The organism is Streptomyces sp. NPDC003691, assembly GCF_053981115.1.
Window position 1 is genome coordinate 1 of the sequence record NZ_JBSFNQ010000038.1, and the last position, 56,808, is coordinate 56,808.

Annotated in this window: 47 protein-coding genes and 1 pseudogene (1 of these 48 only partly in view); 24 read left to right on the top strand and 24 right to left on the bottom strand. The window is 74.7% G+C overall.

Going from position 1 to position 56,808, the window contains the following annotated elements:
* Both ACWDR0_RS19060 and ACWDR0_RS19065 read left to right on the top strand, forming a co-directional pair.
* Positions 1–126 (top strand): annotated as a pseudogene (locus ACWDR0_RS19060) (electron transfer flavoprotein subunit alpha/FixB family protein); the annotation flags it as partial.
* 182 nt (positions 127–308) lie between these two features.
* Positions 309–1,607 carry a DUF6986 family protein gene (locus tag ACWDR0_RS19065; RefSeq protein WP_456352860.1) on the top strand — a complete coding sequence of 433 codons (1,299 nt, stop codon included), beginning with the start codon at positions 309–311 and terminating at the stop codon, positions 1,605–1,607.
* Between the two features lie 79 nt (positions 1,608–1,686).
* Here ACWDR0_RS19065 and ACWDR0_RS19070 read toward each other — a convergent pair whose 3' ends face one another.
* Both ACWDR0_RS19070 and ACWDR0_RS19075 read right to left on the bottom strand, forming a co-directional pair.
* Positions 1,687–1,962 carry a hypothetical protein gene (locus ACWDR0_RS19070; protein ID WP_456352861.1) on the bottom strand — a complete coding sequence of 92 codons (276 nt, stop codon included), beginning with the start codon at positions 1,960–1,962 and terminating at the stop codon, positions 1,687–1,689.
* A gap of 386 nt (positions 1,963–2,348) precedes the next feature.
* Positions 2,349–3,326, bottom strand: a complete 978-nt coding sequence (locus ACWDR0_RS19075) for a LacI family DNA-binding transcriptional regulator (RefSeq protein WP_456352915.1) — start codon at positions 3,324–3,326, stop codon at positions 2,349–2,351.
* Between the two features lie 230 nt (positions 3,327–3,556).
* On the opposite strand from ACWDR0_RS19075, the gene ACWDR0_RS19080 reads away from it, so the two are divergent.
* Together ACWDR0_RS19080 and ACWDR0_RS19085 are read left to right on the top strand one after the other, a co-directional pair.
* Positions 3,557–4,540 (top strand): ROK family protein, encoded by a 984-nt coding sequence (locus ACWDR0_RS19080; protein WP_456352862.1) that lies wholly within the window; start codon positions 3,557–3,559, stop codon positions 4,538–4,540.
* Between the two features lie 296 nt (positions 4,541–4,836).
* A complete protein-coding gene (locus tag ACWDR0_RS19085) occupies positions 4,837–5,940 on the top strand; it encodes an NUDIX domain-containing protein (protein ID WP_456352863.1) in 1,104 nt (367 codons plus the stop codon).
* 47 nt (positions 5,941–5,987) lie between these two features.
* Here ACWDR0_RS19085 and ACWDR0_RS19090 read toward each other — a convergent pair whose 3' ends face one another.
* Together ACWDR0_RS19090 and ACWDR0_RS19095 are read right to left on the bottom strand one after the other, a co-directional pair.
* On the bottom strand, positions 5,988–6,377 hold the full coding sequence (locus ACWDR0_RS19090) for a nuclear transport factor 2 family protein (RefSeq protein WP_456352916.1): 390 nt from the start codon (positions 6,375–6,377) through the stop codon (positions 5,988–5,990).
* Between the two features lie 194 nt (positions 6,378–6,571).
* Positions 6,572–7,273 carry an MBL fold metallo-hydrolase gene (locus ACWDR0_RS19095; protein ID WP_456352864.1) on the bottom strand — a complete coding sequence of 234 codons (702 nt, stop codon included), beginning with the start codon at positions 7,271–7,273 and terminating at the stop codon, positions 6,572–6,574.
* A 206-nt stretch (positions 7,274–7,479) separates the two neighbouring features.
* Here ACWDR0_RS19095 and ACWDR0_RS19100 point away from each other — a divergent pair, with 206 nt between their 5' ends.
* On the top strand, positions 7,480–8,049 hold the full coding sequence (locus ACWDR0_RS19100; protein WP_456352865.1) for a Uma2 family endonuclease: 570 nt from the start codon (positions 7,480–7,482) through the stop codon (positions 8,047–8,049).
* Positions 8,050–8,170: 121 nt separating this feature from the next.
* On the opposite strand, the gene ACWDR0_RS19105 is transcribed toward ACWDR0_RS19100, so the two are convergent.
* The gene (locus ACWDR0_RS19105) at positions 8,171–9,529 is read right to left on the bottom strand and encodes a M20/M25/M40 family metallo-hydrolase (RefSeq protein ID WP_456352866.1); all 1,359 of its coding nucleotides are present in this window, start codon (positions 9,527–9,529) and stop codon (positions 8,171–8,173) included.
* 147 nt (positions 9,530–9,676) lie between these two features.
* Here ACWDR0_RS19105 and ACWDR0_RS19110 point away from each other — a divergent pair, with 147 nt between their 5' ends.
* Positions 9,677–10,999, top strand: coding sequence for a geranylgeranyl reductase family protein (locus tag ACWDR0_RS19110; RefSeq protein ID WP_456352867.1), 1,323 nt, complete (start codon positions 9,677–9,679; stop codon positions 10,997–10,999).
* Positions 11,000–11,262: 263 nt separating this feature from the next.
* Here the strand turns inward: ACWDR0_RS19110 and ACWDR0_RS19115 are convergent, their stop codons facing one another.
* A complete protein-coding gene (locus ACWDR0_RS19115; protein WP_456352868.1) occupies positions 11,263–11,820 on the bottom strand; it encodes a nitroreductase/quinone reductase family protein in 558 nt (185 codons plus the stop codon).
* 199 nt (positions 11,821–12,019) lie between these two features.
* Here ACWDR0_RS19115 and ACWDR0_RS19120 point away from each other — a divergent pair, with 199 nt between their 5' ends.
* The 3 genes from ACWDR0_RS19120 to ACWDR0_RS19130 all read left to right on the top strand — a co-directional run bounded on the left by ACWDR0_RS19120 (position 12,020) and on the right by ACWDR0_RS19130 (position 14,866).
* Complete coding sequence (locus ACWDR0_RS19120; RefSeq protein WP_456352869.1) at positions 12,020–12,718, top strand: TetR/AcrR family transcriptional regulator; 699 nt, start codon at positions 12,020–12,022, stop codon at positions 12,716–12,718.
* Between the two features lie 178 nt (positions 12,719–12,896).
* Positions 12,897–14,135, top strand: a complete 1,239-nt coding sequence (locus ACWDR0_RS19125; protein WP_456352870.1) for a sensor histidine kinase — start codon at positions 12,897–12,899, stop codon at positions 14,133–14,135.
* Positions 14,136–14,200: 65 nt separating this feature from the next.
* A complete protein-coding gene (locus ACWDR0_RS19130) occupies positions 14,201–14,866 on the top strand; it encodes a response regulator (protein WP_456352871.1) in 666 nt (221 codons plus the stop codon).
* Here ACWDR0_RS19130 and ACWDR0_RS19135 read toward each other — a convergent pair.
* Both ACWDR0_RS19135 and ACWDR0_RS19140 read right to left on the bottom strand, forming a co-directional pair.
* Positions 14,827–15,198, bottom strand: coding sequence for a DUF6332 family protein (locus tag ACWDR0_RS19135; RefSeq protein WP_456352872.1), 372 nt, complete (start codon positions 15,196–15,198; stop codon positions 14,827–14,829). The genes ACWDR0_RS19130 and ACWDR0_RS19135 overlap by 40 nt on opposite strands.
* 80 nt (positions 15,199–15,278) lie before the next feature.
* The gene (locus ACWDR0_RS19140) at positions 15,279–16,031 is read right to left on the bottom strand and encodes a maleylpyruvate isomerase family mycothiol-dependent enzyme (RefSeq protein WP_456352873.1); all 753 of its coding nucleotides are present in this window, start codon (positions 16,029–16,031) and stop codon (positions 15,279–15,281) included.
* 421 nt (positions 16,032–16,452) lie between these two features.
* Here ACWDR0_RS19140 and ACWDR0_RS19145 point away from each other — a divergent pair, with 421 nt between their 5' ends.
* Positions 16,453–17,667: an ROK family protein gene (locus ACWDR0_RS19145; RefSeq protein WP_456352874.1), complete on the top strand. Its 1,215-nt coding sequence runs from the start codon at positions 16,453–16,455 to the stop codon at positions 17,665–17,667.
* A 101-nt stretch (positions 17,668–17,768) separates the two neighbouring features.
* Positions 17,769–18,659, top strand: a complete 891-nt coding sequence (locus ACWDR0_RS19150; RefSeq protein WP_456352875.1) for a YhjD/YihY/BrkB family envelope integrity protein — start codon at positions 17,769–17,771, stop codon at positions 18,657–18,659.
* Positions 18,660–18,861: 202 nt separating this feature from the next.
* Here the strand turns inward: ACWDR0_RS19150 and ACWDR0_RS19155 are convergent, their stop codons facing one another.
* Both ACWDR0_RS19155 and ACWDR0_RS19160 read right to left on the bottom strand, forming a co-directional pair.
* Positions 18,862–19,293, bottom strand: coding sequence for an ATP-binding protein (locus ACWDR0_RS19155; RefSeq protein ID WP_456352876.1), 432 nt, complete (start codon positions 19,291–19,293; stop codon positions 18,862–18,864).
* A 281-nt stretch (positions 19,294–19,574) separates the two neighbouring features.
* On the bottom strand, positions 19,575–19,898 hold the full coding sequence (locus ACWDR0_RS19160) for a hypothetical protein (protein WP_456352877.1): 324 nt from the start codon (positions 19,896–19,898) through the stop codon (positions 19,575–19,577).
* 277 nt (positions 19,899–20,175) lie between these two features.
* Here ACWDR0_RS19160 and cds1 point away from each other — a divergent pair, with 277 nt between their 5' ends.
* Positions 20,176–21,339 (top strand): L-cysteine desulfhydrase Cds1, encoded by a 1,164-nt coding sequence (gene cds1, locus ACWDR0_RS19165; RefSeq protein ID WP_456352878.1) that lies wholly within the window; start codon positions 20,176–20,178, stop codon positions 21,337–21,339.
* Positions 21,340–21,612: 273 nt separating this feature from the next.
* Here cds1 and ACWDR0_RS19170 read toward each other — a convergent pair whose 3' ends face one another.
* Together ACWDR0_RS19170 and ACWDR0_RS19175 are read right to left on the bottom strand one after the other, a co-directional pair.
* Positions 21,613–23,700 (bottom strand): hypothetical protein, encoded by a 2,088-nt coding sequence (locus ACWDR0_RS19170; protein WP_456352879.1) that lies wholly within the window; start codon positions 23,698–23,700, stop codon positions 21,613–21,615.
* 193 nt (positions 23,701–23,893) lie between these two features.
* Entirely contained in the window at positions 23,894–24,325 is a 432-nt protein-coding gene (locus ACWDR0_RS19175) for an SRPBCC family protein (RefSeq protein ID WP_456352880.1), read from the bottom strand.
* A 421-nt stretch (positions 24,326–24,746) separates the two neighbouring features.
* On the opposite strand from ACWDR0_RS19175, the gene ACWDR0_RS19180 reads away from it, so the two are divergent.
* The gene (locus ACWDR0_RS19180; RefSeq protein WP_456352917.1) at positions 24,747–27,401 is read left to right on the top strand and encodes a hypothetical protein; all 2,655 of its coding nucleotides are present in this window, start codon (positions 24,747–24,749) and stop codon (positions 27,399–27,401) included.
* Here the strand turns inward: ACWDR0_RS19180 and ACWDR0_RS19185 are convergent.
* Positions 27,361–29,787, bottom strand: a complete 2,427-nt coding sequence (locus ACWDR0_RS19185) for a right-handed parallel beta-helix repeat-containing protein (protein WP_456352881.1) — start codon at positions 29,785–29,787, stop codon at positions 27,361–27,363. The genes ACWDR0_RS19180 and ACWDR0_RS19185 overlap by 41 nt on opposite strands.
* Positions 29,788–30,123: 336 nt before the next feature.
* On the bottom strand, positions 30,124–30,600 hold the full coding sequence (locus ACWDR0_RS19190) for a DUF6643 family protein (RefSeq protein WP_456352882.1): 477 nt from the start codon (positions 30,598–30,600) through the stop codon (positions 30,124–30,126).
* A 251-nt stretch (positions 30,601–30,851) separates the two neighbouring features.
* On the opposite strand from ACWDR0_RS19190, the gene ACWDR0_RS19195 reads away from it, so the two are divergent.
* Positions 30,852–32,177 (top strand): TerD family protein, encoded by a 1,326-nt coding sequence (locus ACWDR0_RS19195; RefSeq protein ID WP_456352883.1) that lies wholly within the window; start codon positions 30,852–30,854, stop codon positions 32,175–32,177.
* A 38-nt stretch (positions 32,178–32,215) separates the two neighbouring features.
* Here ACWDR0_RS19195 and ACWDR0_RS19200 read toward each other — a convergent pair whose 3' ends face one another.
* Positions 32,216–33,397: a glycosyltransferase gene (locus ACWDR0_RS19200; RefSeq protein WP_456352884.1), complete on the bottom strand. Its 1,182-nt coding sequence runs from the start codon at positions 33,395–33,397 to the stop codon at positions 32,216–32,218.
* 69 nt (positions 33,398–33,466) lie between these two features.
* Here ACWDR0_RS19200 and ACWDR0_RS19205 point away from each other — a divergent pair, with 69 nt between their 5' ends.
* From ACWDR0_RS19205 to ACWDR0_RS19215, 3 genes are all read left to right on the top strand, one after another.
* Positions 33,467–34,243, top strand: coding sequence for a glutamate racemase (locus ACWDR0_RS19205; RefSeq protein ID WP_456352885.1), 777 nt, complete (start codon positions 33,467–33,469; stop codon positions 34,241–34,243).
* Positions 34,244–34,384: 141 nt separating this feature from the next.
* Positions 34,385–34,957: a hypothetical protein gene (locus ACWDR0_RS19210; RefSeq protein ID WP_456352886.1), complete on the top strand. Its 573-nt coding sequence runs from the start codon at positions 34,385–34,387 to the stop codon at positions 34,955–34,957.
* A 125-nt stretch (positions 34,958–35,082) separates the two neighbouring features.
* Complete coding sequence (locus ACWDR0_RS19215) at positions 35,083–35,499, top strand: hypothetical protein (protein ID WP_456352887.1); 417 nt, start codon at positions 35,083–35,085, stop codon at positions 35,497–35,499.
* 11 nt (positions 35,500–35,510) lie between these two features.
* Here ACWDR0_RS19215 and ACWDR0_RS19220 read toward each other — a convergent pair whose 3' ends face one another.
* Positions 35,511–36,563 carry an O-antigen ligase family protein gene (locus ACWDR0_RS19220; protein WP_456352888.1) on the bottom strand — a complete coding sequence of 351 codons (1,053 nt, stop codon included), beginning with the start codon at positions 36,561–36,563 and terminating at the stop codon, positions 35,511–35,513.
* 138 nt (positions 36,564–36,701) lie between these two features.
* Here ACWDR0_RS19220 and lnt point away from each other — a divergent pair, with 138 nt between their 5' ends.
* Positions 36,702–38,330 (top strand): apolipoprotein N-acyltransferase, encoded by a 1,629-nt coding sequence (gene lnt, locus ACWDR0_RS19225; protein ID WP_456352889.1) that lies wholly within the window; start codon positions 36,702–36,704, stop codon positions 38,328–38,330.
* A gap of 142 nt (positions 38,331–38,472) precedes the next feature.
* Here the strand turns inward: lnt and ACWDR0_RS19230 are convergent, their stop codons facing one another.
* From ACWDR0_RS19230 to ACWDR0_RS19240, 3 genes are all read right to left on the bottom strand, one after another.
* The gene (locus tag ACWDR0_RS19230) at positions 38,473–39,903 is read right to left on the bottom strand and encodes an MFS transporter (protein ID WP_456352890.1); all 1,431 of its coding nucleotides are present in this window, start codon (positions 39,901–39,903) and stop codon (positions 38,473–38,475) included.
* A 302-nt stretch (positions 39,904–40,205) separates the two neighbouring features.
* Positions 40,206–40,745, bottom strand: coding sequence for a hypothetical protein (locus ACWDR0_RS19235; protein WP_456352891.1), 540 nt, complete (start codon positions 40,743–40,745; stop codon positions 40,206–40,208).
* A gap of 299 nt (positions 40,746–41,044) precedes the next feature.
* Positions 41,045–41,968 (bottom strand): MurR/RpiR family transcriptional regulator, encoded by a 924-nt coding sequence (locus tag ACWDR0_RS19240; protein ID WP_456352892.1) that lies wholly within the window; start codon positions 41,966–41,968, stop codon positions 41,045–41,047.
* A gap of 401 nt (positions 41,969–42,369) precedes the next feature.
* Between ACWDR0_RS19240 and ACWDR0_RS19245 the strand changes: the two genes are divergently transcribed.
* Positions 42,370–44,925, top strand: coding sequence for a SpoIIE family protein phosphatase (locus tag ACWDR0_RS19245; RefSeq protein WP_456352918.1), 2,556 nt, complete (start codon positions 42,370–42,372; stop codon positions 44,923–44,925).
* A gap of 208 nt (positions 44,926–45,133) precedes the next feature.
* Here ACWDR0_RS19245 and ACWDR0_RS19250 read toward each other — a convergent pair whose 3' ends face one another.
* Positions 45,134–45,559, bottom strand: a complete 426-nt coding sequence (locus ACWDR0_RS19250; RefSeq protein ID WP_456352893.1) for a DUF6299 family protein — start codon at positions 45,557–45,559, stop codon at positions 45,134–45,136.
* Positions 45,560–46,096: 537 nt separating this feature from the next.
* Between ACWDR0_RS19250 and ACWDR0_RS19255 the strand changes: the two genes are divergently transcribed.
* The 3 genes from ACWDR0_RS19255 (at position 46,097) to ACWDR0_RS19265 (ending at position 49,590) form a co-directional block, all read left to right on the top strand.
* Positions 46,097–47,050, top strand: a complete 954-nt coding sequence (locus tag ACWDR0_RS19255) for a hypothetical protein (protein WP_456352894.1) — start codon at positions 46,097–46,099, stop codon at positions 47,048–47,050.
* A 128-nt stretch (positions 47,051–47,178) separates the two neighbouring features.
* Positions 47,179–48,633 (top strand): amino acid permease, encoded by a 1,455-nt coding sequence (locus ACWDR0_RS19260; protein WP_456352919.1) that lies wholly within the window; start codon positions 47,179–47,181, stop codon positions 48,631–48,633.
* A gap of 78 nt (positions 48,634–48,711) precedes the next feature.
* Positions 48,712–49,590 (top strand): GNAT family N-acetyltransferase, encoded by an 879-nt coding sequence (locus tag ACWDR0_RS19265; protein WP_456352895.1) that lies wholly within the window; start codon positions 48,712–48,714, stop codon positions 49,588–49,590.
* 33 nt (positions 49,591–49,623) lie between these two features.
* Here the strand turns inward: ACWDR0_RS19265 and ACWDR0_RS19270 are convergent, their stop codons facing one another.
* A complete protein-coding gene (locus ACWDR0_RS19270; protein ID WP_456352896.1) occupies positions 49,624–50,940 on the bottom strand; it encodes a DUF6777 domain-containing protein in 1,317 nt (438 codons plus the stop codon).
* A gap of 257 nt (positions 50,941–51,197) precedes the next feature.
* Between ACWDR0_RS19270 and ACWDR0_RS19275 the strand changes: the two genes are divergently transcribed.
* Together ACWDR0_RS19275 and ACWDR0_RS19280 are read left to right on the top strand one after the other, a co-directional pair.
* Positions 51,198–52,478 carry a streptophobe family protein gene (locus ACWDR0_RS19275; protein WP_456352897.1) on the top strand — a complete coding sequence of 427 codons (1,281 nt, stop codon included), beginning with the start codon at positions 51,198–51,200 and terminating at the stop codon, positions 52,476–52,478.
* 87 nt (positions 52,479–52,565) lie between these two features.
* The gene (locus ACWDR0_RS19280) at positions 52,566–53,339 is read left to right on the top strand and encodes a DUF4241 domain-containing protein (RefSeq protein WP_456352898.1); all 774 of its coding nucleotides are present in this window, start codon (positions 52,566–52,568) and stop codon (positions 53,337–53,339) included.
* A gap of 50 nt (positions 53,340–53,389) precedes the next feature.
* On the opposite strand, the gene ACWDR0_RS19285 is transcribed toward ACWDR0_RS19280, so the two are convergent.
* The 3 genes in view from ACWDR0_RS19285 to ACWDR0_RS19295 are tightly spaced (at most 10 nt apart) and all read right to left on the bottom strand, a layout consistent with a single transcriptional unit that may run on beyond the window.
* Positions 53,390–54,478 carry a serine/threonine-protein kinase gene (locus ACWDR0_RS19285; protein WP_456352899.1) on the bottom strand — a complete coding sequence of 363 codons (1,089 nt, stop codon included), beginning with the start codon at positions 54,476–54,478 and terminating at the stop codon, positions 53,390–53,392.
* Positions 54,475–55,401 carry a hypothetical protein gene (locus ACWDR0_RS19290; protein ID WP_456352900.1) on the bottom strand — a complete coding sequence of 309 codons (927 nt, stop codon included), beginning with the start codon at positions 55,399–55,401 and terminating at the stop codon, positions 54,475–54,477. Before ACWDR0_RS19290 ends, ACWDR0_RS19285 begins: the two co-directional genes overlap by 4 nt.
* 10 nt (positions 55,402–55,411) lie before the next feature.
* Positions 55,412–56,808, bottom strand: the 3' portion of a protein-coding gene (locus tag ACWDR0_RS19295) for an FHA domain-containing protein (protein ID WP_456352901.1). 1,063 nt of this gene lie beyond the right edge of the window; 1,397 of the gene's 2,460 nt are visible here — the last part of the coding sequence; the start codon falls outside the window, past its right edge; it ends in the stop codon at positions 55,412–55,414.

Below are 56,808 nucleotides of genomic sequence, written 5' to 3' on the forward strand. Positions count from 1 at the left end.
ACGATCGTGGCGATCAACAAGGACCCCGAGGCCCCGATCTTCGACCTCGCGGACTACGGCATCGTCGGCGACCTCCACACCGTCGTCCCCCAGCTCACCGAGGAAGTCGCGGCCCGCAAGGGCTGAGACCGACTCCCGCCCCCGGGCGGAACGGCGTGCGTACGCGGTCCGGAGCCGCGCGGTGGAGCCCACCGCGCGGCTCCGCCGTTTCCCGGCCCCCTCACCACCGTTGACGGCGATCACGACCGCCGCATAGCTTCGCCGTCCGGAGCCTGTCTCCGGCCGGCGGAAAACGGGAGGAGCGCGGTATGGGGCGGCGGAAGCGGTTGCCAACCACCTTCGACGCGGCGGTCGGTGCGGCGGTCGACGCATTCCTCGCCCCGGTGGACACCGAACTCGCCCGCCGCTACCCGGGCGACCCGGGCACCCGCCAGCCCGTGCACACCGTCTACGTACCCGCCGAGTCCTTCACCGGGGACACCGTCCGCGCCTGGGGCGACGCGGCCCTCGGCGCCCTCGACGAACACGCCCCGGACGCGCCCTCCTTCGCCGCCGTCCTCGGGCTCCCGGCGGAGCTGGCCGGCCCGGTGTACGAGCGGGTACGGGCCAAGCTGGAGCGGGAGCCGGTGGAGGACCTGCGCATCGACTTCGAGGACGGCTACGGCGGTCGTACGGACGCCGAGGAGGACGCCCACGCCGTGCTGGCCGCGCGCCTGGTCGCCGAGGCGTACGAGAAGGGCACCGCCCCGCCGTACACCGGAATCCGGACGAAGTGCCTGGAGGCCGCCGTACGCGACCGGGCCATCCGCACCCTCGACCTCTTCCTCACCGGACTCGTCGAGCACGGCGGGCTGCCCCGCGGCCTGGTGCTCACACTCCCCAAGGTGACCTATGCCGAACAGGTCGCCGCGATGGACCGGCTGCTCGCCGCCTTCGAGACCGCCCACGGCCTCGGCCCCGGGACGATCGGCTTCGAGATACAGATCGAGACCAGCCAGGCCGTCCTCGCCGCCGACGGCACCGCGACCGTCGCCCGGATGATCGGGGCCGCCGGGGGCCGCGCCACCGGACTGCACTACGGCACCTTCGACTACAGCGCCTGCCTCGGCGTCGGCGCGGCCCACCAGTCGAGCGACCATCCGGCCGCCGACCACGCCAAGGCCGTGATGCAGGTGGCCGCCGCGGGTACCGGCGTACGGGTGTCCGACGGCTCCACCAATGTCCTGCCCGTCGGCCCGGCCGACCGGGTCCACGAGGCCTGGCGGCTCCACTACGGCCTCACCCGCCGCGCACTGGCCCGCGCCTACTACCAGGGCTGGGACATGCACCCCGGACATCTGCCCACCCGCTACGCCGCCGTGTTCGCCTACTACCGGGAGGGCCTGGACCGGACCGCCGCCCGACTGGCCGCGTACGCGAACAGGTCCACGGGCGACGTGATGGACGAACCCGCCACGGCCAGGGCGCTCGGCGGCCATCTGCTCCGAGGGCTGGACTGCGGCGCCCTCGACCCGGCGGAAGTCACCGGGCTCACCGGTCTGACCCGCGCGGATCTGGAGTCCTTCGCCTTCCCCCGGCGCGTCGGCCGGGCAGGGGCGGGCGGGTAGGCGCGTACGGCGAACACGCGCGGCGCCCGCGGCCGGAGACCGGCCGCGGGCGCTTCGTGCTGGTGGTGCTGTCGGAGTGTCAGGGACGCCAGATGAGCAGGTCGTAGCGTCCCGTGACCGGGTTGGGCGAGCAGTCGAAGTAGGAGGCGCCGCCCCACATGAGCCACCACGTGGCGGCCTGGGCGCACTCGCCCCAGGTGGCGTAGTCGCCACGGGGCTGCCAGCTCTTCGTGCCGACCGAGGACTGCGCCGACGTGCCCTGGGGGGAAGCCTGGGCAGTCGGAGCGGTCATGAGTCCGGCACCGGCCACGGCCGCCGCGACGGCCATACCGGCGAACACCTTACGAACAGACATGAGGTTGAGCCCTCCCTCGTCGTCTTCGCCGCCGGGGTCCCCGCCCCGGTGGCGAAAAGAAGAGTGTCCCGGTGCATCGGGCAAATCAACGGGAAGCTCATATTCCATAACGATTTGGCTGATATGCGGATGAACCGGCTGAGAATATATGCATCACGTGATGACGGGGTGGACTTACTCGTGTCCCGGATGTGCCCGTCGGTGCCACAGCCGTCATGACGGTGGGCCGGGGGCGCACGGTTCCGGATAGGTCCGGACCAATATGGACGGTTCCCTCCGGGCCCGGACGCACCGCGGCCCCGCCGGGACGGTCTGCCCGTCCCGGCGGGGCCGGGGGTGCGTTCGTACGGGGAGTTCGCGGCGGGCCGCCGCCGGCCGCCGCCGTGCTACTGAGGGGGGATCTCGCCGGAGCCGCGGGCGATCAGCCGGGTCGCCAGGGTCACCCGGGCCGGGTCGTCGTCGAAGCCGTCCAGCCGCCGGAACAGCCGCTCCGCCGCCGTACGTCCCAGCAGGGCGGCGTCCTGCGCGATGACGGTCACGCCGAGCAGGTCGGCCAGTTCGATGTCGTCGAAGCCGACCAGGGCGGTCCGCCGCGCCCGGCCCGCAAGGGCCCGCACCACCGTCACCGTCACCCGGTTGTTGCCCGCGAACAGCGCCGTCACCGGTTCCGGGCCGTCGAGCATCTCCTCGACCGCGAGACGTACTCGCTCCGGGGCCGTCGACCCCAGGGAGACCCAGGACGGATGGACCGTCAGCTCCGCGTCCTCCATGGCCGCGCGGTAGCCCCGCAGCCGCTCCACCGCGGTGTGGATCCGCGGCTGGTCGCCGATGAAACCGATCCGGCGGTGACCATGGGCGATCAGCTGGGCGACTCCCGCCCGGGCGCCGCCGCAGCTGTCGGACAGGACGGTGTCCGCGTCGATCCGCCCCGGCGGCCGGTCGACGAAGACGGTGGCGATCCCGGCTTTGATCTCCGGTTCCAGATAGCGGTGGTCGTGCCCCGCCGGAATGACGATCAGGCCGTCCACGCGCCGGGCGCAGAGCGCGAGCGCCAACTCCTGCTCGCGCTCCGGGTCCTCGGCGCTCGAACCGTTGATCAGCAGGGCGCCGTGCGCCCGGGCGACCTCCTCGACCGCCCGGCTCAGCGGTCCGTAGAACGGGTCGGCGAGATCCTCCAGCACCAGGCCGATGGAGGCGGTCCGTCCCTTGCGCAGCACCCGCGCGCTGTCGTTGCGGCGGAAACCGAGGGAATCGATGGCCTCCTGGACCCGGCGCTCGGTGTCGGCCGTGACCCCGGGCTCCCCGTTGACCACCCGGGACACCGTCTTCAGCCCGACCCCGGCGCGCGCCGCCACGTCCTTCATGGTCGGCCGGTTGCCGTAGCGGGACTCGGTGCTGCGGGAGCGGCCGGACAGCAGGGGGGAACGGTCGATGTCGGCCACGTGTGTCGTCCCGTCGTCGTGCGGTGCGGTGGGGAATGCAGCGAATGCTGCGATGAGCATAGAACCTGGACAACGTTGTCAGAGCAGGGAAGACTAGGACCGTAGCCGCCCGCAGCGGCGGGCCGCCCGGGGGGAACGGGGATCCAGGAACGATGCAGACGCAGCTCGTCGCCGCTCTCGACATCGGCGGTACCAAGATCGCCGGAGCGCTCGTGGACGGCCGTGGCCGGATCCGGTCCCGGGCCCAGCGTGCCACACCCGCCCGGGAGGACGGCGAGACCGTGATGCTCGCGGTGGCCGCGGTGCTGGCCGAACTCGCCGCCGCCCCGCTGTGGCCCCGGGTTTCGGCGGTGGGCATCGGCAGCGCCGGGCCGGTCGACGCTTCGGCGGGTACGGTCAGCCCGGTCAACGTCCCCGCCTGGCGGGACTTTCCCCTGGTCGCACGGGTGCGGCGGGCCACCGGCGGGCTGCCGGTCGGGCTGGTCGGGGACGGTGTGGCGATGACCGCGGCCGAGCACTGGCAGGGCGCGGCGCGGGGCCACGACAACGCCCTGTGCCTGGTGGTCTCCACCGGGGTCGGCGGCGGGCTGGTGCTCGGCGGCCGGCTCCATCCAGGGCCCACGGGCAACGCGGGCCATATCGGCCATATCAGTGTGGACTTCGACGGCGAACCGTGCCCCTGCGGCGGCCGCGGCTGTGTGGAAGGCATCGCCAGCGGTCCCAACATCGCCCGCCGGGCGCTCGACGGCGGGTGGCGGCCCGGGCCGGACGGGGACGCCTCCGCGGCGGCGGTCGCGGCGGCCGCCCGGGCCGGACATCCCGTCGCCCGGGCCTCGTTCGAGCGGGCTGCCCAGGCGCTCGCCGCGGGTATCGCGGCGACGGCGAGCCTGGTCGAGATCGATATCGCGGTCGTCGGCGGGGGAGTGGCGGGCGCCGGGGACGTCCTCTTCACCCCGCTGCGCCGGAGCCTGTGCGACTACGCCACGCTCTCCTTCGTCCGCCGGCTCGCCGTGGTCCCGGCACTGACCGGGACGGACGCCGGGCTGGTCGGCGCGGCGGCGGCGGTCGTTGCCCCCGCGCGGGAAGGGGATCAGGCACGGGAAGGGGATCCGGCGGACGTCGCCGACGCGGTGTGAGGGCCGTGCCGCAAGCCGGTGTACCGTCCCGGCTCCGGCGAGCCGCGGAGCACCGCGGAATCCCGGGGTACCGCAGGCCGGTCCGGCGTGTCGCGCCGGACCGGGGCCGGATCCGGCCCCGGGACCCCCTTACGTAGGGTGAGACGCCCACGGCGCCCGCGCGGACGCCCCGGCAGGGACCCGTACGCCCGGACACCCGGACACACTTCGGCCGGTGACGGCCACGGACGCCCTCCACGGGTTACGCGGCGGGGCGTTGCGGGCAATCCACTGTGGGCTATGGAAGAGGGGGAACCGTGATCGTCTGGATCAACGGTGCGTTCGGAGCAGGCAAAACGACCACCGCAGGCGAACTGGTCGATCTGATCCCGAACAGCACGCTGTACGACCCCGAACTCATCGGCGCGGAACTGCGTCTGCTGCTGCCGCCGAAGACGCTCGACGAGGTGGGGGACTTCCAGGACCTGCCGATCTGGCGACGGCTCGTGGTGGACACGGCGGCCGCCCTGCTGGCACAGCTGGGCGGGGTGCTGGTGGTGCCGATGACACTGCTGCGTCAGGAGTACCGGGACGAGATCTTCGGGGGGCTCGCGGCCCGCCGGATCCCGGTGCACCAGGTGCTGCTGAGGCCTGATGAAACGATCCTGCGCGCCCGGATCGCCGCCCGGGACGAGCCGGAGGCGGTGCTCCCGGGTGCCAACGGCGCGGGTGTGCCGGGTGTGCCGGGTGGTGGTGACGGTCCGGCGGCCCGGTCGGGGGACGCGGAAGGCCGCCGCCGGTGGGCGTACGACCGCATCGACACCTACCGCGCGGCGCTGGGATGGCTCGGGACCGACGCCTTCGTCGTCGACAACGGGCTGCTCGACCCGCGCCAGACCGCGCACCGGATCGCCGAGGCCGTACGCAGCGGGGAGGCCCCCGTCTGCGAGATCGTGCAGACGCCCGAGCCCACCGCCGAGACCGTGGCCGCCGGGGTGCTCCTCTTCGACGACCAGGACCGGGTGCTGCTGGTCGACCCGACGTACAAGCCCGGCTGGGAGTTCCCCGGCGGTGTGGTGGAGACGGGCGAGGCCCCCGCACGCGCCGGGATGCGCGAGGTCACCGAGGAACTGGGCATCGAACTCGACCGGGTGCCCCGCCTGCTGGTCGTCGACTGGGAGCCCCCGAAGCCGCCCGGCTACGGCGGGCTGCGGCTGCTCTTCGACGGCGGCAGGCTGGACGCCGCCGAGGCCGAACGGGTCAGGCTGCCCGGACGGGAGCTGCGGAGCTGGCGCTTCGTCGCCGAGCGCGAGGCCGCGCAACTGCTGCCGCCGAACCGGTACGAACGGCTGCGCTGGGCACTGCGGGCCAGGGAACGCGGGGTGGTGCTGAACCTGGAGGCGGGCGTCCCGGTCGGCTGACACCCGGCCCCGGGCGGCGGCGCGCCCCTCCTGCCGCCCGGGGCCGGTCAGGTCCCTTCTGCCGTGCCGGGCGGGACGACCGTGCCCTGGTGGTAGTACAAACGCCACCCGGCGCCGCCGTCCCCCCGCCGCCAGATCGAACTGTGCCGCGACCGGCGCGGGCCGATGACCACCTCGTACGTCACATGGACAACACCGGGCGCCAGTACGGTCCCGGTCATCCCAACGGGCTCGTACCGCGGACCGTCCTCGGACGCGCCCGGGGCCACGGGCAGCTCCGCGAGCATCGACTCCCGGTCCCACCGGCGGCCCGAAGCCCCCACCTCCACAAAACCGGGGTCCAGCAGCCGCCCGGCCCGCTCCCGGTCCGACCGTACCCGCGGAGTCAGCAGCTCCAGCTCACCCGCGATCGCCTCGGCCACCCCGTCCGGGGCCATCGCGTCCGAAGTCACCCCGTCCGGGGCCGTCGCGTCCGGGGCCGCCGCGCCCGGTGTCCCACCCGCCGGACCGCCCGCTGCCCGACCGCCTGCTGTTGGACCGCCCGCCGCCCCGCTCGCCGGACCGCCCTCCGCCGTAACGCCCTTCGCCGGGCCGCTCGTCCCGGCCCCGCCGCCGTCCCGGTCCGCCCGGCTCACTCCGCCACCGCCGCTTCCGCGGCGGCCGCGCGCAGGATCGCCGCGGTGTCCTCCGTCACCGGATCCCCGTGGCCGAAACAGACCGTCTCGGGCGCCAGCCCGGCGAGGCGGCTCATCGACTCCTTGGCCCGCGCCCGGTCGGTGTTGAACACGCCCAGAATCACGCGTCCTTCGACGGCGGCGACGGCGTCACCAGTGAACAGCACCCCGTGCCGCGGCAGATGGACCCCGATCGAACCGTCGGTGTGGCCCGGCACGTGGACCACCACCGCGCCGTCCCCGAACCCGAGTGCGTCGCCGTCGCCGACCTCGCGGTCCACCCGGGTCGGCGGGGCGGGCGGCACCGTCAGCCCGTGCTCGTAGTACGGGATCTCCCAGTCCAGCAGGACCGGTTCGGGAGTCGGGGCCTCGCCCCGGACGACCGGGGCGTCCAGCCAGTGCGCCAGGATCTCGGCACCGTACCGGTCGGCCAGCTCCTGTGCCGCGCCCACATGGTCGCGGTGGCAGTGCGTCAGCACGATCCGCCGGAGCCGGGCGGGATCCTGGCCCGTGGCCCGTATCCCCTCCTCAATGGCCGGACCGGCCGTGACATCACCGGAGTCGATCAGGGTCAGCCCGTCGTCGTCGCGCCAGAGATACGCCTGGCCGACCGGGAAGCGGAACATATGGAGCCGGGGCCGTACGTCAACGATGTCCATGGCCCGAATCTAGGCACGCCGACCGGGCCGCGTCGCGCGAGTACGCCGAGCGCGATCTTCGCCCGGCGCTGAATCGTTCCGGGCCCAGGGGCTCCCGCGCCGGACACGGAGGGCACCTCACCCGCGCGGGTGGGGTTTCCCCGGACCGGCGGCGTGGCACTCCGGACCGGGTCACACTGGCCTGGTCGGCCGTGGAGGTGCGAGGAGTGAGCGTTGCCGGTTTGACGGATCATCACGGCCCCTGGACCGTCGAGGATGTCCTGGCCCTGCCCGAGGACCGCTCGGTGCGCTACGAGCTGCTGGGGGAATCCCTCGTGATGTCTCCCGCTCCCGGGCTGCGTCATCAACGCGCGAGCTACCGGCTCCATGTCGCACTCGACGCCGCGGCGCAGGCCGCCGGCGCGCCGGCGGAGGTCCTGGAGGCCGTCAGTGTCGTCCTCCCCGTCGGTCTGGTCGTCCCGGACATCGTCGTCGCCGACGCAAGCGCCACCGTGGACGATGCCGTGAGTATCGGTGCCGACGCCGTTCAGCTGGTCGTCGAGCTGGTGTCCCCCGGCAACCGGACGCTGGACCGCAAACTCAAACCCCTGCTCTACGCCGAGGCCGCGATCCCGCACTACTGGCGGTTCGAGTTCGACCCGGCGCCCCGCCTGATCGTCGGCGAACTCGACCGCGGCCGCTACACCGAGCGGACGGCAACCCTGCCCGGCGCGGTCGCCACGGTCGACCGGCCCTTCCCCATGGAGATCGACCCGGCGGGAATCGCCCGCCGGTAGTCCGGATTCCGTGCGGCCCGCGGTCCATGGCGTGCCCGTTAGCCCGGCGCGCCCGGACCAGGGCTGCCGGGTCCGGGCACGCGGTACCGGGACGGCCCGGTACCGCGGACTCCTTTCCGGCCTACTTCGACGCCGCGTAGTTCCGCAGGAACAGTGCCTCGGTCACCGACAGGCGCTCCAGCTCCTCCGGGGACACCGACTCGTTCGGCGCGTGGATCTGGGCCGCCGGGTCGCTCAGGCCGATGAGAAGGATCTCCGCCTCGGGGTAGAGGTCCGCCAGGGTGCCGCAGAGCGGAATGGAGCCGCCCATGCCCGCGGTCTGCATCTCCTGCCCCGGGTAGGCCACGCGCATGGCGTCCGCCATCGCCGTGTACGCCGGGCTGCCGGTGTCCGCCCGGAACGGCTGCCCCTGGCCGACCTGCTCCACCGAGACCCGCGCGCCCCAGGGCGTGTGCTTCTCCAGATGTGCCGTCAGCAGCCCGGTGGCCGCCGCCGCGTCCTGGCCCGGGGGAACCCGCAGGCTGACCGTCGCCCGGGCGCTCGCCTGCACCGACGGGGTCGCCCCGACGACCGGCGGGCAGTCGATGCCGATTACGGACACCGCGGGGCGGGCCCACAGCCGGTCCGCGACCGTGCCGGTGCCGATCAGCTCCACCCCGTCGAGGACCTTCGCGTCCGAGCGGAAGGCGTCCTCGGGGTAGTCCAGGCCGTCCCAGGACTGGCCGGCCTCCAGGCCGTCGACCGTCGTCGAGCCGTCCTCGGCGCGCAGCGAGTCGAGCACCCGGATCAGCGCGGCCAGCGCGTCCGGGGCCGCCCCGCCGAACTGGCCCGAGTGGAGGTTTCCGGCCAGAGTGTCGACCCGTACCCGCAGCATGGTCATACCGCGCAGGGTCGCCGTCACCGTCGGCAGGCCGGTCCGGAAGTTCCCGGTGTCACCGATCACCACGGCGTCCGCCGCCAGCAGTTCCGGGTGCTGCTCGGCGTACCGCTCCAGACCACCGGTGCCCTGCTCCTCCGAGCCCTCGGCGATCACCTTCACGTTCACCGGCACCCCGCCGCCCGCCTTGAGGGCGCGCAGCGCGAGCAGATGCATCAGGAAGCCGCCCTTGCAGTCGGCGGCGCCCCGCCCGTACCAGCGGCCGTCGCGCTCGGTCAGCTCGAACGGCGGGGAGTCCCAGGCGGCGGGGTCCAGCGGCGGCTGGACGTCGTAGTGCGCGTACAGCAGGACCGTCGGCGCGCCCTCGGGGCCCGGCAGAAAGCCGTACACCGACTCGGTGCCGTCCGGGGTGCCGAAGACCGACACGTCGGTGAAGCCCTCGGCGCGCAGCGCGTCCGCGCACCAGCGGGCCGCGCCCTCGCACTCGCTCCGCGGGAACTGCTCCGGATCCGCCACCGAGGCGAACGCCACCAGTTCGGCCAGCTCGGCACGGGCCCGGGGCATCAGCCCCGCGACGGTCTCGGCGATCCGGTGGTCGGACATGGGCACGCTCCTGGGGGCTGCGACGTTGAGGGTAGGTGTACGGCGAACGCGCGGTCGATCCTGCCACAGCGAGCGGGTGCGGCCGCGCCGTAGGATGCCGTGCGAGAGCAGCGGGCACGCGTCGGATATCGGGAGCATAACCACATCGTGAGCAGCGAGAACGGTGTCACCGGGGCAGAGTCGGAAGCACAGGGGCACAGCGGCCCGGTGTGGGACGTGGTCGTGGTCGGCGCGGGGCCGGCCGGAGCGTCCGCGGCATACGCGGCGGCGGTGGCGGGCCGCCGGGTCCTCCTGGTGGAGAAGGCCGAACTGCCCCGCTACAAGACCTGCGGCGGCGGCATCATCGGCCCGTCCCGCGACAGCCTGCCGCCCGGCTTCGAACTGCCGTTGCGCGACCGGGTGCATGCGGTCACCTTCAGCCTCAACGGCAGACTGTCGCGGACCCGCAAGTCCAAGCGGATGCTCTTCGGGCTGATCAACCGCCCCGAGTTCGACGCCCTGCTCGTCGAGCACGCCGAGAAGGCGGGAGCCGTCCTGCGGACGGGAGTCGCCGTCGCCCGGGTGGAGCAGCACGGCGCGGCCGTGCCGGACCGGCGGACGGTGGCCGTGGTCACCACCACCGGGGAGACGATCCTCGCGCACGCGGTCGTCGGCGCGGACGGCAGCGCCAGCCGGATAGGGAAGCACGTCGGCGTCAAGCTCGACCAGGTGGACCTCGGCCTCGAGGCCGAGATCCCGGTGCCCGAGCCGGTTGCCGAGGACTGGGCCGGGCGGGTCCTGATCGACTGGGGTCCGATGCCCGGCAGTTACGGCTGGGTGTTCCCCAAGGGGCGGACGCTCACGGTCGGGGTCATCGCGGCCCGCGGCGAGGGCTCCGCGACCAAACGGTATCTGGAGGACTTCATCGCCCGCCTCGGGCTGGCCGGCTTCGAGCCGTCGGTCTCCTCGGGGCATCTCACCCGCTGCCGTAGCGACGATTCGCCGCTCTCCCGCGGCCGGGTGCTGGTCTGCGGAGACGCGGCCGGGCTGCTGGAGCCGTGGACCCGTGAGGGCATCTCCTTCGCCCTGCGGTCGGGACGGCTCGCGGGGGAGTGGGCGGTCCGGATCGCCGAGGCCCACGACGCGGTCGACGCCCGGCGGCAGGCGCTGAACTACGCCTTCGCCATCAAGGCGGGGCTCGGTGTCGAGATGGCCGTCGGACGGCGCATGCTCGGTGTCTTCGAACGCCGCCCCGGGCTGGTCCACGCGGCGCTCACCGGTCTGCGTCCGGCCTGGCGCGCCTTCACCGACATCACCCGTGGTTCGGCCACGCTGGCCGGGCTGGTCCGGGGCAGCGGTGTGGCCCGTCGCGCGCTGGAGGCGCTGGACCGCCGGATGGGCGATCCCGGCCGTCCCGCGGACCGCGGCGCGGCCGACGCTCCGGAGTCGCCGGACCACGACTCCGACGAGAAGGAGCCGTCGACCACGTAGGAGCTTTCCTGCCTGCGGAGCGGCCCGGCCCGGATCCCCGGTCCGGTGTCCGCGGCGCAGGCCGGCCGGCTGCACGGCGGTCCGCACACCGCGGTCACGTACACGGCGGTCCCGTACACGGCGGGGGATTCTTTCCGGGAACACCCGGGGGAGTCCCCCGCTGCCGTTCCCCGTTCCCCGTGGGCGCCGGTCACCTCCGGGGACCGGGGCGCCGGGATCCCTGCCACCGGCTGTTTCCCGCGTCTGTTTCCCGCGGGCGCCGGTCACCTCTCGCCGGTGATCCGGAACACCGGGTGCCGGTGGGCCGCCGCCAGCAGCTCGTCGTCCGTCGCGGCAGCGGTCACGCCGTCGAAGAACCGGCCGACCTCCCAGCCCCAGCGCTCCAGATAGGCCCGGAGCACGGCCGGCTTCTCGGCGTCGGCCAGCTCCACCGCGGTGAAGTGCCGCACCTTCCGGCCCAGCGTGAGACGTCCGCCGCCGGCCGCCCGCATATTGCGCACCCACTGGGAGTGGCCGCGCGCCGAGACCAGATAGTCGGCGCCCTCGAACGCCAGGGGATTGACCGGGATACTGCGCCACTCGCCGCTGCTGCGCCCGCGGACCGACAGCTCCGCCGACCCCATCAGGCTCACCCCGCGCCGGGCGAGCCGGGCGACGATCGCACCGAACGCACGGTCCAGACGGCCCGGGCGGAGATAGCGGGCGGCTTTGTCACCGGCCCGGGAACCCTGGGGCGAGGGATTCCGAGAGGCCCGATCGGCCTGGTGGGTCTGCTGCGACGCCGAGGTCTCCAAGGGCCGGGTGGTCTGCTGCGGTGACATGGGAACTCCTGGGGTCCGAGTGGCGAGTGCGGTGAATGTGGCAAGCGATTCGCAATGGGTCACCGTTTCCAGTGTGGATCGGCGACCCGTTGCGAGAGCGGTGCTCTCTCTTGAGATCAGTGTCCACGGATTGCCGCTCCAATGCAAGAGCAGTGCTCTCGAAATTGGTCAGTGCTCCGAAACATGGAACACTCCCCCCATGACCACGATCCGCGGGGCCAGAGACCGGGCCCGAGCCGAAGTCACCGCCGCCATCAAGGACGCCGCACGGCGGCAGGTCGCGTCGGAGGGGGCGACCAAACTCTCCCTGCGCGCCGTCGCCCGTGAGCTGGGCATGGTCTCCTCCGCGCTCTACCGCTACTTCCCGAGCCGCGACGAGCTGCTGACCGCCCTGATCATCGACGCCTACGACGCCCTCGGCGAAGCCGCCGAATCGGCGCTCGCCACCACCCCCGCCACGGCCGCCCCCACCGACCGCTGGGCCGCCGTCTGCGGTGCCGTCCGTGCCTGGGCCCTCGCCCACCCCCACGAGTACGCCCTCCTCTACGGCTCACCCGTCCCCGGATACACCGCGCCCCAGGACACCGTCGGCCCCGCCGCCCGGGTCGGCGCCGTGATGTTCACCGTCGTCCGGGACGCCCACGCCGCCGGACGGCTCGCCCTTCCGCCCCTCGACCGGGCCCTGACCGCCGAGGCCCGCAGGCTCGCCGCCGACTTCGCCCCCGATCTGCCGCCCGCCGTAGTCCTGGCCCTGGTCGCCGTCTGGGCACAGCTCTTCGGGCTGATCTCCTTCGAACTGTTCGGGCAGTTCAACAAGCTCGTCGAGGAGCGGGACGCCTTCTACTCCCGGGCCGTGGACCGGCTCGCGTACGAGGCCGGGCTGATCCGCAGGCCGTGACCGCCGCGCCCGGCCACCGGCGTTCCGCCACCTCGGCGGCCGTACGCCACGGACCGCGGCCAACGGCCGCCCGCACCGCGGTCGCAGCCGCTGCCCGCCGCCGTACTGCCGGTGGAGTACGAGCGATCACCCCGCCGGGCTGACGCACCGCCGTGGCGGCCCGTCTACGGTGGCCGCCATGGACGACAAGGCGGTGCCCACCTGCAGTCTTTCCGTCACGGGCGACCGGGAGGAACCGCCGTGGGCCCGGATCTGGGAGCGCCGCCGCGCCGCCGCCGGGCTGCCGTGGCCCTCGACCCTGCTGGTCGCGGTGTTCACCGTCGTCGGCGCGGGCGTCGCCGAGGCCAAGGGGCATCCCGGCGTCCGGGAACCCCTCGACGGCCTCGGCCGGGTTCTGCTGGTGATGCCCGCGGCCTTCCTGCTGCTCAGGCTCCGCCGGCCCGTCGCCGTACTGGCCGCCACGACCGCCGCCACCCTGCTCTACCTCTGCGCGGGCTATCCGTACGGCCCCTCGGTACTCCCGCTCGTCGTCGCCGTGTTCTCCGCCGTCGTGGCCGGACACCGGCGCGCCGCCTGGTGGGCGGCGGGAGTGTTCTGGGCTGGTCATGTGCTGCTCTCCCACTGGCTGTACGCCTATCTGCCGCCCGACGGGGACCGGGCCGTCCCCTGGGGCAAGGAGCTGGTGGTCGCCGCCTGGACGACCGCCATCCTGGCGGGCTCCGAACTGGTCCGGGTCCGCCGGGCGGAATGGGCCCGCGCCGCCGCCGAACGCGCGGTCGCGGCGCGCCGCCGAGCCGACGAGGAGCGGCTGCTGATCGCCCGTGAGCTGCACGACGTCCTCGCGCACTCCCTCTCCGTCATCCATGTCCAGGCGGGCGTCGGACTCGCCCTGCTGGACCGCGACACCGAACAGGCGCGGACCGCGCTCACCGCCATCAAGGCCGCCAGCAAGGAGGCGCTCGGCGACGTCCGCCAAGTCCTGGACAGCCTCCGCACCCCCGGCGATGCCCCGCGCGCCCCCGCCCCCGGCCTGGACCGGCTGCCCGAGCTGGTCGACCAGGCCGCAGGCGTCGGCCTCACCGTCACCGTCGAACGCACGGGCACTCCAGCCGCGCTCCCGCCGGGCACGGACCTCGCCGCGTTCCGGATCGTCCAGGAGGCACTGACCAACGTCGTACGCCACTCCGGGTCCCGTACCGCCGGGGTCCGGATCTCCTACGGGCCGGGGCGGCTGACGCTGCGCATCGACGACGAGGGGCCCGCAACCGGCTCCCACGCGGGCGGCAGCGGCAACGGCCTGGCCGGGATGCGGGAACGGGCCGCCGGGCTCGGTGGCACCATCGAGGCGGGGCACCGGCCGGGCGGGGGATACACCGTCCGCGCCGATCTGCCCCTCCGGTCCGAGAAGACGCCGTGACCTCGGCCGCGCCCGGGACACCCCGCGGCGGCGCCGGACCGGCCGTACCGTACGAAGGAGAGACGATGGTTCGGGTGCTGCTCGCCGACGACCAACTACTGGTCCGGGCAGGCTTCCGGGCGCTGCTCGACGCCCAGGAGGACATCGAGGTCGCGGGCGAGGCCGCCGACGGCGCCGAAGCCGTACGCCTGGCCGCCGAGGCACGGCCGGACGTGGTGCTGATGGATATCCGGATGCCGGTGCTCGACGGCCTCGCGGCGACCCGCCGGATCACCGCGGACCCCGGACTCGCCGGAGTGAAGGTGATCATGCTCACCACCTTCGAACTCGACGAATACGTCTTCGAGGCGATCCGTTCGGGCGCCTCCGGCTTCCTGGTGAAGGACACCGAACCCGACGAACTGCTGCGTGCGGTCCGCGCGGTGGTCGCCGGGGACGCCCTGCTCTCCCCGGGGGTGACGCGCAGACTCATCGCCGAGTTCGCCGCGCGCTCCAAGGCACCCGCGGACGACGGGCTGCTCGCCGGGCTCACCGAGCGGGAGCGGGAGGTGATGGCCCTGGTCGGCATCGGCCTGTCGAACGAGGAGATAGCCCGCAGGCTCGTCGTCAGCCCCCTCACGGCCAAAACGCATGTCAGCCGCACGATGGTGAAACTCGGCGCCCGCGACCGGGCGCAGCTGGTCGTCCTCGCCTACGAGTCCGGTCTGGTCCGCCCGGGCTGGCTGGGCTGACCGCCCGGACCGGGCCCGGTCCCGTCCGGGCGGCCGCCCTCCCGCCGCCCGGCCCGGTCCCGTACGGGGGCGAAGCGCCACAGCACCGTCGCCACCCGCACCACGAACACCAGCACGGCCGCGGCCCTGCCGATGGCTCTCAGAGCGTCCTCGAACCCTTCGGACAGGGGGAAGAGCAGGGCGGGCCCGGCTACGGCGCCGAATACGACGGCCGCCGCGAAGACGGCGCTGGCCAGCGCATAGCCGATCTCCACGGTGACCGCGTCGCGTTCGGCCCGGGTCCGGCCCGGACGTTCGGCCCGGGCTCCGTCCCGGAAACGGTCGGACTGCACGGCGGCTCCTCTCTCCGGCCCCGCGGGGCCTTCCGCTGCCCGGGCCCTCCGGCGCCGGACGGGTCCCGTCCCGCGCGGGCTCAGACGGCCGAGAACTGCCGCCAGAGCGCCGCCGCCGAGGCGTCCCCCTCCAGGGATACACCGCTCAGCGGCAATCGGTTCCAGAGGGTCAGATACAACTGCTCCGCGGTGCCCCGCAGCTCGCAGTCGACCGGCCCGGTCCCGGAGGTGTCGGTGACGGGCGGATCCGCCGAGATCCGTACCGTCCACGTCTGCCCCGTGTCCACGGTCCGCACCCGCAGCGTCCGGGGCTCGTCCGAGCGCACCCGGCTCCGGTCCCCGGCGTGGAAGCCGGCCAGCAGCTCCGTGATGCCGTCGGCGGCGAACTCCGGCGCCAGGGGCGAGAACACCCCGGGCGTCCCCGGCGCCCCGCCCAGCGCGCCCTCGGCGTCGACCCGGTGCACGGAGGTCTCGTGCGCCTGCCGCCGGACCCAGAAGCCGAGCGCGGAGGCGGCGGGCAGGAAGGTCCAGCACTCCAGATCGGCCGGGGTGGCGCGGAGCGTCTGCACCAGCTTCCGGTGCCCCTCGCGGAACCAGCTCAGCAGCGCGTCGCCGTCGAGTTCGGGCAGCGGGTCGGGCGCCATGGGCTCGCGGTGCCGCCCCGCCACATGGGACGCCGCCCACCGGTGCACGACGCCGGTATGCCGCACCAGGTCCCGTACCTGCCAGTCCGGACAGCTCGGCACCGCCGCGTCCGGGCCCGCCGCGGCGGCGGCGTCCGCCAGCAGCCCGCCCTCCCGTTCGACGACCTCGATGAAATCGTTGGTCTCCATGCCGGGATTCTGCCATCGGGCCCGCCGCCGGACCGGTCCCGGGACGGCGGCCCGCCAACACCGGGCTCCGCGCCCGCGGTGCGCCCGCCGTGGCGCCCCGCCGGACCGCCGGATTCCGCCCGGCCCGCCGCCGCCCGGCCGACGCGCCCCGCAAGGGCGCTGCCGGTCCGCTGCCGGACCACGGTCCCGGGGCGGCACCGCGGACCACCGGCCCAGGATCGCCCGCCGGTCCACTCCTCGCCCCGAGCGCACCACCGGGCGGCGGAGGGCACCCCCGGACCATCGGCCCCGGGCGCCGGACCGCCGCTCCCCGCGGGCGCCGCCGGACGGCCGCCCTTCCCGCGGGCGCCGCCGGAGCGCTGCTCCACCGCCCGCCCCCGAGCGCGCCGCCGGACCCGCGGACCATGGGAGACTCGCCTCCATGAACGGCAAGGGGACGAGCACCAGATCGCGACTGGAGAGGGGCCGCAGCGCACTCGGCCCCGCATTGGAACTCGTCCACACCGGACGCGCGCCCACCCGCGCCGTCCTCACCGCCGAACTGGGTGTCACCCGGGCCACCGCGGGCGCCGTCGCCGCCGAACTGGAGGCGCTCGGCCTGATCCGCGTCGACTCCCGGCCCGCCGCCGCGACCGGCTCCCAGGGCAGGCCCTCCCACCGGCTGTCCGTCGACGACTCGGGTCCGGTGGTCCTCGCCGCCCAGGTCCACGCCGACGGCTTCCGCGCCGCGCTCGTCGGCCTCGGCGGGCGTATCGTCGCCACCGCCCCGGGCTGTCTGACCCCGGCCGCCGACCCCGGCCAGGTCATCGGCGCCGTCGTCGACGCCGGAGCGGAGCTGCTGCGGGCGAGCGGACGGCGCTGCGCGGGCGCCGGACTGGCCGTGCCGTCCGCGGTCGCCGAGCCCGACGGCACCGCCCTCAACCCGCTGCACATCGCCTGGCCCGCCGGTTCCCCCGTCCGGGACATCTTCGCCGAACACATCCGGGCCGCCGGGATCGAAGGCCCGGCCTTCACCGGCAACGACGTCAATCTCGCCGCCCTCGCCGAGTACCGGCACGGCGGCGGGCAGGGCGCGCGCCATCTGCTCTGCGTCGCCACCGGGCACCGGGGCGTCGGCGGCGCGCTGGTCCTGGACGGCCGACTGCACACCGGCAGTTCCGGGCTGGCCCTCGAAGTCGGCCATCTCACCGTCAATCCCGAGGGCCGCCCCTGTCACTGCGGCAGCCGCGGCTGCCTCGACGTCGAGACCGATCCGCTCGCCTTCCTCACGGCCGCGGGGCGCACCCCGGGACCCGAGGTCTCCCTGCTCGCCCAGTCGGAACGACTGCTCCGTACGGAGTACGACGATCCCGCGGTACGGGCCGCCTGCGAGGAGCTGATCGACCGTCTGGGCCTCGGCCTGGCCGGGCTGGTGAACATCCTCAACCCCGACCGCATCGTCCTCGGCGGACTGCACCGCGCCCTGCTCGCCGCCGACCCGGGGCGGCTGCGGTCCGTGGTGGCCGACCGCAGTCTGTGGGGCCGCAGCGGCGGGGTACCGATCCTCGCCTCCACCCTCGACCACAACACCCTCGTCGGCGCCGCGGAACTGGCCTGGCAGCCGGTGCTCGACGACCCCCTCCGCGCTCTGGGCTGACCGCCGCGGAGCAGCCCGCGGCGCCCCCGTGCGACGGCCGCCGCCACCCGTCCGGGGGCACCGGAAGCGGCCCGGCGCGGGGATCCGGGTAGGCGACGGACATGACCCTCGAGCCCTCCGGCCCACGGCCGGCCGCCGTCGTGGACCGGTTCCGCGACCGTTTCCGCCGACTGCACGGCGCCGTCGCCGCGTCGCCCGTGGGACTCGGCTGGAACCGGGCCCGTGAGATGGAGCTGCTGCACCGGGCCATGGGTTTCGCGGCCCTCGGCTTCCTCACCCTGGTCCCCCTCCTGGTGGTGGTCGCCGCCGCGGACCCGGCGGGCTCTGAGGGGTTCGCCCGCTGGCTCGGCCAGGCGCTCGGGGTCTCCGCCGCCTCCCAGGACCAGGTCGAGAAGCTGTTCGCGCCGCCGGGCACCGCGCTCCAGCGGACCACGGCGTTCGGTCTCGCCGCCCTCGCGGTCTTCGGGCTCACCTTCGGATCGGCGGTGCAGACCGGGTACGAGAAGGTCTGGGACCTGCCCACCGCCCGCTGGCACACCATGTGGCGGCACGTCGTCTTCCTCGCCCTGCTGGTCCTCGCGCTGCTGCTGTTCGTGAACACGCCCGCGTTCGGCCGCAGCGCCCCCGGGACCGTCGGCACCGCCGTCGCGGACGTCGTCGGCACGTTCGTGTTCTTCTGGGTCGCCCAGCGGCTGCTGCTGGGCGGCCGGGTCCGCTGGGGCGCGCTGTTCCCCGGGGCGGTCGCCACCGCCCTCTTCATGCTGGGGCTGCGGATCTTCTCGCAGGCGGTGTTCTCCCCGCTGATCGCCTCGAACGCCGTCACCTACGGCCCCTTCGGGACCGTGCTGGTGCTCCAGTCGTGGCTGGTCGGCGTGGGCGTGGTGGTGTACGGCGGGGCGCTCGTCGGCCGGCTGGTCCACGAGGAGCGGGTCCGGCGGCGGCTGGAGCGGGCGGTGCTGCCGGACTTCGACGGCACCGGATCCGGGGACTGAGCCGGAGTTCCGGACGAACGGATTCCGGTCCGGACGAACGGATTCCAGTCCGGACGAACGGATTACGGTCCAGACGAACGGGGTCAGGTCCGGACGAACGGGGTTCCGGACGGGCCGGAGATCCGGGCCGGGCCGCAACGGGTGTCAGGACGCTACGGCCATCAGCAGGAGAGGGCCGTGGACGCCCGCCCCGGCGGCTCCCTTACCGCGCCGCCGTCCGCCCGAGCGGGGCCGCGCCGGGCGCCGTCAGGGTGAACCAGACGTCCTTGCCGCCGCTGTCCCGCGGCCGTACGCCCCAGGTGTCGCTGACGGCCGCTATCAGTCCGAGCCCCCGGCCCGAGGTGGCCAGCGGATCGGCTTCCGACGCCGCCGGCAGCCGGGGGTCGTGATCGTGGACCGAGACGGTGAGCCGGTCGGTGAGCAGTTCCACGTCGACGGTGCACCGCTTGTCGGGCTCGGCGTGCCGATGGACGTTGGTCAGCAGCTCGGTCACCCCGAGCGCCGCCTGGTCGATCAGCGGATCCAGATGCCAGTGGCGCAGTTGCGCCGAGATGATTCTGCGGACCTGTCCGATCCGCTCCGGCACGGCTTGGAGCTCTACCGTGCAGTGCCTGTTGCTGGGCTCGGTGATCACGGCGCGACTCCCCGAATGAGGTCCGGAAGAAGACGAGACGATCGGATCCGAACGGACCGGCGGCTGTCGGCCCGAAGACGGTCACTGGATCACAGCGTTACCGCCGATTCACCCTGAGTGAGGTGTGACCAGCGTGGCCGACCCGCCCGGCGCCCGCAACTCGGCGCCCGGCTCCTCACCACCCGTATCGCCCCCGCACCCCGCCGTACCGCCACCCCCGCGCCCCGCCGTCCGTACCCCGGGCGGGGGAGGGGGAAAGGTCCTGTGCGAGCCCGCCGGGATCAGCTTCCGGTGCCCCCGGCTCTGCGGACCGCCTTCAGGAAACGCCCCGTCAGCTTGCCGGCGTCGGCGCGCTCGTCCCGCTGACCCATCGTCAGCCGGTAGCGCTTGCCGTTGACCGTGAGCGCGGTGCTGGACTCGTCGGAGAACCAGGCCTTGCCCGCCCGCACCGCCCGCACCGGGGCACTGTCGATCACCCGGCCGTAACTGGTCAGCAACTGCAGTCTGCCGTCCTTGATGAGCACCTGGCCGGCCTTGGTGAGCGAGCGGGGCCACCGCTCGATCCGTACACCAGTAGCCCGGAATTCGGGCTCCGCCATGGCCATCGGGCCCCTCCTCCCCATCGTTCGCGTCGTCTGCTGGCAGTCTGCAACACCACGGGCCGCTCGCACCAGTAGAGCAGGTCGCCGGGGCGTCCCAGGAGGGCTTCCGAGGGGGCGTTCGGCCCACAAGGAACACCTATGGATGCCCCAAGCGAAGGTTTACGCAGGTGGCGGGCTTACTGTGACGGGAGGGACGCGAGCGGCCGAAGGTACGCCACAGGGCACCGAGGGGCGGGCGCGGACCGGGCGGGCACCGACACGAGAACGGGCGGACGGCGGGATGAACAGCGACGAGCGGCGGACCGGCGGAACGGCGGAGGACACCGGGGGCCCGGTGGGAGCCCCCGTTGCCACGGTGGACGTGGACCGCAGCGATCCGGCGTACCGCGGCTGGCTCAAGGAGGCCGTCCGCAAGGTCCAGGCCGACGCCAACCGGTCGGCGGACACCCATCTGCTGAAGTTCCCCCTCCCGGAGGAGTGGAACATCGACCTCTACCTCAAGGACGAGTCGACCCACCCCACCGGGAGCCTCAAGCACCGGCTGGCCCGCTCCCTCTTCCTCTACGGCCTCTGCAACGGCTGGATCCGGCCGGGGAAGCCCGTCATCGAGGCGTCCAGCGGCTCCACCGCCGTATCCGAGGCGTACTTCGCCAAGCTGATCGGCGTCCCCTTCGTCGCGGTCATGCCCCGCACCACCAGCGCCGAGAAGATCCGGCTGATCGAATTCCACGGCGGGCAGTGCCACTTCGTCGACGATCCGCGCCGGATGTACGAGGAGTCCGCGGCCCTCGCCGAGCGGACCGGCGGCCACTACATGGACCAGTTCACCTACGCCGAACGGGCCACCGACTGGCGCGGGAACAACAACATCGCCGAATCGGTCTACCAGCAGTTGAAGCTGGAGCGGTATCCGGAACCCGCGTGGATCGTCGCGACCGCCGGGACCGGCGGCACCTCCGCGACCATCGCCCGCTACGTCCACTACATGCAGTACGACACCCGGATCTGCGTCCCCGACCCGGAGAACTCCTGCTTCTTCGACGGCTGGACCCGCAACGACCCCGCGGCCGCCAGCGCCCACGGCTCCCGTATCGAGGGCATCGGCCGGCCCCGGATGGAACCCAGCTTCGTCCCGCGCGCCGTGGACCGGATGATGAAGGTGCCCGACGCGGCGAGCGTGGCAGCCGTCCGGGCCCTGGACACCGCCATCGGCCGGAAGGCGGGCGGCTCCACCGGTACCGGGCTGTGGAGCGCGCTGAAGATCGTCGGCGAGATGGTGGCCGACGGCCGGCGCGGCAGTGTCGTCACCCTGCTCTGCGACCCGGGCGACCGCTATCTCGACAAGTACTACTCCGACGACTGGCTGGCCGCGCAGGGGCTGGACATCGCGCCCTACAGCGCCGCGCTCGACCGCTTCCTCGCCACCGGTAACTGGCCCCGCTGACCCGCCGTCCGGTACGGCACCGTAGCGCTCGCACTTCGTGCGGCTCCGCTGCGCCGTACGGCTCGTCATTCGTACGGCTCCTCGGCACCCATGCCGCTCGTACCCGGTACGGCTCCGCGGCCCCCGTACCGCGTCCGGCCCGTCGCCGTCCGCCCCGCGGCCCCTCCCCGGCGCCGGACGGCCCGCCGGCAGCCGGTCCGGCGCCCCGGCGCGTCCCGGAACGACCGGCCGGGGGAGGGGGCAGTGCGCGGACACAACGGCCACGCCCGTGTGTCAGTTGTCCGCACCACCGGCCGGTCCGCCCTCGTCGGCACCGGGGTCCGCACCGCCCACCGGTGGCTCGCCCCCGGCCGCACCGGCGGCGCCCGCACCGGCGACCGGTCCGCCGAGGGCGGGCAGTGTGCCGCCCGTCCGCAGCCGTGCCGTGAGGACCACGGGCCCCCGCCGGCCGCCGGGAAGGGCCGCGGCCAGTGTGGTGCCGCTCGCGTTCGCGGCGACCGCCCCGGACGCCGTGATCCCGCCGACCGCCCGGCTCCCCGCGGCCAGCAGATACTCCTTACCGGCCGGTGACCGCCAGCGGACCCCCGCCAGGACGTGCTGCCCGAACCGGCTGCACGCCGCCGTGGACCGGGCCTTCGCGACCACCGTGCCCGGGTCCGCGGCCGGCCGGCCGGGCGGTTCGAACCGGACCAGCACCCGGCCCGGGCCGCTCCAGGTGTCCGCCCGGGTGCACACCCAGGCCGCCCGGCCCGCACCGTCCGGCAGCCGCTGTTCCGCGAACGTCCACAGGTTCACCGCCCGTACGCCCGCGCCCCGCAGTCCCGCGAGCGCACAAGCGCCCCGGGCCCAGGCCGCCGACGCCGGACCGCCGGTCGCCTCCCGGGGCTGCCGTGCGGGCACGCCCGACCCCGGCGGGGGGGTGTAGGTGAGATGCGCCGGTACGAGGTCGCCCAGGTCGGCCACGAGGAACGCGTGGTTCTCCACGATCCGGTCCGACGACCGCAGCCGGAGCGCGGGCCGGGCCGTACACGTCGCCCCCGTTGCCCCCGTCGCGCCCTCCGCCCCGTCCGCGGACGGATTCGGCACGGCCGCCGTGACCCCGTCCGCCGTCACCGCGAGCCCCCGGGCCGCCCGCCCCGGCGCGAGCAGCTCGACCACCGCCGCCTCCGCCACCCAGGGCGCCAGCAGCAGCCGCGTCCCGGCCGCCGTCCGGCTGACCACCACCGAAGCGGCGGTCGTCACATCGGCGTCGTCGACCCGGGCGAAGTCGAGGGCCGCGGCACCCCGCCCCGACAGCGGCTCCGCGTACCGCACCACCCGCCCGCCCTCGTGCAGCAGCACCACCGCGGCGCCGTCCGCGTCTCCCGCGTACAGCAGACGCGGCGGCAGCGCCGGAGGGGTGCGCTCGGTCTCCGCGGTCGCCGACACCCGCACCCCGTCGCCCGGCGACGACCAGGCCGCCAGGGCCCGCCGCAGCAGCTCCGCGTCGTCCTTGCGGGTGCCGCGCGCGGGCCAGGCGGTGAAGTCGACCCGCGAGGTGTCCGCCCAGGTCTCCCCGTCGGCCCTGACCAGGCGTACGGGGTCGAGGGCCCGCGCCCATGACGCCGGGCGGCGCGATTCGGCGTCCGTACGGTCCGCACCCGGTTCCCCGGCCGGACCGCCCGCCACCGCCAGACCGGTCACCAGCAGCGCGCACAGCCCGGCGGCCGCCGCCGCCCGTACCCGGCCGCGCCGCCGCAGCAGATCGGTCGGCCGGGTCTGCACCACACACGGGTCGAACTCGGCCGCCCGCAGCAGTGATTCCACCCGGCCGCCGCCCGACTCCCGCAGCGCCGCAGCGGTCCGCAGCGCCTCCGCCGGGTCCGCCACCCCGCACTCCGCGAGCAGCGCGCCCGCCTCCTCCTCGGCGAGCCCCTCCAGCACTCCCAGGGCAAGTGCCGCCCGCGCGGGCGCCCCCACCGACGACAGCGCCTGGTCCAGCGCCAGCTCCTCCGCGCCCCCGGAACTGGGGAACATCCGCAGCCCCACCACCCGGGGCAGAAACGCCGCCCGCCGCCCGCGCAGCGCGCCCCGCAGCACCCGGTGGCGCACCCAGCGGTATCCGGCGGACTCCGGACCCTCCTCCCCGCCCGCCGCCGTCCCGGCCCGGCCCGACCGCACCGGCAGCACGCCCTGGACCGTGGCATGGGCGGCCAGCACGCGCCGATGACGGCCCAGCGACGGCGGCAGAGTGAGATACGCCAGCCGTACGAGCCGGGGATACCGCTCGACGAGGATCGCCTCCACGCCTTCGTCACCAGGGCAACTGCCCGCTATGGCACGGCGGTCGTACGGACGGGTGGTCTGACGGCGTGTCGGCATCGGGGCCGGCCCTTCCGGTGTGCGCGGATCTGCGCGTACTCGCATGTCCGGGCGGCCTGGCGGCACCACTCCCGGGGAACCGGCGCGCACGGGCCGAACCCGCTCGCCCCGTCCAACGAGTGGATCATGGGACGGTCACACCGGTCCCGGATCCGCGGGGAGCACATACGGCTGACACCCACCGCCCCGGCGGCTACCCCGCGCCCCGCAGCAGCGCGTCCAGCGCGCGCCCGAAGAGCGCACGCCCCACCCGTGTGCTCAGCCACCCCGGAACCCCGTACACCCGGAGTTCCTCCGTCCACACGACCACCGAACCGGCGCCCTCGGCCCGTACCTCCACCACGGCCCACCCCCGGACCACCCGGCCCCGTTTCTCCATCCGGCACCGGCCCGTCCCCGACCGGCCCGGCGGCGACCACTCCGTGATCTCCATCGGATCGTCGAAACCGATCCGGCCCACCCCTGTCCGCACCACGAACACCGTGCCCCGCCCCGGCGGCACCCGGGTCACCGAGACGAGCCCGGTCCACGGCATCAGGGCCGCGTGGGCCCGCCAGTCGGTGACCCGCCCCCAGGCCTCCTCGGGGGCGAGCGCGACCGAACGCTCCAGGCGGAAGGCCGTCATACCGGGGAACCCGCCCTGGACATCTGCCCGGAGCGGGTACGACCGGCGCCGTACCGGCTCCCGGCGCGCCGTACCGAATGGGTCGTCAGCACCGGAGCCGTTCCCCTTCGCCGTCGCGGCCGCTCGGCCCGCGAACCGTCCCGGACATCCGTACGGACCCCGGCGGAAGCCTCATCCTGCCACGACCCGCCGCGCCGCGCCCGCCCCGCGCGGGGCGCTCCGACTCCGTGACCCCGGCCCCGGGAGCTGTCACAATCCGGGGCGCCGACCGGCGACGCCGCGCGCCGTGCCGTGACACCCTTTCAGCCACTGCCACCGAGAGCGAGCCGCAGACGTGTCCGCTGAACCCCCGCCCCGGAACGGCCCAGGGCCGGCGCTGGAACTGCTGGTGCACGGCGTGGGCGGAGCCACCCCGCAGAGCATGCTCGGCGACCCCCGTACGGTCCGGATATCGGGCGACGACAAGGCGGCCGTGTTCCGCCGGGCCGACGACGAACACGCCGAATCCGACCCCGCGCGCCCCAACGGTGAGGCCGTGCCCGAGGCGTACTGCTGGTCCAACCTCACCTCGGGCAACAGCGCCCGCGCCCTCTGGCTGCTGCTGCTCCCCTTCATGGTCGTCAACCTCGCCCACTGGATGCGCCCGCGCGCCCGGGGCCGGGCGCGGACCATGCGGCTCTACGGGGCGCTGGTACGGCTGGTCGCGCTCAGCCTGACCGTCCTGATGACGGCCGCCGCCTGCGAAGTGGCGCTGGACCTGGTCGCCTGGCAGTGCGCGGGGGCCGCCGAGTGCACCGAGGGCCGCTCCTGGCTCGGTTTCCTCGCCGCCGACCGCGGCGGCTGGTGGTCCCAGCCGGGCCGCCGTCTGGCGCTCGCGGCCGCGATCCCGGCGGCCCTGGTCGGACTCCTCTGGTACCTCTCGCACCGGACCTGGAGCGCCTACGAGTCCCAGCGCCCGCCGACCGGCGCCGACGTGGCCGCCGGGCACACCGGCCGGACCGGCGACGACGGCCCCGAACGCGAACCCGAGGTGGAGGAGGAGCAGCCCGGCGGGGCGGACGGGGAACACCGGGAGTACGAGGACGAGGAGCCGTACGAGGACCCGACCGAGACCGAGAACGGCGGCGAACGCGAACGCGACGGCGAAGACGACGGGGAAGACGGACACGACGGCGACCGCGGCGCATCCGGCGGCGGCGGGCCCGAGCACGGCCACCAGCACGGCGACGGCGAGGAACCGGAGGACGAGCCCGAGGACGAGCACGACCGCGGTCCCGGCGCCCCGGCCCCGGTACTCCGCCCCGCCCTCGGCCGCCCCGGATTCTGGTACGGCCGCCGCCATGTCGCCCGGCTGCGCGCCGCCCACACCGCCGCCGGATTCCTCACCGTCGCCGGGGCCGTCACCGCGGCGGCCGGCCGGCACGACCGGGACGGCGGTGCCGGACTGCTCGCCCTGTGGGGCCGGGCCCTCGAAACCGCCCTGCTGCTGGGCCTGGTCGTGATCCTCTGGGTGGTCTTCCGCCGCGGGCGCACCGAGAGCCGCTTCGACGCCCGCGCCGACCGGGCGGCCGTCACCGCCCTGCCGGGCGCCGCGCTCGCCGTCCTGGCCCTCTCCCTGCTGTACGCGGGCTGGTCGCGCCCCGAGTGGGCGTCGCGCGGCGCCCTGCCCGGTACTTCGGCGTTCGCGCTGCTCGTCGCGGCCCAGGGCGCACTGGTACTGGCGCTCGCCGCGGTCGCCGTACTCCTCCAGCGCCGGGCCCGGCACGCCCGGAGCGTACTCGGCGGGCTGGGCGGTCCGTCGGTCACGGTCCTGGCCTGTGCCCTGGGCGGGGTGATGACCGGTGGCATAGCGCAATGGGTGGCCGACTGGCTCGACGGCTCCGGAACCCCCGGCGCGGACGGCTCCGTTCCGGCCCCGCCGACCCTGCTGAGCTGGCAGGCGTCGGTGATCCCGGTACTGCTGGCCCTGCTGCTGGTCCCCGGTGCCGTACTGGTGCTGCGGATCTGGCTGAGGGCACGCCGGCTGGCCCGGACCGTCGAGGCGGAGTACGAGGCGGCGGAAGGCGGCCGGACCACTCCCGGCGCGGCCCGGCTGGGGGACAGCGGCTGGCGTCCCGACACGATCCGGACCCGGACCATCGCCGGGGTCCGGGCGGCGGCCGGGGCCACCGACACCGCCCCGCTCGCCGTCGGCGTGGTCGCGGCCGCCACCGTCGTCCTCGGGGCCGCCGCCGTCACCGGGGCATGGCGCACCGGGGAGGTCCCCGGCCGGGCCTTCGACGGCGGTTTCCCCGAGGCCGTCGCGGAGACCGCCCAGTCCCTGGGCTCCTGGCTGATCGGCGCCGGATTCCTGTTCTTCGTCGCCTGGGGGCGGCGCGCCTACCGGGATCCGTCCGCCCGGCGCACCATCGGGATCCTGTGGGACGTGGGCACGTTCTGGCCGCGCGCCGCGCATCCGTTCGCCCCGCCCTGCTACGCGGAGCGCGCCGTACCGGACCTGACCTGGCGGATGTGCACCTGGACCGAGACGACCCGGCACAGCGGCGGACGGCTCGTCATCTCCGGCCACTCGCAGGGCAGCGTGCTCGCCGCGGCCGCGGTGTGGCAACTGCCGCCCGAGGCCCGCGGCCGGGTGGCGCTGCTGACGTACGGCTCACCGCTGGAGCGGCTGTACGGACGGTGGTTCCCCGCCTACTTCGGGCCGGAGGCGCTCGCCCTGCTCCGGGACGAGGTGCACTGCTGGAGCAACCTCTACCGCCACACCGACCCGATCGGCGGGCCGGTGCTGGTGGCGGCCGGCCCGCGGCCCGCGCCCGACCGGCCCGCCCTGCGGGATCCGCTGGCCTACGGGCGCTCCGCCCGCCATCCGCTGCCCGAGCCGATCCTCGGCCACTCCGACTACCAGGCGGACCCGGAGTTCGCCGCGGCCCGCGCCGAGCTGCTGCGGCAGATCCCGGGCGTACCGCGGCAGTCCGGCCCGGCCGGGGAACGGCCCTCCGCCCGCGGGGCCGTACCGGACCCCGCTGCCCGCGGGGTCACACGGGCTCGGGCAGATCGTCCGGGTAGAGCAGGGTGAGGGCGTCGGTGTCGACCTCGGCGAGTTCGGCGACCCGGCCCGCGTGCCGTTCGACCATCGACTCGAAGGTCTGGCGCGCGGTCCGGCCGTTGCCGAAGGCCGGACCCTTGGGCAGGGTGCCGAAGTAGCCGAGGAGGGCCTCCTCGGTGCCGTCGGCGAGCCGGTACTCGTGCTCGTCGGCCTGGCGGCGGACGATCCGGAGCAGCTCCCCGGCGTCGTAGTCCTGGAAGGTGATGGTCCGGGAGAACCGGGACGCCACCCCGGGGTTGACCGCGAGGAACCGCTCCATCTCGGCGGTGTACCCGGCGACGATGACCACCACGGCGTCCCGGTGGTCCTCCATCAGCTTCACCAGGGTGTCGATGGCCTCCTTGCCGAAGTCCCGGCCGGAGTCCTCGGGGGAGAGGGCGTACGCCTCGTCGATGAAGAGCACTCCGCCGCGGGCGCGGTCGAACGCCTCCTGGGTGCGGATCGCGGTGGAGCCGATGTGCTCGCCGACCAGGTCCACCCGGGAGACCTCGACCAGATGGCCGCGTTCGAGGACACCGAGGGCGGCGAGGATCTCGCCGTAGAGCCGGGCGACGGTCGTCTTGCCGGTGCCGGGCGAGCCGGTGAAGACGAGATGGCGGCGGACGGATGCGGCCTTGAGGCCGGCCTCCTGCCGGCGGCGGCCGACTTCGATCATATTGATCAGCGAGCGGACCTCGCGCTTCACGCTCTCCAGGCCGACCAGGGCGTCCAGTTCGCCGAGCACCTCGTCGGAGACCCGGACGGCGGGTACGGGCTCCGCGGGACGGGGGGCTTCGGCCGGTGCGGGCACGGCCGTGAGCGGCCCCGCGGCGCGGGCCGTCGCCGGGGCGGGCACGGACGGCCCCGGGACCGGGTGCGCGGCGGCCTGCGGGGCCGTGGCCCGGACCGCCGACTCGTCGCCGGTGCACTCCTCGGCGGTGACCAGTGCCGCGTCGGCGAACTCGTAGCCCCCGCGCGCGCACCGCTCGGTCCGGCAGCGGCTCAGTGCCGTACGGCAGCCCTCCATCACATGGAAGCCGTAGCCGCCGCTGCCCGTGACCCGGCAGTCGCGGAAGGTCCCCCGGCCCTCGGCGGAGACGTAGAAACCGGCCTCGGCGGGCGAGGTGACGGTGCACCGCTCGATCACCGGGTCCGCACCCTTGGTGACGATCACCCCGGTCTGTGCGGCGTCGACGGTGCAGTTGGCGAGGGTGCCGCCGCTGCCGTGGTCCCGGAACCAGGCACCGGTGGAGGCCTGGGTGATGCGGCAGTCGTCGAGCTGTGCCGTGGCGCCGTCGCTGACCGACACCGCCGTATTGCGGATCTGCGAGAGGTCGCTGTCGACGACGTCCGCGCGGGAGCCGCGGTCCAGGACGAACAGCGCGTCGGGTACGTCGTGCACGCGGCAGGAGTCCAGCACGGCCGTCGCCCCGTCGCTGATCCACACCGCGGGGTAGTCGCCCGTGCTGTCGTATATCTCGCACTGGTTGGCGTCGACCCGGGTACCCGGGTCCCAGACGGAGAGCCCGTTGCGGCCGAACCGGCGGACCGTGGAGCGGGTCAGCGTGAGCACCGAACGCGACCGCAGGTCGATGCCGTTCTCCGGCACATCGTGGATATCGCAGTCGGAGAGGGTCAGTACGGCGTCGGTGTCGAGGGTGACACCGTCGCCGGAGGTGCGGTGCACCCGGGAGCCGTCGAGATGGGCCGCGGCCCGGCCGGTCACCTGCACCCCGGCGCCCTTGACCTCGTACACCTCGCAGTCGACGGCCTCCAGCACACTGCCGTCACCGGTGACGCTCAGCCCGGCGTCCGACGCGTGGTGCACCCGGCAGCGCTCCAGCCGGGGCCGCCCGCCGTCGCGCACCGACACCCCGGAGCGGCCCGCCGCGACGATCTCGCAGTCCTCGAACACCCCGCCCCCGCCGTCCAGTACGGCGATCCCGACCCCGCCGGGATTGTCGACGGCCACCCGGCGCACCGTGGGGCGGGCTCCGCCGCGCACCTCGACACCGGCCGCCGACCGGGTGGAGATCCGCAGATCGGCCAGCTCCGGTGTGCCGTCCTCGACCAGCAGGGCGGGCGCGGTGGGGTCCTGTCCCTCGACATGGAGGTCCCGTACGGTCGCCGAGGCCCGCACCGTCAGCGGTACGCCGTCGGCGGGCGCGATCCGCACCGAACCGACCGAACCCTCCGGCCCGCGCAGCGTGACGGCCCGCTCGACCACGAGGTTCTCGCGGTACGTGCCCGGAGCAACGGTCAGGACATCACCGTCCCCCGCGGCCTCCAAAGCGGCCGTGAGCGACGCGTACTCGCCGGTGCGCCGCCGCCAGCGCGACGTGCCGGTGTGGGTCACCTGGACCGTGCCCTGTGCCATGGTGCTGCTCTGCCCCCACCTCGTGGTGTGCGCACCGCGCCCGGCGACCCCGGAATCGCAGCGCCTTCAGGACCCGCCGGAGCGGGTCGCACCACCGTAGCGTGCGCCGAGGACAGCGGTTGACGAATCACCAGGCCAGCCGCGTGTTGTGGAGCGGGCAGAGACGAGCGTCACGCCGGACGCCGGAACGGGCACCGCCGGACGGAGTCCGGGGCACCGCGGCGGGACGGCGCCCCCCGGTCATGGCCGCCCGCCGCCGGTGCCCCGGCATGTCCTTGCTGTCCGGTGATCCGGCTCTCCGGATGCCTCCGGTGTCCGTCCGATGTCGGTTCGGTGTCAGTACCCCTGACCGCCCGGATAGGGGCGCTGCTGCTGGTACTGGGGCTGGTACGAGGCCGGGCCGCCCGCCTGCGGCGGAACGGGCCGGGGCGGTGCCGGACGCATCGCCTCGTAACCGCCCGGGGCGGGCCGGTGCTGCTGGGGCACCCCCGGAGCCGGATAACCCCGCGGGGGCACCGGCTGTTGCTGGGGCAGATAGGGAGCCGCCGCCTGCTGGAGATGCTGCGGACTCTGCTGGCCGTAGCCGTACGCCGGGGCGGGCGAACCCGCCGAGGGACCCGCCGGAAGGGCGGGAAGGGCCGCGGGGAGCGCCGGCAGATAACCGCTGCTGCCGGTGTCGTAGGCGGCGGGCACTCGGATCGGTGCGATCTGAGGCGTGCCCCGCTCCGCGACCAGAGAGTCGTAGATCGGGGTGTCGGCGAAAGAGGGTGCGGAGTAGTAACCGCCGCCGTAGGAGGAGCGGGGGGAGGTCATGGCCCTAAGTTAAGGCTTCGGTAGTCGGTTGGGGAGTCCGGAAAGAGGGTTTTTCGCGGGACGCGAGGGGCTGTGGCTCGCCAATGTGAGCGAACCCGGGAAAATCGGTCGCGCTACAACGCAAGGATCCTGTAAAGGACGAGTTGAGGGCGGGTTACCCACGGGTTCGGAGGGGCGCGGCGGGGCACGGGAGGAATAGGTTGACGCCCGGCGCACGGTCCGGAACCCGAACTCACGGGATGGGGAGCTCCATGTCGATGCCCAAAGGTGCCAACACTCCGGTGACCGCACCGCGCGTGCGGGTCGAAGTCTCCTGGCGGACGGGGCCCTCGGTACCCGGGGTGGGCGCCGCGGCGCTGCTCCTCGGCGACGGCTCGGGCCGGGTCCGCTCCGACGGCGACGTCGTCTCCCGCGACCGCCCCGGGCACGGCAGCGGCGCCGTGCGCCACGACGGCGGGCGGACCGGCCCCGGTACCGCCGCGGACACCGTCGACGTCGACCTCGGCCGGGTCGAGCCGGGGATCGGGCGGATCGTGCTGGCGGCCGCCGCCGACGGCGGTCCGTTCGGCCGGGTCCCCGGACTCTCCGTACGGGTCCTCGACACCGGCTCCGGCGCCGAACTCGCCCGGTACGACAGCGCCGACGCCACCGTCGAAACCGCGCTGGTCCTGGGGGAGCTGTACCGGCGTCAGGGCGCCTGGAAGTTCCGGGCGGTGGGGCAGGGGTACAGCACCGGCCCGGAGGGGCTGGCCGCGGACTTCGGCATCACCGTGAACGCGCTGCGGCCCGCCCCGGCGGCGCCCGCCGCGCCCGTATCCCCGCCCGCCGCGCCGACGCCCGCTCCTCCGGCCGCCGTTACCGCCCCGGCTCCCGGGCCCGCCGCTGCCGCCCCCGCGCGTCCGGTGCCCCCGCCCCCGGAACCCGCACCGGCCCCCGCGCCGGTACGGCTGACGAAGGTCACCCTGACCAAGGAGGCCCCCACGGTCTCCCTCACCAAACAGGGCGGCACCTCGGGGACGCTGAAGGTCAACCTCTCCTGGCAGGTGCGGAAGCAGTTCAAGGGCTGGGGCGCCAAACTCGGCCGGGCCATCGCCCTCCACGGGGACCTCGACCTCGACCTGTGCGCCCTGTACGAACTCGCCGACGGCAGCAAGGGAGTCGTCCAGGCCCTCGGCAACGCCTTCGGCTCCCTCCACCGGCCGCCGTGGATCCATCTCGACGGCGACGACCGCACCGGCGGCAGCTCCGGCGAGAACCTCACCGTCAACCTCGACCACCGGCAGCACTTCCGCCGCATCGTCGTCTTCGTCACCGTCTACGAGGGCGCCCGCAGCTTCGCCGACCTCGACGCCACCGTCACCCTCCGGCCGGAGCACGGCGCGCCCATCGAGTTCTCCCTCGGCGAGTGCACCGTCCCGTCGACCGTCTGCGCCCTCGCCCTGATCACCAACACCGGCTCCGACCTCCTGGTCCAGCGCGAGGCGAACTTCCTCGTCCCGCGCCGCGGCGTCAGCCCCCAGCGCACCATCGACCAGGCCTACGGCTGGGGCATGAACTGGACCCCCGGCCGCAAGTGACCCCCGGCCGCAAGTGAACCGGGCGGCCGCCGGGCCGCTCAGCCGCCGTCGGGCGCGGCCCCGGGGCGGGCGTACACCCGTCCCTTCCAGGCCGCGCCCCGGCCCCGGTAGTGCTGAACCGCCGAGTCCACCGTCATCCCCAGGTACAGCAGCGCGGTCAGCGGCAGCAGCGGCGCCAGCAGCGGCGAGCAGCGGTAGTAGCGGAGCATCGGCAGATAGGTGCCCATCATGACCGCCAGCGCCGCGCCGCCCGCGGCCGCCGCGAGCGGATCGCCCCCGGCGGCACCCGCGGCCAGCGCCAGCGGCGGCACCCCGTACACCAGCAGCAGCCCGAGGACGGTCCCGGCCAGCAGCACCGGGCTGTGGAGGAGCTGGGCGTACGCGCTCCGGGCCACCATCCGCCACAGGTCGGCCAGCCGCGGATACGGCCGCACGCTGACCACGCCCCCGGCCAGGCCCAGCCAGATCCGGCCCCCCGACCGCTGCACCGCCCGGGCCAGCGCCACATCGTCGATGACCGCGCCCCGGACCGCGTCCGGCAGCCCGGCCCGGTCCACCGCGGCCGTGCTCAGCAGCACACAGCCGCCCGCCGCCGCGGCCGTCCGGGCGGCGGGCCGGTTGACCCACCGGAAGGGATACAGCTGGCAGAAGAACCAGACGAACGCCGGGACGATCAGCCGCTCCCAGCCGCCGGCCACCCGCAGCCTCGCCATCTGGGACACCAGGTCCAGGCCGTTCGCCCGGGCCGCGGCCACCAGGGTCCGCAGACCGTCCGGGGCATGGGCGATGTCCGCGTCCGTCAGCAGCAGGTACTCCGGTTCGGCGGCCGCCGAGCGGGCCCGGGCGATCCCGTGCCGCAGCGCCCACAGCTTCCCCGTCCAGCCGGGCTCCGGTTCACCCGGACGGAGCACACTCAGCGGCAGTCCGCCGTGCTCGTCGGCCAGGGCCCGGGCCAGCTCCCCGGTACCGTCCGTACTGCCGTCGTCCACCAGGACCACCGACGCCCGCCCCGGATACTCCTGGGCCAGCAGCGACGGCAGGGACACCGGCAGTACCGCGGCCTCGTCCCGCGCCGGGACGACCACCACCACATCCGGCCACTTCGGGGGCGCCGGATGCGGCGGCAGCCGCTGGTCCGTGCGCCAGAACAGGCCGCGGCCCAGCAGCAGCCAGAGCCAGCAGAGCAGGGACACCACGGCGATCGCGGAGAGGACGCTCATGCGCCGCAGTCTGCCGCACCCCGGCTGCGTCCCGGCGGCCCGGCGCGGCCCGTCGACTAAGGTGACCGGGTGAAGATCGCGCTCATGGACTCCGGGATCGGCCTGCTCGCCGCGGCCGCCGCCGTACGCAGACAGAGGCCGGACGCGCAGCTCGTACTCTCCTCCGACCCCGACGGGGTGCCCTGGGGCCCCCGTACCCCCGAGGACGTCACCCGGCGCGCCCTCGCCACCGCCCGGGCCGCCCTCGGCCACGGTCCCCAGGCGCTGATCGTGGCCTGCAACACCGCCTCCGTCCACGCGCTGCCCGCGATCCGCGCGGAGCTGGAGCCCGCGGTCCCGGTCATCGGCACCGTCCCGGCGATCAAGCCCGCCGCGGCGGGCGGCGGCTCCGTCGCCATCTGGGCCACCCCCGCCACCACCGGCAGCCCCTACCAGCGCGGCCTGATCCGCGACTTCGCGGGCGGCGCCGCCGTCACCGAGGTGCCCTGTCCCGGGCTCGCCGACGCGGTCCAGCAGGCCGACGGCCCCGGTATCGGCCGGGCCGTGGCCGCCGCCGCCGCGCTGACGCCCGGCGATGTCACCGACATCGTCCTCGGCTGCACCCACTACGAGCTGGTCGCCGACCGCATCCGGGCCGCCGTCGGCCGCCCCGTCGCGCTGCACGGCTCGGCCGACGCGGTCGCCGCCCAGGCCCTTCGCCGGATCGGAGCAACGCCGGAGCCCGGCGCGGCACCGGCCGGTCCGCCCGCCGTCGTCCTCAGCGGCCGGGCCGCCGGCACGCTGCCGCCGGAGGCCCTGGAGTACGCCGAGGCCCGACTGCTCTTCGCCGCCGTCCCCAGCCGCTGACCCGCCCCTGACGCACCGCTGGCGCACCGCTGACCTGCGGAGACATCCGAGTACGGCGTCGGCGGCCCCGCTTCACGGCGCGCTGCCCGGCCCGGCCCGCGGACCCGTGCCGCCCGGCCCGGCGCCGGTTACCCTGCTCGCATGAGGGACTTCCCCGACCCGCCCGCCCGGCCGGGCACCGCGGACGGACTCACCGAGCCCGCCGTCTGGACCGGCCGTGCGACCAACCGTGTCCAGTGGCTGCTCGCCGTCGCGGGCGCCGCCTGTCTCGCGCTCGGCATCGAGCTGGCCGTAGTGGCCGACTGGACCTCCGGCGTAATCGCTCTGACGATGTCCGTCGTCGGCTGCGTCGCCGCGGGGCTGCTGATGCTCTACGGCACCCTCGCCTTCGTCCATGTCGCGGTCAGGGTCGACGCCGACGCCGTCGAGGTCCGCTGCGGCCATATCGGCCTGCCCCGCCGCCGTATCCCCCTCTCCCATGTCGTCAGGGCCGAGGTCGAACCCCGGGTCACCCCGCGCCAGTGGGGCGGCTGGGGCTACCGCTGGCGGCCCGAGAAGGGCACGGCGATCGTCGTCCGCCGCGGCGAGGGCATTGTGGTCACCCTCGGCGACGGCCGGACGTTCACGGTGACCGTCGACGACGCGGAGGCCGCGGTCCGCGCCATCCGCGACCGGCTCACCCACCACCGCCCCGGCACTCCCGCCCCGGCCTGATCCTGCCGGCCTGATCCCGCCCGGCCCGATCCGGCCCCGGCCGCCACGGATACTCAGCTCCCGGGCCGGGAGATCTGAGTATCCGCGCCCTGCCGCCCGCCCGGCCCGGACCGGACGATGACTCCATGCAGACGAACACGGGAGACGGACGGACCCCCGCCCACCAGGCACTGACGGGCCTCGCCCTGGCCGTGCTGGCGGCGGTGCTGTGGGCCGGATGGCTGGGCTGGGACCAGAAGCGCGACGTACACGCCGACGGCACCACGACCGGGCCCTACGAGGCATGGCAGGTCGCAGGCCTGGTGCTGCCCCTGCTTGCCGCGGTCTACTGGACCGCCTCCCGGCAGTACATCACCGCCACCGTGCTGGGCATCACGGCCGGACTCACGGGTGCCGCCTGCTACGACTGGTCGGACGACTCCAGCGGCCTCTTCGTGATCGGAGTAACCATGATCATGATCGGCAGCCTGGGCGCCACCGGCCTGCTCGCGGTCACCTTCGCCTCCCGCGGCCGCCGCCCCGGGGGTGTCGCCGGGGCCTGACCCGGCGCGCCTCAGCGGGCCGCCGCGTCCGGGGAGCGGGCCGCGGCCCGCTCCCCGGCACCGGACGGTACGACACGGGCCGTGGCCAGCCCCGCCAGCAGCCCCGCGCCCGCCGTCACCGGAGCGAAGCTCAGCGCGTTCCCCAGGACGGCCAGCACCGCCAGCACGGTCAGCCCGGCCGCCGCGCACAGCACCACCGGCGTCGGGCGCGGCGACCGCCACAGCCCGTACAGCAGCCAGCCGAACGCCGCCGCCAGCAGCGCCGTACCCACCAGCCCCTGCTCGGCGGCCTGCTGGAACAGCGCCGAATGGGGCTTCCCGTCGGACCCCGCGGTCTGCTGCGCGGTGGCACTGAGGTTCTCGAACCGGTCGGGCCCCACCCCCCGTACCGGCTCCGCCTCGACCAGCTCCACCGCGTCCCGCCAGAGCGCCACCCGGTTGTCGGTCAGCAGCGCCCGGAGGCCGTCGGCCGGACCCGGCGGCAGGGCATCCGTCGCCACCGCCCAGGACACCCCCGCGACCACCGCCGTGACCAGCGCAAACCCCGCGAGGGCCGCGGTACGCCGCCGGGCCCTGGTCACCGCCGCGGCACACAGCACCACGGCCGCCGACGACAGGGCACCCGCCACCGAACCCAGGACGACCGCCGTCGCCACCACGGCGAGCGCCAGCGCCCGCAGCGCCGCCCGGGCCCCCGGCCGCCGGGCCGCCGCGGCGGCACAGCAGGCCGCGCCCGCGCTCACCGCGAGCAGCGCCGCCGCCGCACCCGTATCGCCCGGCTCCACGGGGGACTGGGCGTTCACCCCCGGCACCCCTTCCGGCGAGGCCACCGCGAGACCGAGCACCGCGAGCGAGGCGGCCGTGGCCGTCGCCACCGGCACCAGCGCCCCCGCTATCCGGCCGCAGGCGTAGCCCGCGGCGACGGCGACGACCGCGAGCAGCACACCCTCCGGTCCGGAGTCCCGCCCCGCCGCACTGATCAGTGCCCAGCCGACCGCCGCGCCCAGGACGGCGACGCCCACCCCGTCCGCGGCGCCCCCGCGCTCGTCCTGCGCAGCCATCATGTCGCCGACCCCCCGAACGAGCTCCGGCAGTCCCCGTCGTCTGCCGCGTTCACCGTAGTGGCGGGCCCGTCCGCGATCCACCCCCGGCCGTTCCGGGGTCCCGAGGCGGCCATACCCCCCTCCCGTAGACTCGCGGCTGTGACCGCCACCCTCACCCCCGCCGACGCCCCCGCCACCGGTCCCGCGAAGCCCCGTCCGCTGCTGCGCGCGGTCCGGCCCGGGGCCGCCGTGGCGGCCGGACTGCTGCTCTATCTGAGCTTCCCGCCGCGCCCGCTGTGGTGGCTGGCGCTGCCCGCGTTCGCCCTCCTCGGCTGGGTGCTGCGGGGCCGCCGGCTGCGGGCGGCGTTCGGTCTCGGCCAGCTGACCGGACTGGCTTTCCTGCTGCCGCTGCTGATCTGGACCGGCGAGGACGTCGGCCCGGTGCCGTGGATCGCGCTGGCGTCGGTGGAGGCCGTGTTCATCGCGGCCACCTGTCTCGGTATCGGCGCGGTGTCCCGGCTGCCGGCCTGGCCGGTGTGGGCCGCCGCCGTGTGGATCCTCGGCGAGGCGCTCCGGGCCCGGGTGCCGTTCGGCGGCTTCCCCTGGGGCAAGATCGCCTTCGGCCAGGCGGACGGCGTGTTCCTCCCGCTGGCCGCGCTCGGCGGTACACCGGTGCTCGGCTTCGCGGTCGTCCTGTGCGGTTTCGGGCTGTACGAGACCGGGCGCCGCGTCGTCGCCTACCGCCGCGACGGCGTGCTGCCGCGCGGACCGATGGCGGCCGCGCTGCTCGCGGTCCTCGTCCCGGCCACGGCGGCGGTCGCCGCCCGGCCGCTGGTGGACGCCTCCGCCGAGGACGGTACGGCGACCGTCGCCGCGATCCAGGGCAATGTGCCGCGGCTCGGCCTCGACTTCAACGCCCAGCGGCGCGCGGTCCTCGACAACCATGTCCGCCGCACCGAGCAGCTCGCCGCGGATGTGAAGGCCGGCCGGGAGCCGCAGCCCGACTTCGTGCTCTGGCCGGAGAACTCCTCCGACATCGACCCCTACGCCAACCCCGACGCACGGATGGTGATCGACCGGGCGGTCGACGCGATCGGCGTACCGACGGTGGTGGGCGCGGTGATCACCCCCGAGACCGGCAAGCTGCGGAACACCCTCATCGAGTGGGACCCGGAGCGCGGCCCGGTCAACACCTACGACAAGCGGCATGTCCAGCCGTTCGGCGAGTACATTCCGATGCGCTCCTTCGTCCGGCTGTTCAGCAAGGACGTGGACCGGGTGCGCCGGGACTTCGGCCCCGGCGACAAGGTGGGTGTCTTCGATCTGGCCGGTACCAAGGTCGGCCTCGTCACCTGTTTCGAGGCCGCCTTCGACGACATGGCCCGGGACACCGTGGTCAACGGCGCCCAGCTGATCTCCGTCCCCAGCAACAACGCCACCTTCGGCCGCAGCGAGATGACCTACCAGCAGCTCGCCATGGACCGGGTGCGCGCCGTCGAGCACGGGCGGTCCGTGGTCGTGCCCGTCACCAGCGGGGTCAGCGCGGTCATCATGCCGGACGGTGAAATCGTCGAGCAGACGAAGCTCTTCACCCCCGGCGCCCTGGTCGCCGAGGTCCCGCTGCGCTCCTCCCTCACTCCCGCGACCCGCGCGGGCGCCTGGCCCGAACTGCTGCTGGCGCTCGTCGCCGCGGGCGGTCTGGGCTGGGCGGCCACCACCGCGGTCCGCGCCCGGCGGGCCGACCGTGCCGACCGGGCGGACCGGCCGGTCGCGGAGGGCGGCGAGTAGCCCGCCCGCGGGATCCACCGGGAGCAACCCGGGAACGCGGAGACCCCGCCCGGCGCCGGTGGCGCGGGCGGGGTCTCGGTTTCTGCGGCCGGTTGCTCTCCCGGGGCGTGTGCCGGGGCGGTAAGGGGCTACAGCGGCTCAATCACCCCCCACTCCCCACGGTCTGCCGGTCGTCGGCCGGTGCGGCGGCGGGCTTGTTGCCGCGCATCAGCAGGGCGACCAGCAGAGCGCCCGCCGCGGCCACGGCCGCCGCTCCGGTGAAGGCGGCGCCGAACCCGTCGGTCAGGGCGGGCAGATCGCCCAGCTTCCCGGCCCCCTGCGAGGTGGCGACCGCGGTGAGTGCGGCCAGTCCGAGGGCGGAGCCCACCTGGTAGGTGGTGTTGACGATGCCGGAGGCGAGTCCGGCTTCCTCCTGCCGGGCTCCGGAGATCGCCGCCATCATCGCCGGTATGTAGGCGAGGGACATACCGACCGCGGCGACCAGCGACGCCGGGAGGACGTCCACCAGGAAGGAACCCGTCGGTTCGATCGCGGAGAGCCAGAGCAGCCCGGCCGCCAGGACCAGCAGACCACCGGAGATCAGCGGCTTCGCGCCCCACCGGCCCAGCAGCCTGGCGGTGATCAGGGTCATGAAGACCATCAGCAGCGCCGTCATCGGCAGCAGCGCGGCGCCGCTGGCGAAGGCCCCGTAGCCCAGGACCTGCTGGAGGTAGAGGTTGAGGAAGTACCACATCGGGATCCAGGCCGCGCCCAGCAGCGCCATCCCGAGGTTGGAGATGCCGAGGCCCGGGGTCCGCCAGATCGCCAGCGGCATCAGCGGTGTCCGTACCGACTTCTGGATCACCAGGAAGAGGCCGAGCAGGACGGCCGCGCCGATGAGCTGGAGGACGGTGGCGGTGGTGCCCCAGCCGATCTCGGGGGCCCGCACCACGGCGAAGACGGCGAGTGCCAGACCGGCGGTGACGGCGGCGGCGCCGAGGACGTCCACGGCTCCGCGGCGGGGTGCCGCGGCGGGCAGCAGACCGGTGGCGGCCAGGGTGGCGAGACCGATCGGCACATAGATCATGAAGATCCACGGCCAGCTCATCCACTCGGTGAAGACACCGCCGAGGAAGACTCCGGCGGTACCGCCGGCCGGTGCCGCGGCGCCGTAGAGCGCCATCGCCTTGCCCAGCTCCCTGGGGCTGTGCCCGAACAGCATCATCAGCAGGGTCATGGAGGCGGGGGCGATCAGCGCCCCGCCGACGCCCTGGACGGCGCGGCCGACGACCTCCACCCAGGCGGTGGTCGCGGCGGCGGCGACCACGGATCCGGCGATCAGCACCACCCAGCCGCTGACGAAGATCCGGCGGGCGCCCAGCAGGTCGGACAGCCGTCCGCCGAGCAGCAGCAGTCCGCCGAAGGCGATGACATAGGCGTTGAAGACCCAGCTCAGGTCCTCGGGGGAGAAGCCGAGGTCGCGCTGCATCTCCGGGAGCGCCACCCCGATGATCGAAGTGTCCATGATCACCATGAACTGCGCGGTGGCCAGCACCAGGAGTGCCCACCAGCGCCGTGGGTCGACGGTTGACATCGCCCGTCCCCTCTCTGAAAGTTCTATACCCCTTGGGGGTATCCCTCGGGGCGAGAAGGAATATACCCCCGAGGGGTATCTGGAAGGCAAGGGGGTGCGGAGATCTTTTTTGGCCGCGGCGCTCCGGCGGGGCCCGAACGGGTCCTCCGCCGTTGCCCGGCTGCTCTCCGGGCGGTCCCCGGCGGCTCGCGGACCTCTCCCGGGCGGGCCATGCAAAAGCCCGCCACCGGAGGTCCGGCGGCGGGCGGGGGCGGGAGTGAGGGGAGTGGCTGGGTCGTCTCTTTCGGATCTTGCCGGGCTCGCTAGGCGTTGCGCCCGGGCGGCTCCGGCGCGTGGACCTGCAGGGCCCGGGTCACCAGGCGTACGCCCCGTGCCAGCCGGTCCAGTTGCTCCAGCTCGGCCGCGTACATCAGGATCGCGCTCTCGACGATCCGGCCCGAGACGCCGAGCGCGGGCAGTTCGGCCCGCGAGGTCCGCAGGGCCGCCCGCACCGCGCCGATCTCGTGCTGCAGCTGCCACTGGGCGTGGCGGGCCAGCACGATGGGGTGCCGGGTCAGGGTGGGGTAGCCGGCGTAGCGCGCCGGGACCAGGGTGCGCAGCCAGAGGGCGGCGGTCTGCTCCCAGCCCGGACTGCCGGGCGCGGTGACCTGGAGCGGCCAGTCGGCGGCGCGGGCGCCCCGGGGCGTTGCGGTGGCGGACCCGCCGCCGGATCCAGCGGCGGGTTCACGGGGTGTTCTGGCGGCCCCGGCCCAGGGGTTGGCCGAGGCCGCCGGGTGGGCTTCCGCAGGGGGCGGAGGCCCGGACGGAACATCGCGGTGGCGACGCGAGGAGGAGTGCGTCATGGCGCGATGCCCGGCTCTATGCGGCGCTCGGGGCGCCGTGGACAGGGGGGCCGGCGGGGCGTGGGTTCTTCTGCATATCGCGGACGGCCGGCCTTCCTCGGAGCATGGTTCGGTCGCGGAGCGGATCGATTCGGTCGATCTCCGGACCTCTTCAGGCAGTAAATATATATACCGTCGAGTAAGCAAGAGTAAGAAAATTTTCATGCATATCGGGATGTCCGCCGGGTGAACGGGTGGCGCGATCGGGGTTGTTGGAGGTCCGGCCCGCGGGGCGCGCCCGGCGGACCGGCGGGGTCCGGTCAGTCGTCGAGGAAGAAGTCGTGCTGCTCGGCGGCGTGTTCATAGCTTTCGAGCCGCGTCTGGGTGCGCTGCGGATCGGCGTCCGCCATGGCCTGGAGCAGTGCGGCCGAGAGCACACCCGGAGCCGCGTAGGAGTCGAAGACCAGACGTGAACCGGTGCCGGCCACCAGGATCTCGTCCGCCTCGTCGGCGAGCGGCCCGAGGGGGAGATCGGTGATCAGGGCGACCTTCAGCCCGGCCGTACGGGCCGCGCGCATCGCGGCGAGCGTCTCGTTGGCGTGCCGGGGCATCGCGAAGGCGAGCACCCAGCTGCCGCCGGCCTCCCGGGACTGGAGCAGCGCGTCGTATGCGACGCTGCCGCCGCGCGTGACGGTCCGGACGTCGGGGTGGATCCGCCGGGCCGCGTAGGAGAAGTACTCGGCCAGCGAGACCGAGATCCGCAGACCGAGCACGGTCAGCGGGACCGAGCGGGCCAGCTCCCGGCCCAGGTCCAGCATCCGGTCGGTGTCGGCGAGCAGCCGCCGGAGGTTCTCCAGATTGTCGATCTCCGCGTCGACGGCGGCCTGGAGCTCGTTGCGCCGCTGCTCCGTACGGGTGTCCGGGGTCCCGGCGATCGCGCTCAGCGCGATCGGCTGGAGGGCCTCCCGCAGGGCGGGGTAGCCGCTGAAGCCGACCGAGGCCGCGAACCGGGTGACGGACGGCTGGCTGACCCCGACCCGGTCCGCGAGTTCGGTGATCGACAGGAAGGCGGCCTCGGTGAGGTGGTCGGCGATGTACTGCGCGATCCGCCGCCGTCCCGGCGAGAGCCGGTGGCCGCCGAAGAGGGCGAGGACCCGGTCCACCGGCGCGGGTTCCGGCTCGGGCTCGCCGCCTCCCGGCGTGATCGCAGACGCCTGTGCGCGTGCCTGCTGATCTGATGGCACCGGTGTCACTCCTTCTCGTCCCGCTCCCGCTCAACATAGCCCAGCCGACGGGCCGGGCAGAGGCCGCCGCCCCCCGCCGTCTCGTATACCGGACGGTAGGCGGACAGCCGGACGGACCCGGGCCGGTGACCGGGAGTACGGCGACCACGGGGCCGCCGCGGCCCGCCGTGCCTGCGCCCCGGCCCCGTCCTCCCGCGGTCCCGGACGGCCGCTCGGCCCGGGCCGCCCGGTGCCGTCCCGGGCCCCGCCGCCCGGGCGTCCGGCCCCGCCCCGGCGGCCGTCCGGAGCCCCGCCGGGCCGCAGCTCCGGCCCCGGGCGTCCGGCCCGGTCCCGGTCCCGGCCCGGCAGGTTCCGGGACCGGTGCGCCCGCCGGAACCCCGCACCGGATGACCGCGAAGGAGATGCGCCCCCACCGGGCCGGGGCGCATCCTGGCTGTGTGACCTCGAACGGCGCGCCCGGGGACACCCCGCCGCAGCGGCACGGGGCGACACCCGCGGAACCCAAGGGCGGCGGGGCGGTGCCCGATGAGCTGGAGCTGCTGCTCACCGAGGTGTCCGTGGGCGCCACCGAGGCGGTCGGCGGCTTCGCGGGCGGGGTGTATCTGCCCTCCGGCACCACGGAGGGACTGCTCCGGCTCTCCGTGATGGCCGGACTGCCCCTCCGGCTGTTCCGGCCCTGGTGGCGGGTGCACGAGAACCGGCCCTTCCCCGTCTCGTACGCCCACCGTTCGGGACGGGCCGTCTATCTGCCGGACGCCGAGGAGGCCATGCGGCGCTTCCCCCAGCTGATGGTCAGCCTGCCGTTCCCCTTCAGCGCCCTCTACGTCCCGGTCCTCCGCGGAACCCAGCGGTTCGGGGTGCTCGGCGTGCTGCGCAGCCCCACCCCCGGCAGGCCGGTCGCCCAGGGCGACCGGCAGCGGATGCAGCGCGCCGCCGACCGTCTCGGCGAGGCCCTCGGAGCGCTCCACGACGACGGCCTCCCGATCGTCTGGGACGCGGAGCCCGTCCCCGTACAGCTGCCGTCCCTGACCGCGCCGCCGGTCCGGGTCGGGCACTTCGACTGGGACCTGGACACCGGGGCCCTCACCGGCGACGAGGCGTTCCGCCGGATCCTGGGCCGTAGCTCCGGCGACCGCCCCGGCCGGGCCGAGGACCTCACCGGCCGCCTCGCCCCCGAGGACGCGGCCGGACTGCTGGCCGTCGCCCGGCGGACGGCGGTCGCGGGCCGCAGTTCGGCCCGCCGGATCCGGCTGCGCGGCGCCGACGGCCGGGCGCATCTGGTCGAGCTGTCCGGCGGCCCGCCGCGCCGCCCCGGGGCGGCCGAGGGGCCGTCCGTGCTCCACGGCTCACTCGTCGACCTCGGCGCGGGGCCCGTCGTCACGGAGGCCGTCGACCGGCTGCCGCGGGCGGTGCTCACCCTCGACCGGCTCGGCCGGATCACCCATCTCAACCACACCGCCGAGCTGCTCCTCGGCCGGGGCCGCCCCGAGCTGATCGGCCGGGTGCTGTGGGAAGCGCTGCCCTGGCTGGCCGACCCCGCGTACGAGGACCATCTGCGGGCCGCCCTGATGGCCCCCACGCCCGTCTCGTTCATCGCCCGGCGGGGTGAGGGCGAACGGCTGGAGGTGGGCCTGTACTCCGGCCACGACGGGGTCACCGTCACGCTGCTGCCCGCCGAGCACCCGGTCGGCGGCAGACGGGCCCGCCCGGCGGGCGCCCCGCCCCCGGGCGGCCCGTTCGCCGCCCTGTCCGGGCAGTCCGCCGCGATCTACCGGCCGGTCGCGCTCGCGATCGCGCTCACCGAGGCGGTCACCGCCCGCCAGGTCTCGGCCGTCGTCACCGACGAGCTGCTGCCCGCCTTCGGCGGCCGTGCGCTGGCCATCTACCTGCTCCACGAGCGGCATCTCTTCCTCGCCTGGGAGACCGGCTTCCCGCAGGGCTTCCTCGACCGCTTCGACGGGGTGGGCCTCGACGCCCGGCTGCCCGGGGTGGAGACCCTGACCACCGGCCGGCCCCTCTTCTTCGAGTCCATGGAACAGCTCGCCACCGCCTATCCGGGCATCCCCCTCGACGCCCATGTCGGCGCCCGCGCCTTCCTCCCGCTGATCGCCTCGGGACGGCCCGTCGGCTCCTGCATCCTGGGCTTCGACCAGCCGCGCACCTTCGGCGCCGAGGAGCGCACCGTGCTCGTCGCGCTCGCCGGGCTGATCGCCCAGGCACTGGAGCGGGCCCGGCGGTACGACACCGAATCGGCGCTGGCCCGCGGACTCCAGGACGCCCTGCTGCCCCACCGGCTGCCGGTTCTCGACCAGGTGGAGACCGTCGGCCGCTATCTGCCCGGCACCCAGGGCATGGACGTGGGCGGCGACTGGTACGACGTGATCGAGACGGACGGGCTGATCGCCCTGGTGATCGGTGACGTCCAGGGCCACGGGGTGGCCGCGGCCGCCACCATGGGCCAGCTGCGCAGCGCCCTGCGGGCCTTCGCGCTGAGCGGACACGGCCCGCCGGAGGTGATGGGCCGTACCAACCGGATGCTGATCGACCTCGACCCGGGGCAGTTCGCGAGCTGCGTGTACCTGGTGCTCGACCCCGCGACGGGCCGGGCGCGGGCGGTACGGGCGGGTCATCCGCAGCCGCTGCTGCGTCACCCGGACGGGCGTACCGAGGTGCTCGACCTGGCGGGCGGTGTGGTCCTCGGGGTGGACCCGGCCGCGACGTACCCCGTCACCGAACTGCTGCTGGAGCCCGGTTCGGTGCTCGCGCTGTACACGGACGGGCTGGTGGAGCGGGCGGGTGCCGATATCGACACGGGCGTCGAGCGGCTGCGCGCCTCACTCGCCGGGCGGGAGGCCGAACCGCTGCCGGAGACCGCCAACCGGCTGATCAGGGAGGCCCGTCAGGCCGAGGACCGCCCCGACGACATCGCGCTGCTGCTGGCGACGCGCTGGGAGTGAGCGCTTCCGGAGCGCCGGTGGCCCCGGCCCGGAGCTTCCGGGCTCGCGGCCCCTGCCCGGAGCCCCTTGCCCCGGAGCCCGTAGCCCGGTGGTCGTAGCCCGGTGGCCCCGGAACCCCTCAGGCAGTACGGCTCCGGCGGGCGGACCCCCCGGAGCCGTACGGACCGGCCGACCGGCCGACCGGTCCGTACGGCCGGCCGGGTCCGCGTCAGCGGACCAGGTTCACCCCGGTCTCGGCCGAGTAGCCGTCGACGGGGAACGGCAGGCCGCCCTTGGCCAGCTCCACGGCGGTCACCTTGACGCCCGCCTCGCCCGGCACGAACGTGCCCTGGGGGCTGCCGGTCACCTCCCAGGTGTGCAGCCGGCCGTCGCAGACGGCGATGAACCCTTCCAGGTCGGCCCGTGAACCCCCCTGGCGGGCCTCGGCGTCGACCAGGACCGTTCCTGAGCCGGGGGAGCAGTAGTAGGTGCCGGTGAGCACCAGCGAACCGTCGGGGGCGATCCGGCCCGTGGAGTCGACGGTGACGGGCTCGGGGGCGAACTGGGCCCGGGCGGTGCCGGGCAGCAGGAGGGCCGAGAGTACGGCGGCGAGGGCGAGCGACGGGAGAACCGCGGCGCGGCGAGCGTTGATCATGCCCGCACAACGAGTGCGGTGCGGTCCGGTGGCGCCGGTCCACACCGGTGGGCGAATCGTTCGATCATGATTCGGAAGAGCGCCGGGCGCGGCGCCGTACGCCGTCCGGCCGACCGCTCCCCGCCGCCCGGGGACCGTGGTTCCGGCAGCTCCGGAGGGCCGCTGACCACGGCCGCGGCCATGGTTCCGGACAGCGGGGCAATGGGCCGTTTCGGGCCAGCGGAAAGCCGGACAGATGTTCTCCTTCGGGTGATTCCCGGGAGTGAACTCGGGGTAATCGCAGCCGGGCATGGTATTGAGCTGGGAGGCATCCGTTCGGGCATATGCCAGAAACAAGCCAGGAGTGCCCGCCCCGACGGGGTGAAGAACGCATCCGTTACCCGGACGAGTGTTTTCCCCAAGACTTGTTGATGAGTAGGGTGTGATCCCGCCGCCGGTGATCCACACGGATCCGGCCGCCGCATTCCCCCGGCCACGACCGGGCCCGGGCCGGAATGCGGGCCGGAGGCGGCGTCAGGGGCGACGGGGGAGGGGAACGTGCCTGCCGGGTCTTTCGGGGGACAGTACGTCTGGCATCCGGCGGCCGACGACCGTCGGCTGGCGCGCGCCTGCATCGACGTCAAGGCCGGCCGCTACCTCGGCGCCGAACGCGCCCTGCGCGAGACCCGGGGCGACTACGGCACCCGCGCCCACCGCTCCCTGGTCCTGGCCTCCGAGGCCGCGGACTCCGACCTCGCCGAGCGCTGGCTCGCCGAAGCGCCCGGCCCCGAATCCGCGCTGCTCTGGGCCCGGGTGGCGATGCTCCGCGCGCTGCGCGCCGAGGACAGCGGCGCCCGGCACGCCGGCGCGCTCCTCGGCATCGCCGAGACCGCCTGCGAGCGCGCCGCCCTCGCCGATCCCCGCGACCCCACCCCCTGGGTGGCCAGGCTCGCCCTCGCCCGGATCCGCCGCCCCCGCGATCCCGCGCCCCAGGGACTGCTCACCGCGCCGTCCGGCCCCTGGCCGCTGCTGGCCCGGGCGTTACGCCTGGACCCCTGGAACCGCGAGGCCCACCACCGCTTCCTCGCCTTCTACTTCGCCCGCTACGGCGGCACCGCCAGCGCCCGCTGGGACGTGGCCTCCTTCCTCAGCCACCGCGCCCCCGTCGGCTCGGCCCTGCGCCTGCTGCCGCTGGTCGCCCTCGCCGAGGAGTACGACCCCTCGTCCCTGCTGGCTCACCGCACCTGGCGCCAGCCCCAGTGGGTCGCCACCGCACTGCACGGCTACCGCAACTGGCTGCCCGAGGTCCCCCGCTACCGCTTCACCCCGGTACTGGACCTGTCCTATCTGGCGCACGCCCTCTACATGGGCCGCCGGCAGCCGGAGGCCCGGGAGGTGCTGACCGCGATGGGACCGTACGCCGCGCGGATGCCGTGGAGCGCCTTCGGCGACCCCGGCGACCAGCTGACCAGGGCCCGCCGCATTCTGGGCCTGCCGGTGCCCGCCGCATGAGACCAGCAACTTCGGGACGCTCGGGAAAGGGGCCGACGGTGCCGGAACACCTCACCGCCGTTGGACGCAGGAATCGCCACCGGGGCGACGGGACCGTCGCCCTCGACGACGACGCGACCCTGCACGCCATGGGATATCCCCGCAAACTCACCCGCAGATTCCGGGCCTTCGACAATTTCGCCATTTCCTTCACCATCATCAACGTCATCTCCGGAATCTTTTCCGCCTTCGGCTACGGAATGGCCGCGGGCGGTCCGCTGATCCTGGTCGCGGGATGGATCTCGGTTTCCGTGATGGTGCTGTTCGTCGGCGCCGCGATGGCGGAGATCGCCTCCGCCTACCCCACCAGCGGCGCTCTCTACTTCGCCGCCGGGAAACTCGCCCGCAGGCACCGCGGCGCCTGGTCCTGGTTCACCGGCTGGCTCAACTTCGTGGGCCAGGTCGGCGGCACCGCCGCCACCGCCTACGCCGCCGCCGCGTTCCTCCAGGCCTTCGTCACCCTCTACCACCCCGGATACCGGGCCACCGGCGCCAGCACCGTCGCCATCACCGCACTGATCCTGCTCGTCCAGGCCCTGGCCAACACCTACACCGTGGATCTCGTCGCCATCGTCATCCGGATCTCGGTCTGGTGGCTGGCGGGCGGCGTCACCCTCATCGTCGGCTCCCTGCTGCTGGTGCCCGGGACCCACCGGCCGCTGGAGTTCTCCGCCCACTTCGTCAACGACACCGGATTCACCAGCGGGGTGTACGCCGCACTGCTCGGCCTGCTCGTGACCAGCTGGACCTACACCGGCTTCGACGGCAGCTTCCATATGTCCGAGGAGACCGTGCGCTCCACGGTCAGCACCCCCTGCGGCATCGTCCGGGCCATCGGCTGGTCCGCCCTCGCCGGACTCGCCCTGATGCTGGCACTGGTCCACTCGGTCGGCGACTACGCCGCGACGGCGGGCGCCCCGGTCGCCTCCGTACGGGTGCTGACCGACGCCCTCGGCACCGGAATCGCCGGGCTGCTGATGCTCGTCGTCATCGGCTCCATGCTCTTCTGCGGACTCGCCAACATGACCAGCAACGCCCGGCAGATCTTCGCCTTCTCCCGCGACGGCGCCATGCCCGGCTCCCGCCTCTGGCACACCGTCAGCATGCGCACCCGGACCCCCGTCAACGCGGTCTGGCTGGCGGCCGGCTGCTCCTTCACGCTCACCGTCCCCGGCCTCTGGTCCCACACCGCCTTCGCCGCCATCGTCAGCGTCAACGTCGTCGGCATGTACCTCGCCTACGGCATCCCCATCTTCCTGCGGCTGCGCCTCAAGGGCGAGTTCCGGCCCGGCCCCTGGCACCTGGGGCGCTGGGGCGTACCCGTGGCCCGCGTCGCCGTCGTCTGGATCGGGCTGAGCAGTGTGCTGTTCGTCCTTCCGCACGCCTCACCCATCACCCCCACCACCTTCAACTACGCCCCGATCGCCCTGGTGGCCGTGGTGCTGGTGGCCACCGTCTGGTGGTTCGCCACCGCCCGCAGACGCTTCTCGGGGCCGGTCAGCTACGGCAGCCCCGACGAGGTGGCCGCGATGGACCTCATCTGACCGGCCGCCGGACCGCGGACCCGCCCGGGTCCGCACCCCACCGTTCCCCTGCGACCCTCCGGAAGGAACGCATCCGTTATGATCAACCCCCTCTCCAGCACCCAGGACACCACCGGCCTCACGGTTACCGGCGCCACCCTGGAGGAGTGGCTCCAGATCGCCGAATGGGCCGCCGCCGAAGGCTGGAACCCCGGCAACGGCGACGCCGCCTGCTTCCATCCCACCGACCCCGAGGGCTTCTTCGTCGGCCGTCTCGACGGCCGGATCGCCTCCGCCGTCTCCATCGTCCGCTACGGCGACGACTACGCCTTCCTCGGCCACTACCTGGTCCGCCCCGACCTCCGCGGCCGCGGTATCGGCCTGGCCACCTGGCGGGCCGCCCTTCCGCACGCCGGGGCCCGGCTGGTCGGCCTCGACGCCGTCCCCGCCCAGCAGGGCAACTACGAGCGCTCCGGCTTCTCCGCCGCGTACAGCACCGTCCGGTACGGCGGCAGCCCCCTGCGCAGCGGCAGCGTCGCGCCCGGGGTGGTGCCCGTCACCCCCGATCTGCTGTCCGCGGTCGCCGCCTACGACCGCTCCTGCTTCCCCGCCGATCGCGGCACCTTCGTCGCCCGCTGGCTCGCGGCCCCCGGCCACACGGCGTACGCGAAGCTCGCCGACGACGGGCGGATCACCGGCTACGGCGCCATCCGGCCCGGGCGGGACGCGCACCGGATCGGCCCCCTCTTCGCGGACACCGCGGCGGACGCGGAGGCGCTCTTCGACAGCCTCACCTCGGAGCTGGGCGCCGAGGAGCAGATCGCCGTCGACATGCCCGAACCCCATGCCGCGGCCGGGGCGCTGGCGACCGCCCGCGGACTGACGGCCCAGTTCCCGACCACCCGCATGTACACCGGCCCGGCGCCCGAGGTACGCACCGAGCGGGTGTTCGGGATCACCTCGCTCGAACTGGGCTGACCCGCCCCGGCCCGGCCGGCGGCCCGCCGCCGGTCAGGGCCCCGGCGACGCCGGGGAGGCGGGCGCGGAGCCGATGGGCGGCGAACCCCCCGCCGGATAGCTCGCCGGAGGCGGCGGGGACTCCACCGCGGGCGGCGACTCGGCGGGCGCGGACGGCTCCGAAGGCGGCGGCTGCGACGGCGGCTCCGAACCGGGCTCGGACGGCGGCTTCGACGGGGACTCCGAGGCCGGACCGGACTCGCCGGGCGACGCGGACGCCGTCTTCGACGCCGACCCGGACGCCGAAGGCTCGGCGGACGACGACGGCGGGGACGACGGCAGCTTCTTCTCCGGGGGCGCCGTCGGCCGGTCGGCGCCCCCGCCGGTACCGGCCGGCCGGGTGAACCAGGTTCCGTCGGCCGCGTCGAAGACCGTCAGCTCCTTCAGTCCGGCCGCTGCCGGTTCGACGATCACCACGCCCTCGTCCCGGTACCCGGGCCAGGAGTCACCGGTCGTTTTCGGCTTGCCGCGCAGCGCCTCGGGCGGGGTCAGCGGATTCCCGCAGGCGCACCGCACCCGCGGCACCCCCCGGTCGTCGACCAGGACCGCCGTCCCGGCCTGGAGCACCGCCTGGTAGGACGTGGACGCGCCGTCCCGCCAGCCGTGGTTGGTGACCCGGGTGTCGATCCGCAGCTGAACCGGGGTCAGGGACCGCAGATAGTCCGGTACGGCGCCGGGCGCGATGCCCAGCACCCCGGCGAAGGCCGTGTTCTTCGCCTGGTCGGCCGAAAGGTAGCCGATCTGCTTCTCCACGTCGCAGCTCGACTTCTGCTCCGTACCCCCGTACAGCCCGGGCGTCGCCCCGGACACCGCGCGGACCGTGTTCTCCGCCGGCGGCGGTCCGGTGGGGGAGGCCGTCTCCTTCGGCGGGGTGCTCTCCTGCGCCGTGGACGCGGTGTACGGATCCGGGCCGGTGGAGCCCGCCGCCTGGAGGAACACCTCCGGGCCGGACGCCGAGCCCGAACCGCCCCCGCCGCCCGGCAGGGTGAGGACAAGGACGATCGCGATCACCGCGGCCGCCGCGATGCCGATCAGCGCCGTCCGGGGAATCCGCCGCCACCAGGGGCCCTCCGGTCCGCTGCCGGGCTCCGCCGGACCGCCGGACCCGTCACCGCCCCCGCCACCACCGCCTCCGCCCGTTCCGCCGCCGGAGTCCCCGGGGCCGCCCGGACCCTGCCCCGACACCCGGGTCGGCGGCGGCGCCGGCTCCGGACCGGGCGGCGGGGGAGTGGTACCCCCGCCCGACGGCCCGGCGAGCGGGCCGGACGGGGGACCTGTCGGACGTTCGGACGACGACGGCTCGGCGCTCACGGGCTCTTCCCCTGCTCGGAGGAGATCGACGGACGGCCCGGCGGACGGATCCGCACACTGCGGGCGGTGCGCCGGGGCCCCGTGCCGGAGGCACGGAGCGGAGCGCGGGGCCACGGGCCGGGAGCGGCCGCCGGATACCCCGCAGCTCATTGTGTGCGCCCGCCGCGGACCGTCCGCAAGCCGGGACGGGCCGTCGGCGCGACGCGGTCGGCCCCCTCCGGCGGGCGGTGCGCCCCGCCGCTGCTTAGCGTGACGGCGTGAGCCAACAGCCAGTGCCCGGGCGGCGCCCCCCGGGCCCCCCACCCGTCGGCCGGACCCCCTACGGCTGGATCCAGGCCTTCCTCGCCGTGGCCGCCGGGCTGGTCGCACTGGTCGTCACCGCCGCGCTGGGGCTGTGGGCCGCGGGCGCCCAGGACCTGCCCGGCGGGGCCTTCCCCCAGGTCGTCGCGGCCACCGCGGTCCTCGCCGCGGGCGGTACCGTCGAACTCACCGGCGGCGCCGGTGACCTCGCGGCCGGTGGCGGCGACCTCTCCGCCGTCCCCCTCTCGGTCACCCTCGCGGCCGCCCTCGTCCTGGCCCGCGGCTTTCTGCGCCCCCTGCGCCATCACGCCGTGGTCGGCACCCGGGACCTGGCGGGCTGGGCCGCCCGGCTGGGGCTGCTGTGGGCCGTCGTCCTCGTCGGACTTGCGGCGGTCGCCCGGCACAGCTTCGACATCACCCCCGAGGGCACCATCGCCGACATCGGCAGCATCCTCGGCCTCTCGGCGGAGGCCGGGTTCGCCGCCGACGTACCGCTCACCCTGCTGTACGGGCTCCTCTGGCTGGCCGCCCTGTTCGCGGCGGCCCTGCTGGTCTCGCACCGCGCCGCCCTGCCCGCCCGGCTGGTCCGCGCCGTCGCCCCGGTCCGCCCCGCCGCCCACGCCGTCGCCCTGCTGCTGCTGGCGTACGTTGTGCTGGCCCTGGTCGCCGGACTGGTGACCGCCGCCACCCGGGGGCATCCGGCCGAGACCTTCGCGGTGATCCTCCTAGGCCTGCCCAACCTCGCCTGGCTCGCGCTCACCCTCGGCCTCGGCACCGTCTGGGACGGCCTCGCCGAAGGCCCCTTCGGGCTGCCGATGCCACGGGCCCTGGACACCGTGCTCCGCACCCCGGGCGGTACCTCCCTCGACCTGAGGTCCCTCGCCGCCGAGAACGCCGGTGCCTGGTGGCTGCTGGTCGCCGCCGCCGTCGGCGTATCCGCCGCCGCGGTCCTGGCCGCCCGGCGCTCATCCCCCGGAACCCGCCCCTGGCAGCACGCGGTGCGGACCGCCGCGGTGCTGGCCGTCGCCATACTGACGGTCTGTCTGCTCTGCCGGGTCCAGGCCCACTACGGTCTCTCGCTGCTCGGCCTCGGCGATGTCGGCGGCGCCCTGTCGGGCCGGGTCGAACTGCTGCCCCGCTGGTGGACGGCGCTCCTCGCGGCCGTGCTCTGGGGCCTGGTGACCGGCTTTCTCGCGGGGCTGGTGCACCGGTCCCGCACCGGCACCGCGGTGCGGTGACAGCGGCCGTTGCCAGGGGGCGTTGTCAGTGGGGCTCCCTACGATGGCACCACGAACTGATGGGCGATCCGACGCGGGGAGCACAGCATGGTGTGGACGGGGCATCCCCGGCTGACGGCGGGGCCGAGGACGACGGCATATCTGCACTCCGTGTTCGTCCCGGGCACCCGGCTCGGCGGGGTCTACGACCAGCCCGAGGTGGATGTCACGGTCGTCGACCTGATCCACGCGGCCACCATCCGCATTCCGAGCGGGCGGCTCGGCGTGGGTAACCCCTGGTCGAACGACTGGGTCACGGTCGGGCCGTGGGAGGACTGGCCCGACGCGGACTGGCGGGAGCTGGCGGAGCGGATACCCCCGGGTGCCTACCGGGTGGAGACGGCCTGGACCAGCGCCGTCATCGAGTTCAACGGCGAACCCCTCGATATGCGGGACTGCTCCGGGAGCCGGCTGATCGTCCGTGACGAACCGGTGGTGGGCTGGGAGATGGCCCTCGGCACGGGGGAACGTGTCGAGGACATTCCCCACGGCCTGGAGCCGGGATTCTGGACGGACACCGGCATGGGCTGTTTCGCCGACGCCGAACACTGGCGGACCCTGACCCGTCCCTTCCGCAAGCACCTCGCGGATGCCATCGCGCGCCCCGGAGAAACCGTGGGCCGGGACACCGTCACACTGCCGGACGGCAACGAACTGGTCAGGGACGATACGGTCGGGGCCGATCTGGTGACCGTGGCCGCGGAGGAGACCACCCTCCCCACCTGGCTGGGGCGGACGGCCGCGGGGGAGGTCGCATGCCTCGTCGTCGCACCGCCCGTGATGATGCTGAGGGACGACGCCATGCCCGAGCCCACGGACTGACCCGGGCACCCGGCGGGCCGTGCCGTTTCCACGGCGGCTCGCGCACGCCGTCAGCCGGACGGTCCAGGGCCGGAGTTCGCCGGGAGCCCGGGGAAGACCGGCAGCGCCCAGGCCGGTGGCGCGGGCGGCGGGGCCGGGCCCGACGAACCCGGGGGCACCAGCGACACCACCCGGGTCGGAGAGCGCCCCGGTCCGGTCGCCGCGGCGCGCAGTGCCGTGACGAACGCCCCGCACGAGCCGTAGCGGTCGTCCGGGACCTTCGCCAGCGCCCGGATCAGCACCTCGTCCACCGCCGCCGGAAGGTCCGGGCGGCGGGCCGTCAGCGGCGGCGGCGGGTCGAACTGGTGGGCCCAGAGCAGGGCCATATCGTCGTCCCGCTGGAACGGCGGCGCGCCGCCCAGCATCTCGTACACCACGCACGCCAGCCCGTAGACGTCGCACCGGCCGTCCACCGGCCGCCCCGAGATCTGCTCCGGCGCCACATAGTCCAGGGTGCCCACGAACTGGCCCACCGTGGTGAACCCGGTCAGCGACAGCGACTTCTTCGTCAGCCCGAAGTCCGTCAGATACACATGCTCCGGATGCTCGCTGTCGGTCCCCTCGGCGACCAGCACGTTCCCCGGCTTCACATCGCGGTGCACCAGATCGTGGCGGTGCGCGGCGTCCAGCGCCGACGCGGTCTGGGCCGCGATCCGGCCCGCCGTCGCCACCGGCAGCGGCCCCTCCCGGCGCAGCATCGTCCGCAGGTCCTGGCCGGGCACGTACCGCATGGCGATGTACAGCAGCCCGTCCGCCTCCCCGGCCTCGAAGACCGGCACGATATGGGGATGGTCGATGGCGGCGGCCACCCGGGACTCATGGCTGAAGCGGCGCCGGAAGGTGTCGTTGCGGGCCAGTTCGGGGGCGAGGAGTTTCAGCGCGACCGTCCGGTCGAGCCGGAGGTCCCGGGCCCGGTACACCACCGCCATACCGCCCCGGCCGATCTCCTGCTCGATCCGGTAGTCGGCGATCCGCCGCCCCGCCAGTTCGGTGGGCCGCCCGGACGGCGGTCCGGGTTCCGCCGGTTCCGCGGCGCCGCCGTTTCTGCCGTCACCGGTGCCGGTGCCGGTGTCGTTGCCGGTGCCGTCGTGCGCCGTCATCGGCGCTCACCACCGGGGCGGGTCGGCGGCGGCGGTACGGGACCGCCGGGCTCGACGACCCTGGTGGGCGGCGGTGCGTCGCCGGAGCCGTGGGCCGGTCCGGGCTCCTCGACCACCCGGGTCGGGGGCGGCGCGCCGGCCGGGGGCGGCTGCCGTACGGGCTCCGGCGCGCCCGCGGTACCGGGCGTGCCGTCGGCCGGGGAACCGTCGCGCGGCGAACCGCCCTCCTGCCGCCCGCCGTGCGCCGTCCCGCCGTCCGGTGCGCCGCCGTCCTGTCCGCCGGCCCTCCGGGTATCCCGGTCCCGGCCGTCGGCGTTCGGTGTGCCGCGGTCCGGCGCGTCAGCGTCCTGCCCGTCAGCGTCCTGCCCGTCACCCTCCTGTCCGTCGCCGTCCCGCCCGTCGCCGTCCCGCGCCTCGCCGGGGCCGGGCGGTACGTCGTCCCGGGCCGGCCGGGACACCGCGTACGTACCCAGCCGCACCCCGTCGCCGTACACCCACCGCTCGTGCTCCGCCTCGTACAGCCAGACCGACTCGCCGTCGATCACCACCCCGGCCCGCAGCCCCCGGGTACGGCTGCGGAAGGTCTCGCCGTCGATCCGGCCGCCCGCGAGATCGTCCGCCGCGCTGCGGTAGCGGCTGACGGCCTCGCCCGCCTTCGCCAGCTGGGGGCGCTGGTCGGCCGTCCTGGTCAGCGGCCGGCCGGTCGCGGGCGGCGGCTGCGGCACCACGACCAGCAGCCTGGCGTCCACCCAGGCCGACCAGCCGTTGGCGCACACGATCCGGCCCCAGTCACCGCGCCGGTCGGCCAGCAGGACCGGCAGCAGCGCGTCCAGGGACGCGGCGGGCCGGCCGTCGCCCGGATTCTCCCAGGCGGACAGTCCGCCCGGCGGCACCACATGCGTCGGGGTGAAGTCCTCGGTCATCGAACGGTGCCTACTTCCGCATCACGGAGGGCTCCTGGCGGCGCAGGAGCCGGGCGACCAGCCAGCCGTACAGCACGGACAGCACCACCATCATGCCCATATCGGTCAGCCACACCGCCGTGGAGTGCTCGAACAGCGGATCCGCCGTCAGGGAGTCCGGCACCAGGCGTCCCAGCCCCACCGTGGACGCCATGGCCGCCAGCGCCCACCGGGACGGCACCAGCCAGGCCAGCTGCTCCGCCACCGGCAGCCCGTGCAACTCCAGCAGCGCCCCGCAGAACACCACCTGCACGATGGCGAGGAGCACCAGCAGCGGCATGGTGACCTCCTCCTTGGAGACCAGCGCGGAGATCAGCAGCCCGAGCATCATCGCGGTGAACGACAGCAGCGCCACCGCCAGGGTCAGTTCCACCAGCGGTGGCAGCAGTACCCCGCGGCCGCCGGGCGCGTTGAGCTTCACCCCGGCCAGCCCGATCAGTGTGAGGACCACGGCCTGGAGCACCGTCACCGTGCCCAGCACCACCACCTTGGACATCAGATACGCCGACCGGGACAGCCCCACGGCCCGTTCCCGCCGGTAGATGGCACGCTCCTTCACCAGTTCGCGCACCGCGTTCGCGGCACCCGTGAGCACCCCGCCCACACAGAGGATCAGCAGGGCGTTCATCGCCGTCTCCCGGGTCAGGGCGCTGCCCGCCAGAGCCCGGGCCATCGCCCCCATCACAAACGGCAGGGCGATCATCACCACGAGGAAGGTACGGTCCGCGCTGAGCGCCGCCGCGTACCGCCTGATCAGGGTCCACAGCTGGGCGCTCCGGCTCCGCGGCTTCGGCGGCGGTGCGGGGGCCGGCGCCGGTCCGGCCGCCGCGGCGGGCGGCGGTTGCGCGGAGGCGTCGGCGACATAGCGCCGGTGGTACTCGGACGCGGCATAGGCGCCCGCCCAGTCCCGGTCCGGCTCGTTCTCGAACGCCTCGAAGGCCTCGGGCCACCGCTCGTGGCCGAAGAACGACAGCGCTTCGCCGGGCGGCCCGTAGTAGGCGATCCTGCCGCCCGGCGCCAGGACCAGCAGCCGGTCGCACACATCGAGGCTGAGGACGCTGTGCGTCACCACGACCACGGTCCGGCCGTCGTCGGCGAGCGTCCGCAGCATCTGCATCACCGAGCGGTCCATGCCCGGGTCGAGTCCCGACGTCGGCTCGTCGAGGAAGAGCAGCGACGGCTTCGTCAGCAGCTCCAGGGCCACGCTGACCCGCTTCCGCTGGCCCCCGGAGAGTTTGTGCACGGGCTGGTCGGCCCGTTGCTCCAGGCCGAGCTCCCGGATCACCTCGGCGACCCGGCCGCGCCGCTCCTCCTTCGCCGTGTCCTGCGGGAACCGCAGTTCGGCCGCATAGCCGAGGGCCGCGCGAA

Coding starts and splice junctions, on each gene's coding strand:
- ACWDR0_RS19065 (WP_456352860.1), top strand. CDS start 309: ATGGGGCGGCGGAAGCGGTTGCCAACCACCTTCGACGCGGCGGTCGGT.
- ACWDR0_RS19070 (WP_456352861.1), bottom strand. CDS start 1,962: ATGTCTGTTCGTAAGGTGTTCGCCGGTATGGCCGTCGCGGCGGCCGTG.
- ACWDR0_RS19075 (WP_456352915.1), bottom strand. CDS start 3,326: ATGAAGGACGTGGCGGCGCGCGCCGGGGTCGGGCTGAAGACGGTGTCC.
- ACWDR0_RS19080 (WP_456352862.1), top strand. CDS start 3,557: ATGCAGACGCAGCTCGTCGCCGCTCTCGACATCGGCGGTACCAAGATC.
- ACWDR0_RS19090 (WP_456352916.1), bottom strand. CDS start 6,377: ATGGCCCCGGACGGGGTGGCCGAGGCGATCGCGGGTGAGCTGGAGCTG.
- ACWDR0_RS19095 (WP_456352864.1), bottom strand. CDS start 7,273: ATGGACATCGTTGACGTACGGCCCCGGCTCCATATGTTCCGCTTCCCG.
- ACWDR0_RS19105 (WP_456352866.1), bottom strand. CDS start 9,529: ATGTCCGACCACCGGATCGCCGAGACCGTCGCGGGGCTGATGCCCCGG.
- ACWDR0_RS19115 (WP_456352868.1), bottom strand. CDS start 11,820: ATGTCACCGCAGCAGACCACCCGGCCCTTGGAGACCTCGGCGTCGCAG.
- ACWDR0_RS19120 (WP_456352869.1), top strand. CDS start 12,020: ATGACCACGATCCGCGGGGCCAGAGACCGGGCCCGAGCCGAAGTCACC.
- ACWDR0_RS19125 (WP_456352870.1), top strand. CDS start 12,897: ATGGACGACAAGGCGGTGCCCACCTGCAGTCTTTCCGTCACGGGCGAC.
- ACWDR0_RS19130 (WP_456352871.1), top strand. CDS start 14,201: ATGGTTCGGGTGCTGCTCGCCGACGACCAACTACTGGTCCGGGCAGGC.
- ACWDR0_RS19140 (WP_456352873.1), bottom strand. CDS start 16,031: ATGGAGACCAACGATTTCATCGAGGTCGTCGAACGGGAGGGCGGGCTG.
- ACWDR0_RS19145 (WP_456352874.1), top strand. CDS start 16,453: ATGAACGGCAAGGGGACGAGCACCAGATCGCGACTGGAGAGGGGCCGC.
- ACWDR0_RS19150 (WP_456352875.1), top strand. CDS start 17,769: ATGACCCTCGAGCCCTCCGGCCCACGGCCGGCCGCCGTCGTGGACCGG.
- ACWDR0_RS19160 (WP_456352877.1), bottom strand. CDS start 19,898: ATGGCCATGGCGGAGCCCGAATTCCGGGCTACTGGTGTACGGATCGAG.
- cds1 (WP_456352878.1), top strand. CDS start 20,176: ATGAACAGCGACGAGCGGCGGACCGGCGGAACGGCGGAGGACACCGGG.
- ACWDR0_RS19170 (WP_456352879.1), bottom strand. CDS start 23,700: ATGCCGACACGCCGTCAGACCACCCGTCCGTACGACCGCCGTGCCATA.
- ACWDR0_RS19175 (WP_456352880.1), bottom strand. CDS start 24,325: ATGACGGCCTTCCGCCTGGAGCGTTCGGTCGCGCTCGCCCCCGAGGAG.
- ACWDR0_RS19180 (WP_456352917.1), top strand. CDS start 24,747: ATGCTCGGCGACCCCCGTACGGTCCGGATATCGGGCGACGACAAGGCG.
- ACWDR0_RS19185 (WP_456352881.1), bottom strand. CDS start 29,787: ATGGCACAGGGCACGGTCCAGGTGACCCACACCGGCACGTCGCGCTGG.
- ACWDR0_RS19190 (WP_456352882.1), bottom strand. CDS start 30,600: ATGACCTCCCCCCGCTCCTCCTACGGCGGCGGTTACTACTCCGCACCC.
- ACWDR0_RS19195 (WP_456352883.1), top strand. CDS start 30,852: ATGTCGATGCCCAAAGGTGCCAACACTCCGGTGACCGCACCGCGCGTG.
- ACWDR0_RS19200 (WP_456352884.1), bottom strand. CDS start 33,397: ATGAGCGTCCTCTCCGCGATCGCCGTGGTGTCCCTGCTCTGCTGGCTC.
- ACWDR0_RS19210 (WP_456352886.1), top strand. CDS start 34,385: ATGAGGGACTTCCCCGACCCGCCCGCCCGGCCGGGCACCGCGGACGGA.
- ACWDR0_RS19215 (WP_456352887.1), top strand. CDS start 35,083: ATGCAGACGAACACGGGAGACGGACGGACCCCCGCCCACCAGGCACTG.
- ACWDR0_RS19220 (WP_456352888.1), bottom strand. CDS start 36,563: ATGATGGCTGCGCAGGACGAGCGCGGGGGCGCCGCGGACGGGGTGGGC.
- ACWDR0_RS19230 (WP_456352890.1), bottom strand. CDS start 39,903: ATGTCAACCGTCGACCCACGGCGCTGGTGGGCACTCCTGGTGCTGGCC.
- ACWDR0_RS19235 (WP_456352891.1), bottom strand. CDS start 40,745: ATGACGCACTCCTCCTCGCGTCGCCACCGCGATGTTCCGTCCGGGCCT.
- ACWDR0_RS19245 (WP_456352918.1), top strand. CDS start 42,370: ATGCGCCCCCACCGGGCCGGGGCGCATCCTGGCTGTGTGACCTCGAAC.
- ACWDR0_RS19250 (WP_456352893.1), bottom strand. CDS start 45,559: ATGATCAACGCTCGCCGCGCCGCGGTTCTCCCGTCGCTCGCCCTCGCC.
- ACWDR0_RS19260 (WP_456352919.1), top strand. CDS start 47,179: ATGGGATATCCCCGCAAACTCACCCGCAGATTCCGGGCCTTCGACAAT.
- ACWDR0_RS19265 (WP_456352895.1), top strand. CDS start 48,712: ATGATCAACCCCCTCTCCAGCACCCAGGACACCACCGGCCTCACGGTT.
- ACWDR0_RS19280 (WP_456352898.1), top strand. CDS start 52,566: ATGGTGTGGACGGGGCATCCCCGGCTGACGGCGGGGCCGAGGACGACG.
- ACWDR0_RS19285 (WP_456352899.1), bottom strand. CDS start 54,478: ATGACGGCGCACGACGGCACCGGCAACGACACCGGCACCGGCACCGGT.
- ACWDR0_RS19290 (WP_456352900.1), bottom strand. CDS start 55,401: ATGACCGAGGACTTCACCCCGACGCATGTGGTGCCGCCGGGCGGACTG.